Genomic DNA, 57245 nt, shown 5'->3' with positions numbered 1-57245 from the left:
GCCCGTCCGCCACCGCGACGGCATGGCCCTCTGGGAACAGCGAGGAGAGGATCTCAGCGAGCGTCATGGGTCGTCTCCGCGAGGCTGGCGAGCAGGGCGTCGAACTCGGCCGTCGTCATCCCCGGCACAGCAGCCGGGTCGTTCACCCCGAGCCGGGCCCAGATCTCGGTGCCGTCGCGGCACGCACCGAAGCGCGCGAGGCGCTCCTCCAGCCGCGCCTGCTCGGCGTCGAGCGTCGCGAGATCGAAGGCTGGCGCGCGCGCGATCAGCGCGAGGGCCGCCTCCCGGAAGGCCGCGACCGTGTCGTCCACGAAGGCGTCCGCGCCGCCCGTGAGGCGCCGGTGCTTGCCCCCCATGGTGCGCCAGACGAGCCCCCGGTCGCGGGAATCGAATTCCTCCGCCCCCTTGTTGGTCTCGATCACCTCCGGCCCCGAGACGCTGATGCGACCGCCCTCGGAGACCGCGAGCCGCGAGCAGGTGGCCGCGATGAGACCGCCGCCCCCGTAGGCCCCGGCGCGGCCGCCGATCAGCCCGACCACCGGCACGCCGGCCGAGCGCACCTCGGTGATGGCCCGCATCACCTCGGCGATGGCGGTCTCACCGGCATTGGCCTCCTGTAGGCGCACGCCGCCGGTGTCGAACAGGATCAGCACCGCGGCAGGCTTCAGCGTCAGGGCGGCGCGCAGGAGCCCGACGAGCTTGGCGCCGTGCACCTCGCCGAAGGCGCCGCCCATGAAGCGGCCCTCCTGCGCGGCGACGAGGACGGGTTTTCCGTCGAGGCGGCCCGCCCCGACGACCATGCCGTCGTCGAAGGCGCGCGGCAGGTCGAAGAGCGGCAGGTGCGGGCTCGTCCGGCGCTGCTCGGGGCCGATGAACTCGCGGAAGCTGCCATCGTCGAGGAGGCCGTCGAGGCGGGCGCGGGCGCTCGCCTCGTACCAACTCGCAGTCGTGGAATTGGTGATCCGCTCGCTCACGTCAGGCCTCCATCAGCCGGGCACCCTGGAGCAGGCGCAGGGACACGGTGTCGGGGCGGGCACCCCCGTCGTTGATGGTGATGCGCAGGCCCCCGGGCTCGGTGCGGGCGACGAAGTCGGCGACCACCGCCGCCCAGACCTCGCCGTAGCCGTGGATCGCCGTCTCGATCTCGACCGTGCAGTCGGTCGGCGGCAGCACCCGCTCCAGCAGCACTTCGAGGTTGCCGGAGGCGACCACGCCGGTGATGGCCTGCGCCTTGGCGCCGGCAAGCGCGCGGCGCGTGGTGTGTCGGAAGTTCAGCTTTTCCATCGCGGCCTCACCAGTTGCGGAACTTCGCGGGCGGCTCGTAGAGGCCACCCGACCAGTGCACGAGATCCTTGATCGACTTCGCCGCCAGCAGGGAGCGGTCGGCGTCGAGGGGCTCGATGCCGAGATCCTCCGGGCGGCGCACGATGCCGCGCTCCCGCAGGCGCTCGACCATGGCGCGGTCGCGCTTGCGGCCGATCTCGGTATAGCCCGCCACCCCGCGGATCGCCTGCTCGCGTTCGTCGGGGGTGCGGCAGAGGAGGAGGTTGGCGATGCCCTCCTCGGTGACGATGTGGGTGACGTCGTCGGCGTAGACCATCACGGGGGCGAGTTCGAGCCCGAGCTTCCTGGCGAGTTCGAGCGCGTCGAGCTGCTCCACGAAGGCTGGCACGAGCTTGTCGCCGAAGGTCTCGACGATCTGCACCACGAGCTTGCGCCCGCGCATCAGGGCCGGATCGCCCGTCCCCTGCGCCTCCCGCCCCGCCTTCATCCAGGTGTCGGAGGGGTGGCGTCGCCCGTGCGGGTCCGAGCCCATGTTGGGCGCGCCGCCGAAGCCCGCCACCCGCGACTGCGTCACCGTCGAGGAATGGCCTGAGAGGTCGATCTGCAAAGTCGAGCCGATGAAGAGGTCGCAGGCGTAGAGCCCGGCCGTCTGGCAGAAGGCCCGGTTCGAGCGCAAGGAGCCGTCGGCACCGGTGAAGAACACGTCCGGCCGCTCGCGGATGTAGCGGTCCATACCGACCTCGGAACCGAAGCAGTGGATCTGCTTCACCCAGCCCGATTCGATCGCCGGGATCAGGGTCGGGTGGGGGTTGAGCGCCCAATGGGTGGCGATCCTGCCCTTCAGCCCGAGCCGCTCGGCGTAGGTCGGCAGCAGCAATTCGATCGCCGCGGTGCCGAAGCCGATGCCGTGGTTGAGGCGGCGGATGCCGTACTCGGCATAGATCCCCTTGATCGCCATCATGGCCATCAGGATCTGCGTCTCGGTCATCGCCGCGGGATCGCGGGTGAACAGCGGCTCGACGTAGAACGGCTTGTCGGCCGCGACCACGAAGTCGACCCGGTCACCCGGGATGTCGACGCGCGGCACGCGGTCGACGATCTCGTTGACCTGCGCCACCACGATCCCATTCTTGAAGGCAGTGGCTTCGACGACGGTGGGCGTGTCCTCGGTATTCGGCCCCGTATAGAGGTTGCCGTCCCGGTCGGCCGAAACGCCCGCGATCAGCGCCACGTTCGGCGTGAGGTCGACGAAGTAGCGGGCGAACAGCTCCAGGTAGGTGTGCACCGCCCCGAGTTCGATCTGCCCGCCGTAGAGCATGCGGGCGATGCGCCCGCCCTGCGGCCCCGAATAGGAATAGTCGAGGCGCTTGGCGATCCCCTGCTCGAACAGGTCGAGGTGCTCCGGCAGCACGATGCCGGACTGGACCATGTGCAGGTCGTGCACGCGGGCGGGATCGCACTGGCTCAACCCCCGCGCGAGGCAATCCGCCTGCTTCTGGTTGTCGCCCTCCAGACAGACCCGGTCGCCCGGTCGGAGCACCGCCTCCAGCAGGTCGACGACCCTGTCGGCCTCCACCACCTTGCCGGAGGCGTGGGCGCGGCCTGCCTCGATCCGCGCATCGCGGGCCGCCCGTTCCTGACGCCAGGCGCTCATCCACTCCACTCCCTGCTGTGACGCCTGCGTATGCGCAAGGCCGTTCATCGGCCCCGACTGCATCCGCAGCAGCGCCAATGCGGCTCTCTTGTATTCTATCTTGCGCCCGTGTCAAGAACCTGTATACGAGTAGGTCGTCAACGCGAAACATCGCATACGGGAAGGAGACGCCCCATGATGGGTGCATGCACAAGGCCCGAGCCGGGCCGCCGATCCGTGCTGGCCGGCACGCGCCGGGAGGGCGACCGATGACGATCCTCGGCGTCGCGCTCCTCGCGCTCTGCACCCTGATCGGGGTGTTCCTGGGCGACCTGCTCGGGGTTCTGCTTCAGGTGAAGGCGAATGTCGGCGGCGTCGGCATCGCCATGATGCTGCTGATCGCCGCTCGGGTCTGGCTGGTGCGTCACGGCCGGCTCAGCCACGCGACCCAACTCGGGGTCGAGTTCTGGGCGACCATGTACATCCCCATCGTGGTCGCCATGGCCGCGCAGCAGAACGTCGTGGCGGCCGTGAGCGGCGGCCCGATCGTGGTCATCGCGGCGGTCGGCAGCGTGATGCTGTGCTTCGCCGCGACGGCGTTGCTCGGTCGGCTCGGCGGCCGGTCGGCGAAGATCAGCGCCGAGGTCGAGCACGGCGGTGCGGTGATCGCGGGCGACACCGACGAGGCGCCCTATTCCACGACGGCCCGGAGGTGACCCCCATGCTGCACATGCTGGAACACGTCTTCGTCGAGCAGAGCCTGGTCGCCGCCTTCGCGGTAGTCGGTGGGCTGATGTTGATCTCGAACTTCGTCGGCAAGCGCCTGACGCGCGGGCGCATCCACGGCTCGGCCATCGCCATCGTGCTCGGCCTCGTGCTCGCCTATGTCGGCGGGCTCGTCACGGGGGGTAAGCGGGGTCTCGCCGACATCCCGGCCCTGGCCGGGATCGGCCTGATGGGCGGCGCGATGTTGCGCGACTTCGCCATCGTCGCGACCGCCTTCGAGGTGGACGTCATCGAGGCCCGCCGCGCCGGCCTCCTCGGCGTGATTGCGCTCGCCCTCGGCACGGTGCTGCCCTTCATCGTTGGGACGCTGACGGCGGCGGCCTTCGGTTATCACGACGCGGTCTCGATCACGACGATCGGGGCGGGCGCCATTACCTACATCGTCGGACCGGTGACGGGCGCGGCACTCGGCGCGGATTCCACCGTGATGGCGCTCTCCATCGCCACGGGCGTCACCAAGGCCGTAATGGTGATGGTGGGCACGCCACTGGTCGCCCGGCTGATCGGCCTCGACAACCCGCGCTCGGCGATGGCCTATGGCGGCCTGATGGGCACGGTGAGCGGCGTCGCGGGTGGCCTTGCCGCCACCGATCCCAAGCTCGTCCCCTACGGGGCGTTGACGGCGACGTTCCACACCGGCATCGGCTGCCTTGTGGGTCCATCGCTGTTCTTCCTGATTGTGCGAGCGATCGTGGGATGACCCGGCCGGAGCCCGGACCCGAGGATGTGTCCGGCGGGAAGCAAGAGGATGACGGCATGGACGTCAGTGTCGAAGGGCGGGGTCTCCTCTCCGATCAGATCCGCAACGCCTTGACGGACGAGATCGCCTCCGGCGCGCTGCCGGCGGGCATCGCCCTCGACGAGCAGGATCTAGCCGACCGCTTCGGCGCCTCGCGCACGCCCGTGCGCGAGGCTCTGCGGCAGCTCGCCTCCAGCGGCCTCGTCGAGGTGCGGCCGCGGCGCGGAGTGGTCGTCACGCGCATGACCCCTGAGCGGATCATGGAGATGTTCGAGACCACGGCGGAGTTCGAGGCGCTGTGCGTGCGGCTGGCCACCTACCGGATGACGCCGCTTGAACTAAGCGCTCTGATGGACCTGCACGAGCAATCGGCCGCGGCGGTGGCCGCGCAAGACTACGACGCCTACGACGCCCAGAACCGCACCTTCCATGAGGCGCTTTACCGGGCGACCCACAATGGCTTCATGGCCGAGCAGGCGCTGGCGATCCGGGGGCGCCTCTCGGCCTTCCGTCGCACGCAGTTGCGCCACGGCGAGCGCATCCGGCGCTCGCGCGCGGAGCACGGCGAGATCCTGCAGGCGATCGCGGAGGGCGACGGGGAGGCTGCGGCGCGGCGGATGCGTGCGCACATGCTCAATGCCGCGAGCGCGCTCGGCCGCTACGTGGCGGAGCACGCGAGCGAGTGAGTGGGCATCTCGGCCTGCGAGCCTTCAAGTGATCACCGTACGAGCGCCTCGTGGGTGTGAGCATTGACCCTGCCGGCCGGTCGGGTCGCCAGTGCGATCGCACGATGAAGGTCAGCTACCAAGTGACGAGCGGCCGCTCCGGCGGCCCGGTTCGAAGGTCAGGAAATGGCGCATTCCTGCCCTTCCGGGGCGTCTCCGCGAAGGGCATAGAACCACCCGCAGCGAGCCTCGCGTACGGGTCATAAGCGTCAGACCTGTTCCATCAGCCGTGCGCCTCGCTGCCTCGCCGCGCCTCCGCTATCACGGTCCCACGAATGACACCGCGGGAGGACGCCATGCACACGATCATCGCCGTCGAGCCCGGCTTCTACCGCATCCCGCTGCCGCAGGTGCTGACCGACTCGACGCACGGCGCCATGCGCGCTTTCGAACTCGTCACCGTGCGGGTGCGCGACCGCGACGGTGCGGAGGGTGTCGGCTACACCTACACGGTCGGGCGCAACGGTGCGGCTGTCCACGCGGTGCTCGCCCGCGAGATCCCGGAGATTGTGGCAGGCGAGGACGCGGACCGCATCGAGGCGCTCTGGCACAAACTGTGGTGGGCCTTGCACTACGGTGGGCGCGGCGGGCCGACCGTGCTCGCGCTCTCCGCCTTCGACATGGCACTTTGGGACCTCAAGGCGCGCCGCGCGGGCGCACCGCTCTGGTCGCTGCTCGGTGGCTTTGACCCGGATGTCCCGGTCTACGCGGGCGGTATCGACCTCGACCTGCCCCTCGACGCGCTGCTGCGCCAGACCGACGACAACCTCGCCAAGGGCTTTCGCGCCATCAAGATGAAGGTCGGGCGCCCACGTCTGCACGAGGACATCGAGCGCGTGGCCGCAATGCGCGCGCACCTCGGAGCGGGCTTCCCGCTGATGGCGGACGCCAACATGAAGTGGGGCGTGGACGAGGCAATCCGGGCGGCGCGCGCCTTCGCGCCTCACGATCTGACCTGGCTGGAGGAGCCGACCATCCCCGACGATCCGGCGGGTCACGCCCGCATCGTGCGCGAGGGCGGGCTGCCGGTGGCGGCGGGCGAGAACCTCCGTTCGCTCTGGGAGTTCAAGGCGTACATCGCGGCGGGCGCTGTGACCTACCCGGAGCCCGACGTGACGAACTGCGGAGGCGTCACGGCCTTCATGAAGATCGCGCGGCTGGCGGAAGCCTTCAACCTGCCGGTGACGAGCCACGGGGCGCACGACGTGACGGTGCACCTGCTCGCCGCCTGTCCGAACCGCTCGTACCTGGAGGCGCACGGCTTCGGCCTGGAGCGCTACATCGCCGAGCCGCTCGCCATCGCGGAGGGCAAGGCGCGTGCGCCTGACCGGCCCGGCCACGGCATTGTCTTCGACTGGGACGGGCTAGAGCAACTGAAGGCTTAAACAGGCAGAAGATGGTCGCCGCCCTGCGAGGGCCGAAATCGCCTGCATTGAGCACTGGAGAGCTTCACACCAATTCGAAGGCGATCGCATCAGGAACTATTACTTTTCCGCGCGTACGCGTGCGCTGAAAAGAAATTCTTTGTGCAGCTGATCTGCCATAAATATTTTCGATATTCTTATGGAAGCCGCCGCATTCACAATCTGTCCCAGAGTGGACGGAACTAGGCGCTCTCGCGCCTAGTTCCAGCACCGGCCGAGATCACTCCCAACTCGCGACGCCATGATGCCCCGAGCACGTTCCAGCGCGGTGCCGGCTGAAGCTCCACGTGCCGTCTCGGCAGTGGGCTGTCGCTCCCTCGGGCTTGCTGCCGTCCCGTGTGTGCGCCGGCTGGTGCACCGACCGGCCATCTCGGTTGATATACCGGCCGTGCCGGTCGAGCGTGTTCTCGTTCGGCTCTCGGAACTCGCGGGCAGCGGCGCCGGAGGCTAGAAGTGTGATGAGGGTGCCCGACGCGATAAGCGATCTAACTAGGACCCGCTGCATCGGCTTCCCCATCCTTGGGGAGAAGTTTGCTCAGATTTGAGCAATTGCAAAGTACGCTGCGGCGATCATCAACACCTTTGCCGGGACGTCCATTGCCTCTCATCAGCCTGCCAGTTTGGGTGAACCCCGCCCGTCACGCCAGTCAGGGCGCCTTGAAGTAGAAGTCTTCGTTCGGCAGCGAGCCGTACACGAACGGCTCCTGCCTGCGGTCCGTCTCAGCAAGGACATCGTCGCGGACTGCCCGGAACACTCGATTGATCTCAAGCCCAGGCTTCACAAGGTTGCGGGTAAGTGCGGCCACGAAGGGACTGTTGTTCTGCCCGAGAGCTCCGTCCAGAGCGACTTGGCCAGCTTTCGTGGCATATACGACCAGTGTACCGCCCGTTTCTGGTTCCACACGCGCCAGTCCGCGGCCGATAGAGCGTGATGTCATGGTGCGGGCCATCTCTGGGATGAACGGATTGTTTCGGCATGCGTCGAGGATGATGATCCGCAGCTTGCGCGCGCCCTCCACGCTACTGAGCACCTGATCCAGAGTGACGGCCTCGAACTGAACGTCCCGGTCCGTCTTGAGCTGCGCATCCACGGGCAGGAGGTAGTTGGTCCCACCCACCTCGATGCCATGCCCGGCGTAGTAGACCATAGCCCAGTCGGCTTGCCCTGTAGATGGGCGTCCGAAGTGGCCCCACCCTCGTCTGCTGTTTAAAAATTTGATCAGAAAGGCATTTCCGTCACTGGGGTGGGCACCTTTTGGACGCCGATCGGCGCCGAAGCGGTGCCTACTTCTACGAGCCAAAGACAAAGCTTTTCAAATGCTTAGGCGCAAGTGATCCGCGGGTCCGCTTTGGACGCCGATTCACAGACAGGCGCGGAGGACGTCAGTGGAGTGTGCCACCACCTGGCACGTAGATCAGTGACATCGGAGCCGGCCCGCGACTTCCGAAAAAACATCTACCTTTTCCGTCATGGTGAAGCGCCGCCACGCCTGACATGGTCTGTCCACCCGCAGCCAATTGGGTGCAGACATGTCCAGGAAATCCATTGAGGATTGGTGACGCGTTTACGGCCTGCGCCTGTCGAAATTCTACAACCGCAAAAAGATCAGTGCGACTCGGACAGGCTAGCCCCGCGACAGAGTTCGGCGTTGCCCGATTCTAGGGCGGGATGATCCATCGACCGGGCCACTACATGGACCTACTCGATTGGGCGCACCAGGGGATCTCCCCGGTGATTGCCCGGAACTCTCGCCGGGGACAAAGGCCGCTGCGCTGTCGTGCCAATTGATTGATCCCGCCCCGAGGCTACACGGAGAGGAGGAGTGAATGCCCGCGCGCATACCGAGCCGGGATGAAATCGCAGACGATACCCCGCTGTTGCTCGACGTTGCGGCCGCGGTTGCCTTCCCGGATGGGGCGGTATCTGGTTTGGTGCTTCGCCGGGCAGCTGGCCGCGACGAACTGCAAATCGAGCGTCTCGGCGGCCGGATCTATACGACGCTGGCCTGGATCAGGGAGTGGCGCGCGAGATGTCGGCAGAAGCCAAGGGCCCTCGACTGTGGCTCAAGCCTGGCAACCGCGGATCGGACGGCAAGCGCCGACCCGGCACCTGGACCATCAAGGACGACAACGGAGTCCGTGTCAGCACGGGCATCCGCGGAAGCCGCGCTGGCCGACCTCCGCCAGAGGCTCAAGAGGCCCTCGCCCAATATCTCCTCCGGCGCCGGCATGTCTCGCGCGAGCGCAACCGTTACGCCGATGAGGTCGCCCTCGCGGACGTGATTCGCCTGTATGCCGAGGAGCGAGCGCCGAAGCAGGCGAGGCCGGTCGAGGTCATTAGGCGGTGCGAGACCCTGATGGCGTGGTGGGGCGACCGGAAGCTGTCCGAGGTCACGGGCCGAACCTGCCGGGCTTACGTCGACCACCGCAACGCCCCTGTCGCTAGGCGCGAGCTCGAGGATCTCCGCGCAGCCATCCGCTACCATCATGCCGAGGGCTACTGCCGCGAGGTGGTGAGCGTCGTGCTCCCTGAACGCGGCCCCGCACGCGATCGGTGGCTCACCCGGTCCGAGGCCGCACGCCTGATCTGGGCCGCGTGGCGCTATCGCGAGGTGCAGAAGGGCTCGCCCACCGGGCGGCGCTCGCGTCAGCATGTCGCACGCTTCGTACTGGTGGCGCTCTACACCGGCACGCGGGCGAGCGCGGTGTGCGGCGCCTCACTCGGGCCCATCCAGGGCGGCGGGTGGATAGACCTCGATCTCGGCGTCTTCTACCGGCGCGCCTCGGGCGAGCGCGAGACGAAGAAGCGCCGCCCGCCTGTGCGCCTCCCCAATCGGCTTCTCGCGCACATGCGCCGCTGGCGCGGGAACGGTCAGACCTACGCAGTCGAGTGGCTGGGCAAGCCGGTCGGGACGGGGGTGGAGAAGGCGTTCCGCGGAGCCTGCAAGGATGCCGAGCTCGTCGACGTCACGCCGCACACGCTCCGGCACACGGCGGCCACGTGGCTGATGCAACGCGGGACCGACCTGTGGGAGGCGGCAGGCTATCTTGGCATGACGGTCGAGACGCTGGAGCGGACCTACGGCCACCACCACGCCGACCATCAGAAGCAGGCCGCGGCGAACATCGTGAGGAAGGCCCGATGAGCGGTGTGGACCGAATGGTGGACCGAATGAAAGTAGAAACCGGTCCGAATGCGGTCCTCAGAGTGAGGGAAAAGCCTTATGAATCAGTGATACATGCATGGCGCACCACGTTCGGGACGTGGGGGTCGCAGGTTCAAATCCTGCCACTCCGACCAAAATTCCCGAGACAGCTCAGCGGCTCACAGAAGTACCCGATCAATACCATCGAGATGGTGGACCGGATCAGCCCTTCCGGCCGAAGTTCGCGGCCGCCTGCTGCTGGTGGCTCGGATGGTGTCGCCGGAGACGCGCTCCAGGGTTTCGACCATCATGCGCCCGCACTGGGCCGCGCTCACCCGTTGCCACTTGGCGCCAAGTCGCGCGGCCATGTCGGCGCGGAGGTGCTGCGCAACGGTGCGTGCGGTCGTCCTCGGACCGAGAGCCCGCCGAGCAGGGGCGTTGCGACCGCGCGGCCCTGCCCGTCATGGCCGAGACGGAGCAGGGCGGGGGCACCATGCGCGCCGCGGCGTCAGAGGTGCGATGCGATCCCCGCGCGGGCCACGTCCCGCTCCGCGATCGGCGGTTCGCCCATCCATGCGGACCACTCGCGCGCCAGGAGCCATCGCTCCCTCACGGCAGCGACGGCTTGTCCCTTCGTCGGCGCGGTTCCTGACTTGTCGAAGCCGAGAACGGACGCGGGCTGTCGCAGGAGGATGCTCCAGGCCCACTGAGGGGTCCAGGATGGCATGCGGATGACCTTGCAGACCCGAGCGAACGTGTGACCATCGACCTCCGCGAAGAAGTCGGCCGCCTCCCCGGGCCGCGCAGGCCGCCAGATGAGCGGGTGATCGTCCATCATGTGACAGAGCCTCCCGGCTGATGCCTCACCTGTGACACTCGTGGGGACAACGCCCGTCCAGCCGATTTGATGCCGGAGCGAATGCCGAAGCCTGTCGCGGCGATCACGAACGCTGTCCGGGTGCGGGACTGCCACGTCCCGTCCTCGACACCGTCCTGATGCGTCAGCACTCGCGATGTCGGATTGCGCAGCGAGCGTGGGCGTGAATTGATGCGCAGCGCGCGAACCTTGACGGGTGCTCCTCGTTTCAGAACGTGTCCGCGTTCTGCGATCGTATTTCGTTCCGGGTTCTGCTAAATTGACGGCGGCTGATCACAGGGAGGTCAGCATGGCTCAGAGCCTCGCCCCCGAAGCGCCCGCACCGGCGTCAGGTGCCCCCCTGGCGAGCACGTCGCCGCCGGACGTGAGCAAGCTCTCCTCGGTCAAAGGTCTGCTGCTCATCTTGGCGGGGATCGTGGTGGGCGGCGCGGGCTACTCCTACTCTTACACCCACACCTCCCCGTTGGGGACGCTGGTCGGCATGCTCGGCATCGCGCTCTGCATCCTCGGCACCGCCAAGGCGGAAGGGCCGGTGCACCGATAGGGGCTTGGCGGTGGGCCGCGATGGGCCCGCGGCAGGTCTGATCCGGGATCCGGTTGATCGAAGCGGATCCCGGATCCCAAGCCCGCGCGGCGCGTGAGCGAAGCCCCAATCCGCCATCCCGAAGGAATCAAGCGGATCATGAGCCCGCGCGGCGCGTGAGCGAAGCCCCAATCCGCCATCCCGAAGGGATCAAGCGGATTGGGTATGATGCCGCGTTGCCGCCGGACCGGGGCCGGGAAGGGCGGGTCGGGGATCGGTTCAGGGTGGTCAGCGGGGCCTCAGGGGCCCCGCATCCTTCAGAGCAGATGGCGGGACGGACCCTCGTGCCTCATGCCTCGTTCCGGCGGTCTGGCCCGCGATGGGCACCCGGCACCCGACGAGAACGGACGGCGCCGCCATTCAACCGGCAGCGTCCTCGCCGCGTCGTCCTCGCGCGTTCCAAACAGCGCTTCAGCGGGACTCTGGCCAAGGGCGGGCGGGTGCCAAGGGCGGGCGGGTGACTGGGATGATGGGAGGACGTGCATCGGTAGGGGCGGCCTGCCGGCATCTCCTGGCGGGGACCCCGCGACGCCCGCTTCGTCATCCCACGCCGCCCGCCCGCCATTGGCCAGAGCGGCGCTGCGTGAATGAGCGTCTCCGAGGTGGGCCGGCCGCATGAACCGCTTCACTCCCGGCCCAACCGCCATCATCCACCGCGTCTCACACTTCCGAGTCAGCCGCAAGCATATTTTGAAAAGAGTGATAGCATAGTGCGCAGCTCATAGTCAAATCAAATATGCCGTCTGCAATAGCTAAATGCCCGCCAGATGAAAAATGCTGCTGATCATCGTGTAGAATAGTTTTATGATTAGGAATTGTATATCGAAAGATATTTTTGTTCAGGCGCTCTGAATTGTTTTGATTGAAGAAATCGATGTAATCACCCATCCGTGGAAATCTTTCAGAAAGCCCCGGTCCCGGAAGCGGCAGATCGACCACAACGACGATCATCAATGGGAATCTTTGTTGTAGCGCGTTGATGGTTTTCGTATATTTCTCCGATATGTCATCGATTTTGTCGAACGATGAGGTTTCTTCCTTATGGAGCCAGATCTGTGTGTATCCCCATAGACTGACGAAAATATCAGCGCCGAGCGTTGATAAGACGTCCTCTAGTCCACGGCCGATCCCCGACTCATAAGCAGGCCACTGCATTCCCCTAAGGCTTGTATTGGTCATGTATACTTTTTTGTTAAGATGCGATTCGTATCTTTGTGCTAATATGCAAGGAAATGTATTCTCAAACCGAGTTGCAAGATACGGATTGTGAATGCCGTATTCATCATATCGGACCGGCCGCGGAAGCGAGAGCGAGTCGCCCCTGACTACCAAATGAGCGTGGCTCTTTTGCTTCAGCACATTGATTGCGTCCGACGGATCGGCTCCGCTGAGAACGGCCTCGTTCGGATAGCCGTCCCGAAGGAGTTGATTGGCGTGACTCGTGTCCACGGATTTCGCTTCCGGTTCGGGTGCTGACGGACGTCATGGGGCCGAGGCGGTCGGCGTCAGATCCACGACGCGTAACACGGCTGCCGCCACTCAGTCCGGGGGGCGGGACAGGGCACTCGGTCAGGTGAGAGGCTGGCGAGGCGGATCCCCGAGCCCGGCGGGCGACGTCCGATACCCGGGCGGCCGCTCGCGATGCGGATCCCGGCGTCGCTCGGGCGGGCGCAGCCAGGCTCCGCCGCCCGGGCCGGCCGGTGCGGGATCCGCTCAGCTCAACCGGATCCCGTGTCAGATGTAGCGCGTGAAGAACCGCTCCCAGAGCAATCCGACAAAAGTGAGAAGTGCCGACACCAGCGCGACATACGTGAGTGAGGCGTCGGGCGTGTACTGAGGGTAATAGGCGGATCGAAACACCATGATGAGGTTCGTCATCGGGTTCCACAACATGACGTGATAAATTTCGGACGGCATGCCGTCCGGAAGAAAAAACACGCCACTCAGGGCGTAGAATAGAATAATGAAAAGGGCGAACCCTAGCTGGAAGGGCGGGAAGATATGGACGACGTTGCAAGAGACTATACCAAGACCAAATGCGAAAAAGATCGAGGTCAGGATCGACATAATGGCGAGAAACGCATTGTCGGGAATCGGATTGACGCCGGAGACGGCCAGAATGAACATGATGAGCGACACGCTCATGCACGCATTCAGAATCTCGACCAATCCGCGCGACAGGCAGACATCCAGGAATTTCACGTCGGGAAATGAGAGGAGCGGCTTGTTCATCAGAACTCCCTCCATCATCTTTCTGGAGAGATAGATGAAGATGATCATCGGCGTCATGCCGGTATGGATGAACAGGGCCGTGCTCTCGCCGATCGGCGCCGGGACCTTTCGGACCAGGAAGGTGACGACCAGCACGAAGAGGTGGGCGACCGGCCAGCCGACGATGATCACGTAGCCCCACATGGTGCGGCCGAATCGCGTGCGGATGTCGCGCAGGATCAGCGCGTGCAGCACCTGCAGCTGGATCTGGAGGGCCGATTGCTGGTGAAGCGGCGTTGCCCTGTCGGTCGCATGCGCCAAAGTCGTCGCTCCCGCGGTGAGGTTCCGGCGCCGCCCTCTGGACTCCCTTTGCGGCGTCCGCAAGGCTGGCGATGGCCCGGCCGCGCGGGCCGCGACCGGGCCCGGCCCCGAGGAGCCGGCCGCGAGGGGCCGGCGCGCCTCCTCCCTCGGCGGACGACGGCCCCTCGGCCAAGGTCTCTCGGCCAAGGTCTCTCGGCCATCCGGCCGGTTTTGCGGCGCTGCGGCCGCGTGCTAGAGCCGCATTTCCCCGATACCGCCAAGCCTTGCGGCTTTGGGCGCTCGACGAAAACAGGCGGCAGGCAATGAAGGACATCCTCGATCGGCTGGACCAGCGGCGCGCGCAGGCCCGGCTCGGCGGCGGCGAGAGCCGTGTGGCGGCCCAGCACAAGCGCGGCAAGCTCACGGCGCGGGAGCGCATCGAACTCCTCCTCGACACCGGCTCGTTCGAGGAATTCGACATGTTCGTCCAGCACCGCTCCATCGACTTCGGCATGGAGAGGCAGAAGATCCCGGGCGACGGCGTCGTCACCGGCTGGGGCACCATCAACGGCCGCACCGTCTTCGTCTTCTCCAAGGACTTCACGGTGTTCGGCGGCTCGCTCTCGGAGGCGCACGCCCAGAAGATCATCAAGGTCCAGGACATGGCCCTCAAGATGCGCGCCCCGATCATCGGCCTGTTCGATGCCGGCGGCGCCCGCATCCAGGAGGGCGTCGCCGCGCTCGGCGGCTACGGCGAGGTCTTCAAGCGCAACGTCCTCGCCTCGGGCGTGATCCCGCAGATTTCGGTGATCATGGGGCCGTGCGCCGGCGGCGACGTCTACTCGCCGGCCATGACCGACTTCATCTTCATGGTCCGCGACACCAGCTACATGTTCGTGACCGGCCCGGACGTGGTCAAGACCGTGACCAACGAGGTCGTCACCGCCGAGGAGCTCGGCGGCGCCAAGGTCCACACCGCCAAGTCCTCGATCGCGGACGGCGCCTACGAGAACGACGTCGAGGCGATCCTGCAGATCCGGCGCCTGATGGACTTCCTGCCGGCCAACAACCTCGAGGGCGCGCCGGAGATCGAGAGCTTCGACGACCCCTCCCGGCTCGACAAGAGCCTCGACACCCTGATCCCGGACAACCCCAACAAGCCCTACGACATGGGCGAGCTGATCCGCCGGGTGGTCGACGAGGGCGACTTCTTCGAGATCCAGGCGGCCTTCGCGCGCAACATCATCACGGGCTTCGGGCGGATCGAGGGGCGCACGGTCGGGCTGGTCGCCAACCAGCCGATGGTGCTGGCCGGCGTGCTCGACGCGGACGCCTCGCGCAAGGCGGCCCGCTTCGTGCGCTTCTGCGACGCGTTCGGCATCCCGATCGTCACCTTCGTGGACGTGCCGGGCTTCCTGCCCGGGACGGCGCAGGAATATGGCGGGCTCATCAAGCACGGCGCCAAGCTGCTCTTCGCCTACAGCCAGGCGACGGTGCCGCTCGTCACCGTCATCACCCGCAAGGCCTTCGGCGGCGCCTACGACGTCATGGCCTCCAAGCACATCGGCGGGGACGTGAACTACGCCTGGCCGAGCGCGCAGATCGCCGTGATGGGCGCCAAGGGCGCGGTCGAGATCATCTTCCGGCAGGACATGGGCGATCCCGACAAGATCGCGGCGCGCACGGCCGAGTACGAGGAGCGCTTCATGTCGCCGTTCGTGGCGGCGGAGCGGGGCTACATCGACGAGGTGATCATGCCTCACTCGACCCGCCGCCGGGTGGCGCGGGTCCTGGCCATGCTGCGTCCCAAGAGGGTGGAGCAGCCCTGGAAGAAGCACGACAACATCCCGCTCTGAGGGAGCGGGCGCCCCGGAGGGGCGCGGGCGGAGAACGGCACCGGCGGTCATGAGACAGGACCGCCGGTCTCATCCGACGTCCGGGTGATGGCTTCGCCATCTCCCATGTCGGCCATGCGGATGACGGCTTCGCTCAGGTGCCGCGCTCAGGCGCCGCGCAGGCGTGTGATCCGGGATCCGCTTCGATCGAGCGGATCCCGGATCAGACCTGGGCGCCGGCCGCGGCGCCGGTCAGCCGGACGAGCACGATCTCGGGCGGCACGCCGAGCCGCACCGGGATCCGGCTGAGGCCGAGCCCGCCCGAGACGACGAGGTGGCGGCCATTCTCGACCACGTGGCCGTAGACGTAGCGCTGGCCGAAGCGCGAGGCCGTGACCGGCGAGTGGCCGAGGAGGCGCACCTGCCCGCCGTGGGTGTGGCCGGCGAGGGTGAGGGCGACCCGACCGGGAACCTGCGGGAAGATGTCGGGCTCGTGCGCCATCAGGATCACCGGCGCGTCGTCCGTCACGGCGGCGAGGGTGCCGGGAATGTCGGCGAGGCCGTGCCAGAGCCCCTGCGGCACGAAGGGCTCCTGGTAGGCGAGTCCCGCGAGCCAGAAGGGCTGCCCGTCCTTCACGAGCCGCAGGGCCGCGTTCTCCAGGACCGTGATCCCCTGCGCCTCCAGCACCCGGCGCGCCTCGACCGGGCCGCGCCGCCGCGCCTGGGCGGCGGCATCGTCCCACCAATCGTGGTTGCCCAGGACCGCGTGCACGCCGAGCGGTGCCCGCAGGGACGCCAGCCGCTTGGCGAAATCCGCGAGCGCCACCCGCCGCAGGGCGACCGGCCGCGCGCCGGGGTAATCCCCGAGCAGGAGGACGAGGTCGGGAGCGAGGGCGTTCGTCGCCGCGACGATCTCCTCGACGCGCCCCAGCGACATCCAGGGCTCGCCGACGTGGAAATCGGCGAGCGCGGCGATGCGCAGCGACAGGGCCCGCGGCCAGTTCGCCGGGCGCGGCGCGTAGGGAGTGACCACGAGGCGCCAGGCGGGCTCGACCGCGCCGCCGTAGAGGCCCGCCCCGGCTCCGAGCGCCGCGAGACCGGCGGCGCCCGTCAGGACCTGTCGCCGGCTCGGCATGATCAGCATCGACGCGAGTTCCCCCGGCGCGTGGCCGCCGGCCCACGGCTCAGGGGAACAGGTCAACCGTGAACAACCGGTTCAACCGCGGACGCGCATCCCCATCAATCGGCGATCTCGTGCTCGTGCCGGATCGGCCGGCGCGCCGCGGTGGCGCAGTCGGGCTTGCCCCGGGTCGCGCGGGCCGCCGCCGCGAGGGCCGGCAGCGCCAGGGGACGGAATCCGGCCGTCACGCCAGCCTCGCGCGGGCGGTTCGTGGCCGCTTCGGTCGGGCTCTGCGCTTGCGACACCATCAGTTCGTTCCTCTCGTCACCTCGGCTCTCGCTCGGCCGGTCGCCGCCGATAAAACGGCCGAACCGGTCGGCTCTCGGGCGCCATTGCGGCCCGGCGGGGGCAAGGTGGGGGCGGCCCCGCCCCAGAGATGGACGCGAGATGAACGACACGGGAGCCGACCCGGACCAGAATGGGACCGGGCTCGGCCCAAATCTCTGACCTTTGACGCATTCTTCGCGACGAAACGGCCTTGCCCGGCCGAGGACCCGGGAGAGCCCCGCTGACCGGTTCAGGCTCTCCAGCGGGAGGGCCGAACCGGTCGTCGCAGCGCCTGAGCGGAGTGGCGTGCGGCGATGCTGCATGGGGTCTCGGTCCCGCATCGTCGTCGCCGCCGCGCCGGCGAGGGCGGGTCTCAGACCGCCGTCAGGTTCTCCTGACGGATCCACTCCGCGGTGCGGTCGAGGGCGCGGGCGAGCCGGTCGAACAGCGCGTCGATCTCGTCGGGCGTGATCACCAGGGGAGGGCAGACCGCGACCCGGTCGCCCGCGAGGAAGCGCACGATCAGCCCCTCGGCCTGCGCGAAGGCCACGCAGCGGGCGGCGACCCCGGCCTTCGGGTCGTACTGGCGCTTCGTCGCCTTGTCGGCCACGATCTCGAGGCCCCCGATCAGGCCGATGCCGCGCGCCTCGCCGACCAGGGGATGCTCCGCCAGGGCCGAGAGCCGGCGCTGAAAGTGCGGCGCCTTCTCGGAGGCCGCCTCGACGAGGCGGTCGCGCCGGTAGATCTCCAGCGCCTTGATGGCGACCGCGCAGGCGACCGGATGCCCCGAATAGGTGGTGCCGTGTCCGAAGGTGCCGATCTTGCGGCTCTCGTCGAGCATCGCCTGGTAGAGCGGCTCCTCCACCGTGAGGCCGCCGAGGGGCATGTAGGCCGAGGTGATCGCCTTGGCGAAGGACAGGCTGGCGGGCCGCATCCCCATCGTCTCGGCGCCGAACCACGTCCCGAGCCGGCCGAACCCGCAGATCACCTCGTCGGCCACGAAGCGGATGTCGTAGGCGGCGAGCACGCGCCCGATCGCCTCGAAATACCCTGTCGGCGGCACGATGGCGCCGCCCGCGCCGAGCACCGGCTCGGCGATGAAGGCCGCGACCGTGTCGGGATCCTCGCGCTGGATCAGCGCGTCGAGTTCGGCCGCGAGCCGGGCCGAGAAGGCCTCCTCGCTCTCGCCCGGCTCGGCGCCGCGGTAATGGTGCGGGCAGCGCGCGTGCAGGAAGCCCGGCAGCGGCAGGTCCCAATCCGCGTGGTTGGCGGGCAGGCCGGTGAGCGAGGCCGAGGCCACCGTGACCCCGTGATAGCCCTTGACGTGCGAGATGATCTTCTTCTTGCGCGGCCGCCCGAGCGCGTTGTTGAGGTACCAGGTGAGCTTGACCTGGGTGTCGTTCGCCTCGGAGCCCGAGGAGGTGAAGAACACCTTCGAGACCGGGATCGGCGCCAGCTCCTTCAGGATCTCGGCGAGTTCGATCGCCGGGTCGTGGCTGCGGCCGGAGAACAGGTGCGTGAAGGGCAGCCGCGCCATCTGCTCGCGGGCGGCCTCGACCAGCTCCTCGTTCGAGTAGCCGAGCGCCGTGCACCACAGCCCCGCCATGCCCTCGAGGTAGGGCCGGCCGTCGGTGTCGTAGACCCAGACGCCGTGGCCGCGGTCGAGGACGAGCGGCCCGGTCTCGCGAAACAGCGCGAGGTTGGTATAGGGATGGATCAGGGTCTCGACGTCGCGGGTGGCGAGGTTCGACAGCATCGGCAGGGTCCCGGGATCTCGGCCGCTCCGCGGGATGGCCGCGGGCCTCTCGGGGCGCTTCGGAGAAAACCGCCCGCCGCCACACTAGCGGCGCGATGCCCCCGCACCAAGGCGGCCCGCGCATGAGACCTCTTCCAAGCATGATCGACCCCGCCTCCCTCGTCTCCCAGCCCGCGCCCGGGCGCGCCTGCGGCGCCTGCACCCTGTGCTGCAAGGTCTTCGACGTGCCGGCGGTGGAGAGCGTCGCCGGGACGTGGTGCCGGCACGCCGTCGCCGGCCGGGGCTGCGGCATCCACGCGACGCGGCCGGATCATTGCCGGGCCTTCCACTGCCTGTGGATGACCGAGGGCTGGCTCGGCCCGGAATGGAAGCCGGACCGGGCCAAGATGGTGCTGACCCAGGATCCGGTCACCCGCTTCCTGAACGTCCAGGTCGATCCGGGCCAGGCGGGCGCGTGGAAGCGCGATCCCTACTACGCCCAGCTCAAGCGCTGGTCGGTGGCCTCGCTGCCCCGGAAGCGGCACGTGATCGTGTTCGTGAACAAGCACGCGACCGTGGTGCTCCCCGACCGGGACGTTCCCCTCGGGGTGTTCGCGCCGGGCGACCGGCTGGTCGCCCGCGAGCGGATGACGCCGGCCGGCCTCGTGATCGACGTCGAGAAGGTGCGGGACGCGGCCTGAGAGCCGCGCAAGGCGCCCCGTCAGGCCGGACCGGCCGCGCCGCTCCGCCGCGCGATCACCGCCACCGGCCCGCCCCCGTCCGGCCCCTGGAACTCGGCCCCGCCGGAGACGAACAGGTCGGTGGCGCCGACGAGGCCCGCGAGCGCCCCCGCCACGAAGCCGCGGGCGTGGCGGGTCGGCGCGATGTCGGAATCGGTCAGCATCGTGTGCCGCCGGCCCCGGATCGCGCCGTCCGCCGAGGCCTCGGCCTTGGCGAGGAGGGCGGCGAGCCTGGCCCGGCCGGCCTCGTCCACGAACCCGTCCGGCCCGAGCAGGCCGAGCCGCCCCAGGCAGGCCGCGACCGGCCGGAGGTCGATCGCGTCCGCCATCACGGCGTGATCGATGACCAGGGGGCCGGTCCAGTCGGGCGACATCCCCATCACCACGACCTCGTGGTCGAGGAGCTCGACCCCCGCGGAGGCGCCGCAGCGGCGGGCGTGACGTCCCGGATCGGTCTCCGCCACGGTCTCGCCGATCGCGGCGGCCGGGACCTCGCCAAGGGCGAGGGCGGCGCCGAGCGCCGCGGCCGCGCGCGAGAGGCCCATCGACTTGAGCGTGTCCCGGGTCGCGGGTGCCGCGCCGCGGGCGAGGGCCGCCCCGATCCGCTCCGAGGTGAGGAGCGGGCACTTCACCTGGACGTAATGGACCTGACCGGCGTCGAGTCCGGCCTCGCGCATCGCCGCCCGCACGCCGGCGGCCACCATCTCGACCTGGGCGCGGCGCCCGAGATCCTCGGCGGCGAGGGGCGGCGTGCGGGCCTGCCCGACCGCGAGGGCCGGGCCCGGCCCGGCCGCCTCCCGGGCGGCGATCACGAGCCAGTGCGGCGAGAGCCCGCCCTCGGTGCCGCCCGACATCACCATGGCGATCCGGCCGAGCGCCGCCTCGCCGATCAGCGGCCCGAACAGCCCGCGCAGGGCCTGCACCGCCAGCGGGCGGGTGAAGTCGTTGACGCAGCCATTTCCCTCGGTCTTGGCGAAGACCGCGACCACGTCGCCGGGATCGAGGCGCCCGTCGCGCAGGGACGCGGCGATGGCCGAGACGTCGTCGGGGGCGGCCATCGGCAGGCGCAGGATCTCGGCGCGGCGGGGCATGGTGTCGTCTCCTCCCCGCCTGCGGCGGGGCGCGGGGCATTCCCTCGATCCGCCGCCGGCAGCAACCGCCGTGCCAGGGCGCCCGGTCGCGGCGCGGCGGTGTGGTGATCCGACGCGCGACCGCGCGCCATTGCTCGGGGCGGGAAACGGGCGTTATGAGGAAGCGAAGGCGCCCGCCCGCCCCGTGGCGGATCGGCACCCGCGCGCGGCCTCGGCCGAGCGCCTCGCAACCCTGCTCTCGCACGGGCAGCCCTGCTCTCGAACGGGAAGGACCGGATGCGGAGCGACGCCGGAGACGGGCGGTCGCGCGGGGCGGCGCCCGCGGGTGATGCGGGGGCGGCCGCGTGAACCGCCGGCCGATCTCGCTCGCGGTCGGCGTCGCCTGCCTCGCCGCCTGCGGCCTCGCGGCCGCCGCCGGCACGGCCGTGATGCCCTCCTACCTCGCCGCCTGGCTGGTCCTGGTCTCGCTGCCGGCCGGCGCGCTGCCGCTCCTGATGGGGCTCGAACTCGCGGGCTTCGCCCACGAGCCGATGGCCGCCTCCCTGCGCCGTCTCCTCGCGCTCCTGCCGATCGCCGCGCTGCTGCTGGTGCCGATCCTGCTCAACCTCGGCGCGCTCTACGGCTGGGGCCGGGGCCTGCCGCCCCGCACGGCGCTCGCGGCGATCTGGTTCACGCCCGCCTTCTTCACCCTGCGCAGCCTGTTCTACCTCGCGGTCTGGCTCTGGCTCGCCGAGACCTTCCGGCGGGCGCCGCTCGATCTCGCCCTCGAGGCCGCGGCGGCGCGCCGCCGCCGGGCCGTGATCGGCATGGTGCTGCACGCGGTGCTGGGCACGCTCGCGGCCGAGGATTGGGTGCACTCGGTCGATCCCGCCCGCGCCTCGGCCGCCTTCGGGCTCCTGGTGATGACGATCCAGGCCGGGCTCGCCCTCTCGGCGGCGGCGCTGATCGCCGCGCGGGCGAGTTCCGGCCGGCCGCTGCGCGACAACCGCATGGCGGCGGCCTTCACCGACCCGATGCTGGTGCTGCTCGCCTGCTGGGGCTTCGTGCACTTCGTGCAGTACCTCGTGGTCTGGTCGGCGAACCTGCCCGACGAGGTGCGCTGGTACCTCGACCGGGGCGGCACGCTCGCCCGCGTCGGCGCGGTCGTGGCGCTCGCCACCGGCGTGCTGGCGCTCCTCGTCCTGCTGCCGCGGCGCGTGGTCGGGCGGCCCGCCGCCCTCGTCGCCATCGCGGCCCTCGTCCTGGTGCTGCACGGCGCCGAGATGTTCTGGCTCGTGACGCCGGGCTTCCGCGGGGCTTTCCGCTTCACCTGGCCCGACATGCTGGCTCTGGTCGGCGTGGTCGGGGTGGCGGCGGGCCTGTCGGGGCGCGTCGAGCGCAGCCTGTGGCGGGCGCATCCGTGAGCGGGCGAGGATGGCGGCAGATCCGCGTCCCGGCCCGCTTCGCGTTCGGCCGCTCCCCCGCCGCCTCCTGCCGGGACCTCCCTCGACAGCGGTTCCGAACCCGCTCGGAGCTTCCGCGGCGGCCGCGGGACGGGACCGCCCGCCTCAGGCGGCGGGCTGCAGCGCCCCGGCCGCGACCTCCTCGATCAGCCGCAGGTGGCGCGGCAGGCAGACCCGGGCGAGGTCGTAGCCCTCGGCGCTCCGCCGCGCCGCCGCCCGCATCGCCCGGAAGGCCTCGGGCTCGGCCAGCGCCCGCACCACCGCCTCGGCGATGGCCGCCGGGGAGAAGAAGTCGACCAGCACGCCGTTCTCGCCGTCGCGGATCACCTCCTCGACCGGGGGCGTGGCCGAGCCGATCACCAGGCAGCCGGCCGCCATCGCCTCCAGCATCGACCAGGACAGGACGAACGGATAGGTCAGGTAGACGTGGGCGGCCGAGACCTGGAGCAGGTTGAGGTAGGTCCCGTACGGGATCCGCCCGACGAAATGCACGCGCGACAGGTCGAGATCCGCCCTGACCTCGTCCAGGAAGATGTCCTTCCAGGTCCGGCCGGCGGGGGGCTTGGCGCCGTAGCTCACGTCGCTGCCGCCCACCAGCACCGCCCGGGCCTGCGGCCGGCGCCGCAGGATCTCGGGCAGGGCCCGCATGAAGCTGTGGTAGCCCCGGTAGGGTTCGAGGTTGCGGTTGACGAAGGTGACGACCTCGTCGCCCGGGGCGCAGCTGGTGCCGGTGCGGTCGAGGGTGATCCGCGCCCGCGGATCCGGCCGCACGAGGTCGGTGTCGATGCCGTCGTGGATCACGCTGAGCCGCGGCCGGAACGGGGCGGGGACCCGGCTCGCCTGCCAAGCCGTCGGCGAGACGAGCCAGTCCGACGCCTCGAAGGCCAGGTAGGCGGCGGCGTTGCGCACGCGCACGGCGAACAGCCCCTCACCCGCCCGCACGGGGAATTCCGGGTCGAAGCCGACATCGGCGCCGCGCGCGCCGTAGCTGAACTCGACGAAGCTCAGGAACCTCGCCTCCGGCCAGACGTCCTTCAGGAACAGGGTCTCGCCCCAGCCCGGATGGCCGCAGATGACGTCGGGCGCGAAGCCCTCCTCCCTCAGGCGCAGGGCGGCGCGGGCCGCCGCCTCGCCGCGCAGCACCTTGGTCTCGAAATCCTGGGCGAGGCGGTGGATGCCCGGGGTCGAGCGCCCCTCCACCGCGTAGCGCAGGTGGCGCACCCCCGGCAGCGGCGGCGCCGGGTTGATGCCGAGCGCCACCACCGCGTGCCCGGGCCGGGCCGCCAGCGCCGGGGCGACGTGGCGGTACTGGCCCGGGAAGTTCTGGTGGACGAAGAGGACGCGCATCGCCGCGCCGGGCTCAGCGCTCGTGGCCCGCCGTCGCGGTCGTCTCCTTCACGGGCGAGAGCACGTAGTCGATCACCCGCCGCGAGCCCGTGCGGATCTCCGCCGTCACGGTCATGCCGGGGGTGAGCGGCACGGTCTTGCCGTCCGCCTCGATCGTCGCGCGCGACAGCTCGATCGTGACCGGGAAGACCAGGTTCTGGGTCTTGGGCGTGCCGCTCACCGGGCTGAGGCCCTGGCCGCGGCTCATCGAGACCGCGTCCGAGGCGCCGCTCGCGTCGCGGTCGTCGACGGCGTCGCGGGAGACCCGCGCCACCTTGCCCTCGATGCTGCCGTAGCGGGTGAACGGGAAGGCGTCGATCTTCACGACCGCCTCCTGGCCCGGGATCACGAAGCCGATATCCTTGTTCTGGACCATGGCCTCGACCTCGATCGGCCCCTCGCTCGGAACCACCACCAGGAGCGGCTGGCCCGCCGTCACCACTTGGCCGAGCGTCGTCACCGCGAGCTGCTGCACGGTGCCGCTGATCGGCGCGGTGAGCCGGGTGCGCTCGCGCTTGAGCGCCGCCTTGACCACGTCCTGCCGCAGGGCGTCCCGCTTCTGGGCCGCCTCGGTCACGGATTGGTGCTGCTTGGCGACGGTCTCGGTCGCGAGCTGCTCGACCCGCCGCTGCAGCGAGACCGCGGCGGCCTGCGCCTCGATCAGCTGGCCGCGGTCGTAGGCGAGGTCCGCCGCCACCTGCTCGACCTGCTGCACCGCATCGATCACCGCCGCGCGGGTGCCGGCCTGGCGGGCGACCAGGGTCTCGCGCATGTCGGCCCGCTCCTTGAGCACCGCCTGCAGCCGCTCGCGCGCCGCGATGCTGGTGGCGAAGCGCTTCTGCGTCGCGTCCTTCTCGGCGATCTGGGCGAGCAGCGCGTCGCGGGAGGCGACGTACTGCCCGATCTCGGCCAGCATGGCGGCCCGCTCCCGCGCCTGCACGGCGGGCGGGATGCTGGCGGGGAACGCGACCGGGCTCGTCGCCGGCTGGTTGGTCTCGACCGCCGCGACCGTGGCCTGGCGCCGGATGATCTGCGCCTCCAGCGAGGCGAGGTCGCCGCGCCGCGCCGCGAGGTCGGCCTCCGCCTCGGTCGGATCGAGCTCGATCAGGAGGTCGCCCTCCTTGACCCGGGCGCCGTTCTCGACGTGAACCGCCAGCACCTTGCCGGTCTCGAAGGGCTGCACGACCTTGGAGCGCCCGCTCGGCTGGATGCGCCCGCTCGCCACCGCGTGGATGTCGAGATGGGCGAGGAAGCTCCACAGGAGCGCCGCCGCGAACATCAGGCAGATCGTCCAGGTGAACAACGTCGCCTGCGGGGAGGGCGGCGTGTCCAGGATCTCCAGGTGGGCGGGGAGAAATTCCTGGTTCTCGCGGTTGACCGCCATCGCCCGCACCCGCTCGGTGAGGCGGCGCGGGGAGAGGGAGCGGGCGGTGGGCAGGGCCGGCAGCCGGTTGCGCGCGGCCGGGGCCGGGGAGGGGGCGGCCTGCCCCTCGGGGCGGGGTTCGGGGTTCGCGGTCACGCGGCGGCTCCCTGCTCGGCGGATCCGTGGTCGGACTGCATGCGCCACAGCCGGCCGTAGAGCGAGGTGGGACGCTCCACGAGGTCGCGGTGGGTGCCGTCCTCGACGATCCGCCCGTCCTGCAGCGCGATGATGCGGTCGCAGCCGCGCACCGCCGCGAGGCGGTGGGCGATGATCACGACGGTGCGTCCGCGCACGATGTGCCGCATGTTCTCCTGGATGATGCGCTCGCTCTCGTAGTCGAGGGCCGAGGTCGCCTCGTCGAGGATCAGGATGCGGGGATTGGTGGCGAGCGCCCGCGCGATGGCCAGCCGCTGGCGCTGGCCGCCCGAGAGGTTGGCGCCGCGCTCCTCGATCGGGGTGTCGTAGCCGAGCGGCAGGCGGTTGATGAACTCGTCGGCGCCCGCGAGGCGCGCCACCTGGATCACCTGCGCGCGCGACAGGCCCGGATTGGCCAGCGCGATGTTCTCGAACACCGTCTTGTTGAACAGCAGGTTCTCCTGCAGCACGACGCCGATCTGGCGGCGCAGCCAGGCGGGGTCGACCTGCGCGATGTCGATGCCGTCGATCAGCACTTGGCCCTTCTCCGGCACGTAGAGGCGCTGGAGGAGCTTGGTGAAGGTCGACTTGCCCGAGCCCGACGGCCCGACGATGCCGAGCACCTGCCCGGCCGGGATCTCGATCGAGACGTCGCGCAGCACCTCGGGCGTGCCCGGCTGGTAGCGGAACACCACGTTGCGCACCGTGATCTGGCCCTTGGCGGGGGGCAGGTGCGCCTGGCCCATCGAGCGGGTCTCGGGCGGGCAGTTGAGCACGTCGCCGAGCCGGTCGATCGACACCTTCACTTGCTGGAAATCCTGCCAGAGCTGCGACAGGCGCAGGATCGGGGCCGTGACCTGCCCCATGATCATGTTGAAGGCGATCAGCGAGCCGACCGTGAGGTCGCCGTTCATCACCGCGTAGGCGCCGAAGAAGAGCACGAGCGCGGTCGTCACCTTGTTGATGTACTGGATCGCGTTCTGGCCGATGCTGGCGACGACGCCCGCCACGAAGGAGGTCTTGACGTAGGCGGCGAGGCGCTCCTCCCACTGCGTGCGCAGGGTCGGCTCGACGGCCAGCGCCTTGACCGTGTGGATGCCGACCACCGACTCGATCAGGAACTGGCTCGACAGGGCCGAGCGGTTGAAGCGCTCGAGGGTCTGCTCGCGCAGGATCGGCCGCAGCACGACCGCCACCACCACGTAGCAGGGGATCGACAGGGTCACGATCAGCGCCAGCAGCGGCGAGTAGAAGTACAGGATAACGATGAACAGCAGCGTGAACGGGATGTCGATCGCCGAGGTGAGGGCCTGCCCGGTGAGGAAGCTGCGGATCGTCTCCAGTTCGCGCACGCGCGCGACGGTCTGGCCGGCCGGCCGGGTCTCGAAATAGCCGAGCGGCAGGCGCATCAGGTGCTCGAACAGGCGGGCGCCGAGTTCGACGTCGATCCGGCTCGTCGTGTGCGTCAGGATGTAGCTGCGCAGGTATTGCAGGACCACGTGGAACAGGCCGAGCACCACGAGGCCGACCGCGACCAGGGTCAGCGTCGAGTAGCCGCGATGCGTGAGGACCTTGTCGATCGTGATCTGGAAGAAGATCGGCGTGATGAGGGCGCAGACCTGGATGAAGAAGGAGGCGACCAGCACGGTCAGCAGCGGCTGGCGGTAGCGCCAGATCGACGGCACGAACCAGCTGAGGCCGAAATCGTGGATGACCTTCTGCAGGCTGGCCCGGCGCGCGATCAGGATGATCGACCCGGTCCAGCGGGCGACGACGGCGTCGGCCGGCACGTGCTCGGCGGTGCGGGCCGCCGCGTCGATGATCCGGTACTTGCCGTCGTCGAGGCGCCGCCCGAGCAGGACGAAGCGCCCGCCCTCCATCTCCAGGATGGCGGGCAGCGGGATCGATTCGAGGCGCTCGGGCTTCTGCTTCTCGAGCAGGCGGGCCTTGAGCTTGAGCTGGCGGGCGCCGCGCACGAGGTCGACGGCGCGGGCGGGCTGCACGCCGAGGCCGAGCTCGTGGCGCACCTGCGCGGGCTCGCAGGCGACCTGGTGGAACGAGGCCACGAGCGCCAGGGCGGCGAGGCCGGAATCGATGACGGGAGCCGGCGGCGGCGCGTGCGCGGCCTTCGGTGGTTCATCCGGGGAGGGGCGCCCCGCCGGTGACACGACCTGTCCTTCCATGCCCGTTCCCTTCGTCTCCGCTCACGTTGCCGGCGCGCCGAAGCGGATACCAACGATATTCGACCGCGTGATGAATGTCGCGCCGCAGAGCAACGACGATGCTGCCGGTGGGCGCGTGATGGCCATTGGCGATGAAGTTGGCTGAATTGCGGGCGGGGTGTCCGTGCGCCAGCGCTCCTTGCCCGCGACCGAAGGCGCGACTAGGGTCCCGCGGCGATTTGAACCGCCGGCCTCGGGCCGCCCTGCGCGCATCGCAGGTTCTCTTGAAGGTGGAGTGACAGCCATGGGCTTTCTGGCCGATGCCCTCTCGCGCGTGAAGCCGTCCGCGACGATCGTGATGACCCAGAAGGCGCGCGACCTGAAGGCGAAGGGCCGGGACGTCATCAGCCTGTCCGTCGGCGAGCCGGATTTCGACACGCCCGAGCACATCAAGCAGGCGGCCATCGAGGCGATCCGCCGTGGCGAGACCAAGTACCCGCCGGTCTCCGGCATCGTGCCGCTGCGGGAGGCGATCGCCCGCAAGTTCAAGCGCGAGAACGGCCTCGACTACAAGCCGTCCCAGACGATCGTGGGCACCGGGGGCAAGCACGTCATCTACAACGCCCTTCTCGCGACGCTCAACCCGGGCGACGAGGTGGTGATCCCGCGGCCCTACTGGGTCTCCTATCCGGAGATGGTGGGGCTTTGCGGCGGCACGGCGGTGTTCGCCGACACCACGATGGCGAAGGCCTTCAAGCTTCAGCCCGAGGATCTGGAGCGCGCGATCACGCCCCGGACCAAGTGGCTGATCCTGAACTCGCCCTCGAACCCGTCCGGCGCGGCCTACACGCGGGCCGAGATGAAGCGGCTGACCGACGTGCTGCTGCGCCATCCGCACGTCTGGGTGCTCACCGACGACATGTACGAGCACCTCGTCTACGGCGATTTCAGCTTCGTGACGCCCGCGCAGGTCGAGCCCGCCCTGTACGAGCGCACCCTGACGATGAACGGCGTCTCGAAATCCTACGCGATGACGGGCTGGCGGATCGGCTACGCGGCGGGTCCCGAATCCCTGATCAAGGCGATGGATTTCGTGCAGGGGCAGCAGACCTCCGGCGCCTGCTCGATCGCCCAATGGGCGGCGGTGGCGGCCCTGGACGGCCCGCAGGACCACCTCGCCGAGTTCCGGGCGGCCTTCCAGACCCGGCGCGACCTCGTGGTCTCGATGCTCAACCAGACGCGGGGGCTGCGCTGCCCGACGCCGGAGGGGGCGTTCTACGTCTACCCGTCCTGCGCCGAGCTGATCGGCCGCCGCACGCCGGAGGGCCGGGTGATCGAGACGGACGAGGATTTCGTGTCGGCGCTCCTGGAGAGCGAGGGCGTGGCGGCGGTGCACGGCTCGGCCTTCGGGCTCGGCCCGAACCTGCGCATCTCCTACGCCACGTCGAATGCCGTGCTGGAGGAGGCCTGCACGCGCATCCAGCGCTTCTGCGGCGCCCTCAGCTGAGGGCGGGCCGGGATGGGCCGAGACCCGGCCCTCCCGCCCAGCCCCGTGTCCGGCGGCGCCCCGCCGGCCTTTGCCGCTTGCATCGGCGCTCCGAGCCGTGCTATCGCCCGCGGCGTCGGCAGGAACCGCGCTCGGCGCGATGCCAAGTCCCTCCGGGACGGGCCCGACCGGCAGGCGGCGCTGAGCGATCGGCCGCTTGCTGGGGGATAGTTTAACGGTAGAACAGCGGACTCTGACTCCGTTAGTCGTGGTTCGAATCCACGTCCCCCAGCCATCGAAATCACCCGTCAGGTCAAGGGCTTGGCGGGTTTTTTGTTGCGCGAGCCCGGCGACAATGTGTTTCGACTAGCTGCAACACGACCCCTGGATTTACAATGGGTTACAGCCGTACGTCGGCTGCTCCGTGCAACACGGATGGAACACGAAACCGCGCACCCACAAGAGACAGGGATGGTGGCTCATGCCCTCGTGAGCCGGGCGATGCTAGACGTAACCCACGGCAGGGCAGGGGGTGCATCTGAGACGTGTTTCATCCCCTTGGGAATGCTCCTGCAGGCAGCGAGCCCCGCGCGGCCTCGGGCTTTGGCATCAGCGTCCGGGATCCATTCGGGCAAGGACAGAGGACTTGCTGTGCCCCGCTTCCTCGATCGCAGCCCCCTCAGGTGTGAAGCTACTGCTCTGTCTTGGCATTGCCACGTGCTGAATGAGGCGCCAGGATTCGTGACCAACACGGCCGGGGGCACAGCGCATCGGTATCCTCGATGAGCGAAGGGAACCGCTCATGACTGGCTCGTGACTGGCTCGAAAAGCACGTCGACCTCAGAACACAAGCTTGCGCAGACCAACAAACTTTTAATCTGTAGGTCCTGGGTTCGAGTCCCAGCGCGCTCACCAAATATTCCAATGCCTTACGCGGGATTTTGGCCTTGTACGAGGGTCGGTTTGCTGAACCGGGTAGCTGCACGGGTAACCGTGAACCGCCCGTGTGTCGCGGGGTGGCAAGCGCCTGCCGACCTTGCACTCGCATCCAGCTTGCGGGGAAGTAGATTCACACGTAGCGGTGCGGCTCAGCGAATCACGCGAGCATGTGGGCACTTTCCAACTGAGCAGAGTGACTCCGAGGAGCGTGGCGCCTGCTGTGACCACTTCGGAGTGACATAGCCGTTGCCCGCTGAAGGGCCGAGATGCGCCACTTCCAGACCTTCGAGCGGTGACGCCGGGAGGGCCGCTCGACATCCAACAGCGGCCCTTCGAAATCGGCAGTTGCACCTCTGGCACTGCCGCCGATTCGCGTAAGGCGGGCATATGGAACCGACGTTCCGCCATCATTTCGGGTCGCACAAGGGCTGTGGCAAAGCGGATCTTCATACGATCTTTGTAGCGCCCTCAGGCTTCTCGCGTGACCATCCGCAGAAGTCCCGTCAGCAAGGCCGAGACCACGAGCATCGCTGCGAGGCCGAGCAGCCCGGCATTGAACGAGCCGGTGGCATCCTTCAGCACACCCATAATCCAGGGCGCCACGTAGCCGCTCAGGCTGCCGACAGCGTTGATGAAGGCGATCCCACCCGCCGCCGCAGCCCCGGTCAGATAGCGGGACGGTAGGCTGTAGAAGGCCGGACGCGCCGAGCTCAGCCCGATCACCGCGAAGGTGATGCCGATCATCGCTGGTACCAGGGAGCTGAACACCACCGAGATCACGAACCCGGCCGCCGCCACTAGGCAGGTCGCTGCGAGGTTGGCGAGGTGCCGGCCGGTCCGGTCCATGTGGCGCGCCCACACGATCATCGCGGCTGAGGCGACGAGGTAGGGCACGGCCGAGAGCCAGCCGATCTCCATCGTCGAGAGCCCGTGGCCCTTCAGGATCAGGGGCAGCCAGATCGCGATGCCGTTGATGCCGAGCCAGTAGCTGAACAGGATGCCCGTCAGGATCCAGACCTTTCCGTCCCGCAAGGCCGCCAGGAAATCCTTGCGCGGCCGGCTCGTGCTCTCACGGTCCAGAGCTTCGAGCAGGGCTGCGCGTTCGTCCGGCGTCAGCCAGGTCGCCTCCTTCGGTGAGTCGCGCAGCAGGATCAGGGTGAGCACGCCCATGATACAGGCCGGCAGGCCCTCGACCAGGAACAGCCACTGCCAGCCCTTCCAACCGAGCAGGCCGTCGAGCTGCAGCAGGGCGACGGAGAGCGGACCACCGATCACCGAGGAGAGCGGGATCGCCACCAGGAACCAGGACAGGACGCGAACCCGGCTCTGGGCCGGAAACCAGGTCGACAGGTAGAACAGCACGCCGGGAAAGAAGCCGGCCTCCGCCGCCCCGGTGAGGATCCGCAGCGCATAGAAGCTCGTGGGCCCCGTCACCAGGGCGGTCGCGGCCGACAGCAGGCCCCAGGAGATCATGATCCGGGCGAGCCAGCGCCGCGCGCCGACCCGGTAGAGGATCAGGTTGCTCGGGACTTCGAGCAGGCAGTAACCGACGAAGAATAGGCCCGCCGCCGCCCCGAACTGGGCATTGGTTAGCCCGAGGTCGCGGTTCATGGTCAGTGCCGCGAAACCGACGTTGGTCCGGTCGATGTAGTTGAAGAAGTAGGCGATCGCGACGATCGGGATCAGCCGGACGAGGTTCTTGCGCGTCGCACTGGCCAGGAGCGCCTCGGACGAGGCCTCGGCCGGGATCGACGCAAGAGTGGCGGTTGCGGAACTCATCGGGTCCTCCTGCTCGGTACCGCCTCAGACGAAGCCGAAGAACCGGGTCGGGTTGTCGACGAGCAGGAGCTTGCGAGCCGCTTCACTCGGGGCGATCTCGGCGATGAGGTCGACGAGGTCGCCGTCATCCGGCATCGGCCCGTGCAGGTTCACGTGCGGCCAGTCGCTGCCCCAGAGCACGCGCTCGGGGGCGTGGCGGGCGAGGCCAGCCGCGAGCGGCACGACGTCGTGGTAGGGCGCACCCACCTTCGAGAGGCGCTCGGGCCCGCTCAGCTTCACGTACACCGTGCCGGTGTCGAGGAGCCGCTTCATCGCGCCCGCGACCGGCCCGTCCGGCCCTTCTGCGATGTCGAGGCGGGCCATGTGGTCGATGACGACCGGCACCTCGATCGAGCGGATGAACGCCTCCGCCTCCAGGAGCTGCCGGCCGCCGACGTGGATCTCGGCGTGCCAGCCGTGCGGTCGGATGAGGCGGATCGCATCGGAGATCGCGTCATTGGACAGGCGGGCGGAGAGGTGGGTCATGAAGTTGAAGCGTGAGCCGCAGACCCCGGCGACCGCGTAGCGTGCCACCTCCTCGGGTGGAGTGTCCGGCCTGACCAAGGCGACGCCGCGATAGCGGCCCTGGCCCGTGGCGAGCGCGTCGAGGAGCGGACGGTGGTCGAAGCCGTGTCCTTGACTGTGCACGATCACGGCGCGCGAGAAGCCGAGCCGCTCGTGCAGGTGGCGCAAGGCCGTCTCAGGAGCCTCCTTCGGCGTGAAGCTGCGGTCGACCGGCAGCGGGAAGCGATCGAACGGCCCGTAGATGTGGCAGTGCGCGTCGCAGGCGCCAGCAGGCAGCGCGAGGCGCGGCTTACGGGGGTTGGGGTTCGGTGGTGGCCCCTCCGGCTGCGGGTTGAGGTCACTGGCTTGGGATGCCGTCGCTGCCGAGCTCGTCATCTTGGTTCGATCTCCCTGTTTGGTCGCCCGCGCGAGCGCAGGCCATGTCATTGCCAAGGCCGCGCCCAGCATGAGGGCACGCCGTGTCGGATCACCGTGGTGTGCGGTCACGCGTTCTCCTGCTGATGCTGTCGTCTGCTGTTCTGATCAGCTGATGAGCTGCGGCCGGATGCAGGCCTTGTGGGAGCGGGCCTGACTCGATCTCGTCGCCTCAAGAAGTCGGGCTCAGGTGCAGGATCTGGCGAGCCTCGGCGGGCGTCGCGACGCGCCGGCCGTGCTTCTGGACCATCTCGGCGGCGAGGGAGACCAGTTCGGCGTTGCTCGCCGCCAGCCGGTCCTTCGCCACCCGGATGTTGTCCTCCAGCCCCGTGCGCACCGCGTCCGCCCCGCGAGAGAGCGCCCAGCCCATCACCCGCGCCTGCTCGCGCCCGATGCCGGCCGCCGTCCAGGTGGCCTTCGGCAGGATGCGTCGCGTCTCGGAAAGCAGGATGTCGAGCAGATGCTCGTCCGCCGGCATGGCGTTCTTCACCCCCATCACGAACTGCACGTGGGGCGCCTCGTCCATCAGCCCCGCCTCGATCAGCCGCCTCGCCCCGTGCAGGTGCGAGAGGTCGAAGATCTCGATCTCGGGCCGGATGCCGTAGCGGCGCATCTGCCCGGCGAGCTCGGTGACGAGCGCGGCGGGGTTCTCGTACACGATGGTCGGGAAGTTGACCGAGCCGGTCGAGAGCGAGGCCATGTCGGGCCGGTGCACGAGGGAGAGGCCGCGCGCGCTCGGGTCGCGCCCGCGCCCGCCGGTGGAGAATTGCACGATCATGCCGGGGCAGTGCTTGCGCACGCCCTCCTGCACGGCGGCGAACTTGTCGGGATCCGAGGAGGAGGACTCGTCGTCGTTGCGCACGTGGATGTGCACGAGGGTGGCGCCGGCTTGATAAGCCTCGTGGGTGGATTCGATCTGCTCCGAGACGCGGGTCGGGACGGCGGGGTTGTCCTTCTTGCGCGGCACCGAACCGGTGATCGCGACCGCGATGACGACAGAGTTCATGGCGATGCTTCCTTGAAGAGACCGGCAGTGGGGCTGATCGGCACACCACGGCCGAAGGGCCTCACCGCGAGGGCTGGCTCTCGCTGGTCGTCAGCGGATCAAGACCGCTGCGCTTGAGGTCCTGACGAGCGTCCGGAGTCGATAGGAAGGCGACGAACTCCTTGGCAGCTTCGATCTGCTTGGACTTTTCCGAGACGGCAGCGGTCATCGGGCTCGCCTTCTGAACCTCATCCGGCAGGGGGCCGACGAAATCGACGCCACCCACACTCAGGAGCTCACTGACCTGCTGGATGCCGAGCTCGACCTCGCCCCGGGCCACCGCCTCGCCGACCAATTCGCCGGTGATCTTGCGCATCTTGCCCGCGACGCGGTCCGCGATGCCGAGCCGCTTGAGGAGATCGGTCGAGACGAACACGCCACTCGCGCCCTCCGAGTAGCCGATCGACCCCGCTGCAAGGAGCGCCTGCCGGAGCGCGTCGATGGAGCTCACATCCGGCTTCGTCGCGCCGGTCTTCACGCCGACGCCGATCCGCGACTGGGCGATGGCGGTGCGCGACGCGGGCACGAAGCGGCCCTCGGCCACGAGCTTATCGAGCGAGCTGCCCACGATCAGCAGCACGTCGGCGTCCTCGCCCGCCGCGATGCGGACGGGCAGCGCGTCCTTCGTGGTCCCGAACGACGGCCCCCAGGAGAGGATGAGCGTGTGCCCGCTCGCCTGCTCGAAGCGCGGGACGATCGTGCGGAACGCCCCCGTGAAGGCGCCCGAGACCAGGACGTGGATCTCGGCGGCGTGGCTCGGGCCGGTCATCACCATCATGGCGGCCAGCCCCAGGGCCGCGACGCCGCCGCGGTTCGATCGGGTCATTCCGTTCCTCCCATTTTTCATGCGTGGCGATCCTGTCCACCAGCGTATTGCACAGATGGAACAGTCGGGTACAGCGCTTGCTGTCCAGCTGTAAGAAGTTTATGCGCCGCGAATTGGCATCTGAATACCGCCACTCTCATGCATGATCAAGAGGCTCTCGGAACAAAATTGCAGAAGAGCGCGGTTTTTGGCAGGTATGCCGAACTGTAATAGCAAGTTATACTCAGAAAGTATTGGATATTGTGGGGGCGGTCGGTATCTGGTGAGCTCGGAAAGGGGCCTGCGAGACCCCTAGGAGGAAGCGAACCGAGCCATGGCACGCCTCAAACCGCTCTACGTCCAGGTCATCATCGGCATCGTCGCGGGCATCCTGCTCGGGATCCTTGCCCCGGAGGCCGCCGTCGCGGTCAAGCCGCTCGGCGACGCCTTCATCGCGCTCCTGCGGATGATGCTGGCGCCGATCATCTTCTGCTCGGTCGTGCTCGGGCTCACGCACGTCGCCGATATGCGCCAGCTCGGACGCCTCGCCCTCAAGGCCCTGATCTACTTCGAGGTGCTCACCACTATCGCGATGGCGCTCGGCTTCGTCGCGGTGAACGTGATCGAGCCGGGTGTGGGCCTGCACGCCACCAATCTCGCGATGAACGAGAATGTCGCGAAAATCGCGAGCAACGCCAGCCACTTCACGGCGGTGAGCTTCTTCCTGAGCATCATCCCGCATACGCTCGTCGACGCCTTCGCCAAGGGCGAGATCCTGCAGGTGCTGCTCATCTCGATCCTGACCGGCGCGGCGCTGAGCATCGGCGGCGGCGGCAAGGACTCTCTGATCCTGCGCGGCATCACGGAGGCGCAGGACGTGCTCTTCCGTATCCTCGGCTTCGTCATGAAGCTCGCGCCCCTCGGCGCCTTCGGGGCGATGGCCGCCGCAGTCGGGGCGTTCGGGGCCTCGACGCTGCTCTACCTCGCCAAGCTCGTCATCCTCTACTGGGCCACCTCGCTGGTCTTCGTCCTTGTGGTGCTCGGTGGGGTCGCGGCCTCGATGGGGCTGTCCATCTTCCGGATCCTGCGCCTGATCCGCGACGAACTCCTCGTGGTGCTGGGCACCGCGTCGAGCGAGGTCGTGCTGCCCCGCCTGATGGAGAAGCTGGAGAAGGCCGGTTGCGACGGAGCGATCGTCGGCTTCGTGGTGCCGAGCGGCTACAGCTTCAATCTCGACGGCACCTCGATCTACATGGCGATCGCCGTCGCCTTCATCGCCCAGGCGACCGACACGCCCTTCGACCTCTGGCAGCAGGCCGGTGTGCTGGCGATCCTGCTCCTCACCTCGAAGGGCGGCACGACGGTCGCGGGCGGCGCCTTCATCAAGCTCGCCGCGACGCTGCAGTCGGTGCGCTCGCTGCCCCTCAATGGGCTGGGGCTCCTGTTCGGCGTCGACCGCTTGATGGCGACCTGCACGGCGCTGACCAACGTCGTTGGCAACGTCGTCGCGACCTTCTTCATCGCCAAGTGGGAAGGGGCATTCGATGCGGCGAAGTGGGAAGCCCTGCGGGCCGAGATGGCCGGAGGCCGCGTCGAGGTGGTCGCTCCGGCCGCAGCCGCCGAGCTGCCCCAGCAGACCTCGCACTAGGCTCGGACCGCCATGTCAGGCCTCCGGCTCCTCCTCGACCATGCGGGCGCCCACCCAGGCGCCCCGGGCCACCAGCCCCGCTACGCAGGTGCGCACCAGGCGCGACAGTTCCAGAGTCAGCCACGCGGTGCGCGCCTCGACCGGCATTCCGATGCAGATCGTCGAGGTCAGGGCTGGCCGCTCGATCGGGCGGGCCACGAACTCGCCCCGCGCGACCTCGAGCGCGACACCCGCGAAGGTCTGGATCGTCGCCCCGAAGCCGCGCTTCACCATCGACTTGATGAGCGGGATGCTGTCGACCTCCAGGGCGACGTTGAGACGGACGTTGTGCTGGATCGCGGCCCGCTCCAGCAGCCGGCGGTTGCTGTGGGGCAGGGACGGCAGGATGAGGGGCACCTCGGCGAGGTCGCCGAAGCCGATGGCGCCCTCCGCCGCGGCCGGGTGGTTGGGGGCCACGGCGAGCACCATGCGCTCGTGCAGGATCGCCCGCATCACGATGCCTTCGAGGGGCATCGGGTTGTGCAGGACCGCGATGTCGACGCGGCGCCCGAGGAGCCACTCCTCCAGGGAGGTGCTGATGCCCTCTCGGATCGTGAGTGTCGCCTCGGGCCAGCACTGGCGGAAGCGCTCGTAGATCTCCGGCACGATCAGCAGCCCGGAGGTGGGGGCCACCCCGAGGGCGACCTGACCGGCGAAGCTCGGCCGGCCGCCCCGGACCTTGTCGATGGTCTGCCGGAGATGATCGATCAGGGCCTCGGCCTCGCCGAGCAGGACCGCGCCGGCCTCGGTGACCTCCACGCCGCGGCCGTGGCGCACCAGGAGCTGCACCCCGAGTTCCTCCTCCAGCTTCTTGAGCTGCCGGCTCAGGGCGGGCTGCGCCACGTTGAGGTGGCTCGCGGCGGCGCTGAAGCTGCCGGCCCGTGCGACCTGCACGAAGTAGCGCAGCTCCCGGATGTCCATCGTCCCTCCCGCGCCTCTGCCCTTGTGTTGGACCGAGCAGAGCATCGGGGCGGGCCAGCGTCAAAGCCGATCGTGACGAACTTCCATAACGATACCCAGGGGAGGATCTGATGAGACTTCGCGATCTTGCACGCGAGGAGATGAGCGAGGCGCAGGCCCGCGTCGCCGACGAAGCTGCCGCCGGCAAGAGGGGCCGCGTTCCGGCGCCCCTGCGCGCCTGGATCTACAGCCCGGAGCTCGGCGCACGGGCGCAGCGACTGGGCGAGTTCTGCCGCTACGAGACCTCGCTCGGCCCGCGCCTGTCGGAACTCGCGATCCTCGTCGTGGCCCGGAGCTTCACCTCGCACTACGAGTGGTTCGCCCACAAGCGCGAGGCGCTGAAGGCGGGGCTCGACCCGGAGATCGTGGCGGACATCGCCGCCCGGCGCACCCCGCACTTCACGGACGACGCGGCGCGGGCCGTCCACGACTACGTGACCGTCCTTCTCAGCACGCACCGCGTGCCCGATGCGGTCCATGCAGCCGCCGTGCAGGTGCTGGGTGAGCAGGGCGTCGTCGAACTGGTGGGCGTGCTCGGCTACTACATCCTCGTCGCCCTCACCCTGAACGCCTTCGAGATCGGCCTTCCCGAGGGCGAGGTCTCCGACCTCGCGCCCTGAGGCGCTGCATCCTTCACCGCAACCACGAACCAATCACATCGGGAGACGGGCCATGGCCGGACGGCTGCAGGGCAAGGTGGCGATCATCACGGGGGCGGGCTGCGTCGGCCCGGGCTGGGGCAATGGCCGGGCGGCGGCCGTGATCTTTGCCCGGGAGGGCGCGCGCGTCTTCGCGGTCGACCTGAGGGCCGACGCCATGGAGGAGACGGTGGCGCGCGCCCGCGAGGCGGGCGGCGAGATCCGCACCCACCTGTGCGATGCCACCAAGGCCGACCAGGTCGAGGCGATGGCGCGGGCCTGCGTCGAGGCCTACGGCCAGGTCGACATCCTGGTGAACAACATCGGCGGATCGGCGCCCGGCGGCGCGGTCGCCCTGTCGGAAGAGGCTTGGGACCGCCAGCTCGACTTCAACCTCAAGTCCGTGTTCCTGACCTGCAAATACGTGATCCCCGAGATGGAGAAGGTCGGCGGCGGATCGATCGTCAACACCGCCTCGACGTCCGGCATCCGCTACACCGGCTCGCCCCAGGTCGCCTATGCCAGCACGAAGGCCGCAATCATCCAGTTCTCGCGGGTGACGGCGGTCGAGTACGCCAAGAAGAAGATCCGGGTGAACACGGTCGTACCCGGCCAGATGCACACGCCCATGGTCGAGACGCGCCTCGCCGGGCAGCGTGCGGGCGGCGACGTCGACGCCCTGCTGCAATCCCGGCTGAAGCGCATCCCGCTCGGCTTCATGGGCGATGGCACTGATACGGCGCACGCCGCCCTGTTCCTGGCCTCGGACGAGGCGCGCTTCGTCACCGGCACCGAGATCGTGGTCGACGGCGGCATGACCGCGCGCTGCGACTGACCGACGGCCGCGACGGCGGTTGCCCTGTTCTCAAGCTTGAACCCCGGCGGCGGCCCGGACGCCGGGGGAGCGATCCCGCACGCCGCTTGCGGCAGGCGGGATCACCCGTCCGGTGACCTGAGACGACACGGAGGAATGACCATGAGACGCCTGCTGCACGCCCTCGCCCTCGGCTCGATGATGCTCGCCGCGAGCCCGGTGCTCGCCCGCGAGGCCGGCTCCGTCACGCAGACCATGGTCGAGCGCGACGGCGTTAAGATCGAGGCCTTGTCCCAGGGTACCGGCCCGACGATCGTGATCCTGCCCTCGCTCGGCCGGTCGGGCGAGGATTACGACGTTGTCTCGCGGATGCTGGCCGAGGACGGCTTCCGGGTGCTGCGGCCGCAGCCGCGCGGGATCGGACGCAGCGAGGGCCCCATGGAGGGCCTCAACATGCACGACCTCGCGGCGGACGTCGCCAGCGTGATCGAGCACGAGAAGGCGGCCCCGGCGGTTGTCGTCGGCCACGCCTTCGGCAACTTCGTCGCCCGCCAGATCGCGGCGGACCAGCCCGACCTCGTGAAGGGCGTCGTCGTTGCGGCGGCCTCGGCGGGCAAGGTGCCGCCCGGCAGCACCGAGAAGCCGATCGGGCCCGAGATGCGCAAGGCCATCGACGGACCCTCCGACCCGTCGCTGCCGGAGAAGAAGCGCCTCGAGTACCTGCGCATCGCCTTCTTCGCCCCGGGCAATGACCCGCGGGTCTGGCTCGGCGGCTGGAACACCGCCGTGCACCACATGGAGTCGCATGCCCGCAACCACACGCCGGTGGACGACTACTTCGCGGCCGGCCGCGCCCCGATCCTCGACCTGCAGGCCGAGCACGATCCGGTGGCTCCCCGGCGCTTCGCCGGCGTGCTGAAGTCGCTGCTCGGCGATCGGGTGACGATCGTGGTGATCCCGAACGCCGGCCATGCGCTGGTGCCGGAGCAGCCCGTGGCCGTCGCTCGTGAGATCGCGAAGTTCGCACGCGGCCTCGACGGCAAGTAGGCCTCGGCGCTCGATTGGGAGGTCGCCTCCTCTGATCAGCCAAGCAGCACCGGTGTGCTGCCTGGCGGACTAGCGAACACCTCGGCCATCAGGGGGAGAAGCATTATGAACCTGGCTCGGCTCAAGGCCATCGTCATTGTAATCGGCGGCGTGCTGTGCATGGCGAGTTATGCCGATGCGGCAGATCTGAAGGTTCTGACTACCGGCATCCTCAAGGGATCATTTAACGACATCGCGGTGCGGTTCGAGCGAGAGACGGGTCACACGCTGACGATGTCATGGGGCCCGTCATCGGGAAAGTCGCCCGAGGCGAGCCAAGTGCGGATCCGGAATGGAGAGCGCGTCGATGTCCTGATCATGGTCGACAACGGCATGGATGAGGTGATCAAGGGTGGTTATTTCAAACCTTTGGAGCGCAAGGACATCGCGGTCTCGAAGATCGGCGTCGCCGTCAAGAAAGGGCAGCCCTGGCCGGAGATCGGCACAGTCACGGCCCTGCGCAAGGCGCTGCTGGACGCGAGATCGATCGGGTATTCGGAAGGGGCGAGCGGCACTTACATCGCGAGCGTGTTGCTGAAGAAGCTCGGCATCGCCGACGAGGTCGCTCCCAAGAGCAAGGTCATTCTTGGGAGGAGGTTCGTGGGTGAGGCGCTCACGGATGGTGAGATCGAGCTTGGGCTGCAGCAGATCAGCGAACTTCGCCTGGAGCCCGGCGTCGACGTGATCGGCCCTCTACCCGAGGAACTCCAGAAGAGGAGTGTGGTGTCGGCGGCCGTCTCATCGAATTCTGCGAACGTGACGGCCGCGAAGCAGTTCATCGACTTCCTGTCCTCGCCAGGCTCGAAAGAAGCGATGATCAGAAGCGGCTTGGATCTGCCGGCGCCTCGGCCGTAGAGGCCGCATCCGCATCGGTGCGGAGTGCCATAGAAGGTTGTTCTACGCCGGCGCTGCATGCTCGCGTTTCACACAGCCTGCACCCTGAGCGGCCGTTCGGGCTCGTAGTCTTTCATGGGTATACCCATCCGAGGCGTAATCGTGAGACACTATTCGCGTCTCAACAGGGTCGTCTTCCGCGTTTCGAGACGTCACGTTGCGACGGTCTAGAACCAAACTGCCACCCTAACCTATCGATGCGCGCCAGCAGGTCCTCCTGGCAGCTCTCGGCGATAGCTGGTTGGGGTCGCGCGTCTAACCGGGGCATTGGAGCGGTTTCGACCACGGACGGCGATCACGCACTGGTCGCTGGCTGCATTAGCACCTGCGCATGTATGAAATGGCAAGCTACACCACGGTGCAGGGCGAACTGCCGAGCACTGCGCCCACGCCCGCGATGACCAGGTGCTCGGCCGCGAACGCGATCCGAACTCCTCGGCTCGCGCCCTGGACCTCAGCGATCTTCACCGCCACAGCATACCGCTTCGGTTCAGCATTGAGTTTGGACTATGGCCCTGCGCGTCCTCGATACGGTCCACGCCCTCTGGCTCCGACCGCGCCTGCTCGGTTCCATTGCGGTTGCGATCGCCCTCGCGCTGGTGCTGCCGTCAATCGCTACGTGGTCGCGGGTGCTGATCGGCTGGTGCGCGGGTGTGGTCGTCTTCGTCGGGCTTATCGTGTGGAACATGACGACGCAGTCGGCGGACGAGCTGCGGCGCGAGGCCTCGCGGCTCGACGACAGCGCCGCGATGATCTCGCTCTTCGCGCTCCTGGCCGCGACGGCCAGCGTCGGCGGAGTTGGGATGCTCGTCTTCGGCCAGCAGGAGCAGGACGCCTACAAAGGCCCGCACATCGTCCTCGCGGCGGCAACCATCCTCTGCGCCTGGATCTTCGTCCAGGTCGTCTTCACTGTACATTATCTTCACATCTATTACGGCGAGGACGAAGGTGGCCGGAGCCGCGGCGGCCTCGACTTCAATGGCGATGACGCGCCAGATTTCTGGGACTTCCTGTACTTCGCAGTCACGATCGGCACAACGTCACAAACCTCGGACACCGACATCCGCTCGAAGCACATACGTCGCATCGTCACCGCGCACGCCGTATACTCGTTCTTCTTCAACACCTCCCTACTAGCACTTGCCATCAACATGGGGGCTGGTTTTGCTTAGGGGATACCGGCCTTCTGGCTGGAGCCAGCAGAGCACCCGCCCCAGTCCACAGTGCGCCTCGGTGTTTCCGTCGAATGCAGCCTTGTCGGCAGACATCTGTCATGTATAGAAAACGACGGTTTTTCAGCCACTTAAACCTGTAAGGCTTGCGTGTCAGAAAATCAAAGTCGGACGTCAGCGGTTTCCCGCACGCCTGTCACGCCGGTGAAGGATGCTTTCGGCAGTGCGGTCGGCGACGCCAAGCTCCAGGCCGAAGGCAAGATGGAGAAAGCCGAGGGCCGTGCCCAAAGATGCCTACGGCGGGGTGAAGGACACCCTGCGCGGCCGCTGAGCCTCAACGTACCGGTGGATGCCTCTCGGCACCCACTGCGCGCAGCCCGCCGAGACGTCCGAGCGGGGAGCGAAGCCCGAACTGCCGGGTTATCACCTCGCAGAAATCGGCATCGTGGTCGCGCCTCATCGCCCAGCCGTTCTGCGGGGAGAGGCATATGGCTATCGACGTTCGTTCTGACCTTCGCCGGCCGACCACGCTGGCCTTGGCCGCGCTGAGTGTGCTGCTCCTGGTCATTCTGCTCGTCTCGAGCATCTCGCACTCTCGGCAGCGGCAAGCCCAGGAGCAGCAGATTGGAAATCTGAATAGCCAGCTTGCAGCGGTACAATCAGAGCTGCAACAGCAGACGCGGGCTGCGGGAACGCTCAAAGAGTTGCAAGCAAAAATTGCAGCGACAGAACAGCAAAACACGCAGACCACGCAAGCTGCACAGCAAGCACAAGCGCAGCTCCGCGAATTGGAGCAGAGCAGGCAGGTCGCCGAGCAGAAGGCCAGGGATGCCCTGCAAGCCGCTCAAGCACCAACGCAGCGCCTTGCAGAGCTGCAGTCCGATGTCCAGAAGGCCGGCCAGCAGGTGGCGACTCTACGCGAGGCGGCCATCTCGGCAGAGCAAACAGCGGCGGCCCGCACCCAGGAACTCTCGGACGTCGGACGGCGGGTAGAAGAGGCGCGCAAGCAGGAAGCGAAGCTGCGAACCGACTTGGCCGCTCTGGCGCAGGAAGCGACCGCGAAAACTGCCGAGTTGGCTGACGCCGAACAACGACAGCAGCAGGCCCGTGAGGGCTTGGCGGCGGCGCAGAAGGAACTGCTGCAAGTCCGAGCCGATCGGGAGCGCGTCGCCCAGCAGCGAGGTGAGTTGGATCAGACCATCACCAGCCTCACTCAAGCTCGCGATAAGACATCGGCCGACAAGAGTCAGATCGAGCAACAGCTCCAGCAGACCCGAGACTCGCTGATGTCCGCACAGAAGGACGTGGCCGCTGCGCAGGCTGAGCGTGACCGGCTGACGGGCGAGCGTGGACAGGTTGAGCAGGCCATCAAGGCTCTGACCGGCAATCGAGAGAAGCTCACCAGCGACCTCGAGTCCGTTCAGAAGCGGTATGCGGAGGCCCAGGCACAGCTTGCGACGCTGACGGAGAACCTCGCGGCGAAGAACAAGGAGGTTGCCGACCTGGAGGGTCGTCTTCGCACGACCCGGCAGGAACTCGCCGAGGCACAGGGCAAGCTGGCCGACGCCCGCCAGCAGTTATCCGGTCAGCCCGCTGCGGACGGCTCCGCGCCCGCCGGGACAGGAAGCACATCACCTGAAGGTGAGACGAAGCCGCAGTAGAGAGGCTGGCCCGAAACAGCCTTTCCCTTGCCCCGGAGGTGTAACCGAGATCCAAGAGTTCCCGACGGTGTGCGAGGCGATCCGCACGGCCGCAGTGGTGCTCAGAGACACGGCCTCTACCCCGTGGATCGTGAGGGAGGACGGCACGATCCTCAGGCACGGGTGGATCCGAGAGCAGGCTCGGGTACTCGGGTTCCTGGAATAGGGCAGCGGTCCTCATCCATGACGTCATGAGGGTGCAGACCCGGGTGACGACGGAAGGGCTCTTCCACGAGTCGAAGGTCACCCGCCGGGGCGGCGGGGTGCAGTCGTGGGGCGGGCGGGAAGCCTGAGGCAAGCCCTGCGGGGTTTAAGCACTGCCGCGGCCAGTCCTGGCCGCGTGGCAAACACACCACCGTCACGACACCAGCCCGCCCGGCGGCCCACCGGGCGGGCTTTTTCGCCTTACGCGATGCGCGCCAGGTGGACCGTGATCCGCACGCCCACGCGCTTATGAGCCAAGGGGCATCCTTCCCCTGAACCTGCAGCGCCTATCAGCATTGTTCTAGCCGGGAGGCTGCAAGATGCTGATCAATGCAGACGTGGATTGCACACCTGAAGAGGCGCGGGTCTTTCTCGGCCTGCCTGACCTTCAGCCGCTCCAGGCCGCCGTCATGGCGAAGATGCAGGAGCGCATGCTGCAGGAGATGCACCGTTACTCTCCCGATAGGCTCATGAAGGCGTGGATGTCCGCAATGACTGAGCCGGCGAGGAGGAAGCGCAGTGGGCCGCCGCCGCACAAGCCGCATCCTTCATCGCAGTAGCGCGGCGCGACGAAGGCCACCCGCCGGGGCTGCGGGGCGCAGTCCGGAGCAAGCCTCAATGGTTAGATGAAACCGTTTGCGTGTAGACGAGGTTAGACTCCCAATCCGCTTCATTCCAAAGGGATTGGCATGGCCTTCGTGTTCTTCCTGGTTTTTGTTGGCCCGTGGATCGTACTCGCCGGGTTGGATGTTCTCGCACAAGCTAGACGAAAGCCATACTGATTCCAGATTTTAGCACGACAGATGATGATATTGCAAACCAAGCCATAACATCCAGCAACCAGGAGTAGCCTTCCTGGGCTATCATCTGGAATGAGAGATCCTCGCAAAGAACTCCTAGACCGTACACAAGTACATATTGCATGAACCGAGCGGTGTCTAGAGCGCGATCCGAGCGGGCTGAAACGGCTGGCGGTGTGGTGGGTTGGTCGGCGAAGGAGAGCGCCGATGTCCTCAGCCCTGTCCGTCGATATGCGTCAGCGCGTGGTTCATGCCGTCGAGGCCGGTGCATCCCGGCATCAGGCAGCGGCGCGCTTCGGGGTCAGTCTGGCGAGCGCCAGCCGCTGGTGCGGGCAGTTCGCCCGTGAGGGTCACGTCGCCCCCAAGCCGATGGGCGGAGATCAGCGCTCGCACCGGATCGAGGCGCAAGCCGACCTGATCCTGTCGCTCTACGAGGCGCAGCCCGGCAGCTATCTGCATGAACTCCGTGCGGCTCTGGCCGAGCACGGCGTTTGCGTGGCGCAGAGCAGCCTCTCGCGCTTCTTCAAGCGCCACGGCATCTCGGGAAAAAAGCACGGGCCACGCAGCCGAGCAGGAGCGGCCGGATGTGAGGGCCGCGCGCGAGGCGTGGTTCGAGGGCCAACTCGACCTCGATCCGGATCGCCTCGTGTTCATCGACGAAACCGCAGCCAACACCGCGATGGCACGCCGCTACGGGCGCGCTCCGCGCGGCGAGCGCTGCCGGATGAGCGTGCCTCAGGGCCATTGGAAAACCACCACCATCGCGGCGGGCTTGCGCACCAGCGGCATCACCGCGCCCTGGCTGCTCGACGGGGCGATGAACGGGCAAGCCTTCCGCACCTACGTGGCCGACGTGCTCGCCCCCACCCTCCAGCCCGGTGACACGGTCGTCATGGACAACCTGCCGGCCCACAAGGTCAGCGGCGTCCGCGAGCGCATCGAGGCCGTGGGAGCTCGGCTGCTCTACCTCCCGGCTTACAGCCCCGACTTCAACCCCATTGAGCTGGCCTTCGCGAAGCTAAAAGCTCTGCTGCGTAGCGCGGCGGCGCGAACCATCCCAGACCTCTGGGACGCCATTCGGCGCAGCCTGCAGCGCTTCGCCCGGGCTGAGTGTCGAGCCTACCTCGCCGCTGCTGGCTACGACGCAACTTGATCGGATGCCGCTCTAGCGTTTGTTGACGCTGTTGCTGTACGACTCGGTCGAATGAATGCAGATCTGGGGCACTTGCCGGAAACGCGAACTTCCTTAGTTCAAGACCTGGAAAATCTGAACCGTCTTCGTTTGAAACTATCACATGGAGGGTAATATTGCGGACTAATACTTACCAAAAATGTCGGAGTAGGAAGCCACCCTCCTGCTGGTCATCGAACCCCGAGCGGTTGCATCCCACCACCGCCAAGCTCCTGCCAACGCCTCCGGCCGCGTAGATTACAACAGATGATCCGACGGCCCGGCGCGGGCCGTGGAAGGCCTTTAGACTATTCCTCGACTGGCGCCCCGGCCGGACCGGCTCCGAGGTCTTCCGGAGACTGTCCGCGGGTTCCATATCGCGCACCATACTGGCCATTATGCGAACGGGCAGCCCTCACGCGCGTGAAGGCGGGCGTATGGAACCAGGGTGTCTGGCCGTGCGAAGTTGATGAGATGCGCTTGGTGTGGCCGAAGCTGAGCGCGTGCTACGGTCGCGCCGAAAGCGACCGGGGCGTCGCCGCTAGGGAGGAAGTGCCAGCATGACTGCGATGAGAACGGCTGCGGCCTTCGCGCTCATCGGGGTTGGCCTGCTCGCCGGACCAGCTGAAGCCGAGGTGACGCAGTTCGAGACCGTTGCGGTGGAGCGGCCGGCGCTCCAGGGCCGCAGCTTCGGCGAGCGCGGCACGGCTGAGAAGATCGCTGGGCGGGCGACCATCGCCTTGGATCCGGCCGATCCCCACAACGCCGTCATCGCCGACCTCGCCCTCGCGCCCCGTAATGCCGACGGCCGGGTCGAGGCGGTGGCGGATGTGGTGCTGCTGCGCCCCGAGCGCCCCAACGGCCTGCTCCTGGTCGAAATCCCCAATCGCGGCCGCAAACTGATCGGGCCGCTCGTCGAGGGTTCCTCAACCGAGGCGTCGGGCCGGCTTCAGCAGGCGGGGGATGCGGGCCGTGGATTCCTGCTGTCGCGGGGCTACACCTTGGCGTGGATCGGCTGGCAGGGCGACATCGCTCCGGGCGCTGGCATGGGCATTCGCCTGCCCGTACTCTCAGGGGTCACCGGGCCATCGCGCGAGGAGTGGGTGTTTGACCACACCAAGAGCCCGGTCGAGGCGACGCTGACCTGGCCCGCTGCGGACCTCGACCCGGCGAAGGCGCACCTCACCGTGCGGGCGAAGCCGGAGGATCCGCGCACTACGCCCGCAGGCCTGTCGTTCCGCTACCTCGACGCTCACCGGATCGAGATCACCCGCCCAGAAGGCTTCGACGGAAGCGCCCTCTACGAACTGAGCTACACCGCCCGCGACCCAGCCGTGATGGGCCTCGGCCTCGCAGCGATCCGGGACGTTGCGACTTTCCTGCGCCACGACGCCAGCCCGCAGAACCCGCTTGCGAGCGGCGGCAGGAGTGGCATCGACCGAGCGATCGGCTTCGGCATCTCGCAATCAGGTCGCGTCCTGCGCGACTTGCTGTATCTCGGCCTCAACGAGGACGAGCGTGGGCGGATGGTGTTCGACGGGATGATGCCGCACATCGCCGGCAGCCGGCGCAGCTTCACCAACGCCCGCTTCGCCCAGCCCGGCCGCAACCCGGCGCCGCACCTCGACCGTTACTACCCGGCCGACCAGTTCCCCTTCGCCTACGCGGTGACGACTGACGCCCTGACAGGGCGGCGCGATGGCCTGTTCCTGCGCTGCCGGCTCAGCAACACCTGCCCGCGCCTAATGCACGTCGACAGCGAGTACGAGATGTGGGGCTCCCGCGGGGCGCTGGTGACGACCGACACAAGCGGTGCCCAGCTCGACCAGCCGCCGGAGGTTCGGGTCTACATGGTCACCGGCGCGCCGCACTTCGCCAATCCCAACGCCAAGACGATGAGCGAACCCGGCTGTGCCCTGCCGGTCAGCCCGGTCCATGCTGGGGCTGCATCTCGCGCCCTCCTCGCCGCTCTGGAAACCTGGGTGGCCGATGGGATCGAGCCTCCGGCGAGCCGCTACCCGTCGCGGGCCGACGGCACTCTCGGGGTCGCGGCGCATCTCTATCCGCCGATCCCGGGCCTGCCCTATGCGGGCCTCTACAATCCGGCCCAATGGGTCGAGCAGGGGGATCCTCCGGCGGTGCGTGGCACCTACCCTCTGCTGCTACCGAAGATCGATCAGGACGGCAACACGCTGGCGGGCATCCGCCTGCCGCTGATTGAGGTCCCACGGGCGACCTACACCGCCTGGAACCCGACCCGCGGCGTCGCCGCTGAGACCCTGTGCAACCAGAAGGGTGGCGTCCTCGCCTTTCTGGAAACCCGTGCGGCGGCACGGGCAGCCAGCGACCCGCGGCCCTCCCTTGAAGAGCGCTACCCAGATCCGGGGACCTACGCGGCGGCCGTGCGGGCCGCGGCAGCGCGGATGGTGGCCGAGCGCACGCTCCTGCCTGCCGACGCAGAGGAGATGAGCACCGCGGCGGAGAAGGGGCAGCTCGCCCAGTGAGTGCAGGCGAACTTCGCGCTGCCAGGGCCGCCGCGGGTACTGGCATTATGCTGGTTGCCGGGATGAGGGGGTAACTGTTCGGAGCCGGGATCTTCTCGAGCTGGCTGTTCTGAAGCAGGCCTTTAGACGGCGCGCATGCATGTCACCAAAACGACGGTTTTCCAGGCACTTAAACCTGTCAGGATCGCGTGTCAGGAAATCAAAACCTGTCACGAAGCCGAAGCCGGGCGCCAACGGTATCCTGGTTCGCCCGGCTTACCTGTCTGCACGACACCCCGCCGAAGCTCGGGTCTGATGATCCGCTTGCAAACTCACAGAGGTTCTCACCCCTTGCGCAGCCGCTTCGTATTCGCACGGACCTTCCGGCGGTAGCCGCTCACGACATGGCCCGGCGACTTGCCGGTCGCGATCTGCAGCGCGGCCTCGCCAGCCGCTAGTACTTTCTCGCTCACCATCAGGTGCGCTTCCGACATCGCGGCGGGTCCGCCGAGCGCGATCTTGGCGAGGCGCAAGCCGATCACCGTCTGAGCCTCGACGCCGAGCATCGTCACATCGACGCCCAGCTTCCACATGGGTCCGAATATCGGGACTGGCATACCGGTGTTCCTTGTACGGGGGGACCATAGAGGTGGCTCGGAGGATCTGCACAGCGGGGCTGAGTGGAGTTTCTGCCTGACGGCGGCCAGGATGGCCGCGGATCAGGAGCGACGATGAGCAAGCGACAGCGCCGGAACCACGCCCCGGCCTTCAAGGCCAAGGTGGCTCTGGCCGCCCTGCGGGGTGAGAAGACGCTGGCCGAACTGGCCCAGCAGTTCGATGTCCACCCCAACCAGATCACGGCTTGGAAGGCCCAGCTTCTCGAAGGGGCTGCCGGGGTGTTCGGAGCCGCGTCCCGGTCGGAGAGCACACCGGCCATCGACGTGAAGACGCTGCACGCCAAGATCGGCGAGTTGACGCTGACCAACGATTTTTTGTCCGGCGCGCTCGGCAAAGCCGGTCTGCTGAGCGCAAAGCGATGATCGATCGCGGGCATGATCTCCCGATCGCCAAACAGGCCAAGGCGCTCGGGATCAGCCGGGGCAGCGTCTACTACCTGTCGCGCCCAGTCCCGGCTGCCGATCTCGGCGTGATGCGGCGGATGGACGAGTTGCATCTCGAACTTCCCTTCGCGGGAAGCCGGATGCTGCGCGACCTTCTGAACAAAGAGGGCATCGCGATCGGCCGCTGTCATGTCGCGACGCTGATGAAGCGCCTGAGCATCGACGCACTCTACCGCAAGCCGAGCACCTCGAAGCCTGCGCCGGGGCACAAGGTCTACCCGTATCTCTTGCGCGGGTTGACGATCGACCGACCCAATCAAATCTGGGCCATGGACATCACCTACGTTCCGATGGCGCGTGGGTTCGTCTACTTGGCGGCCGTGATTGATTGGTACAGCCGCCGGGTCCTGTCCTGGCGGCTGTCGATCACCATGGAGGCCGACGTCTGCGTCGAAGCTTTGGAGGAAGCGCTCGCCCGGCACGGCAGGCCAGAGATCTTCAATACGGACCAGGGCTCGCAGTTCACCAGCCACGCCTTCACCCGCGTGTTGCGGGAGGCGGGGATCGCCATCAGCATGGACGGCAGAGGCGCGTGGCGCGACAACGTCTTCGTCGAACGGCTGTGGCGGTCGGTCAAGTACGAGGAGATCTACTTGCGGGCTTACGACACCGTCAGCACGGCGCGCGCTTCGATCGGTCGGTACCTCGTCTTCTACAACGGACGAAGGCCCCATTCGAGCCTTGACCGGCGCACCCCCGACCAAGCCTACTTCGACAGGCGGCCGCATCCCGCGGCCGCCTGAACCCGGCAGGATATCCACTTATCCAAGCCCACGTCGCTGTTCAGACAAACCGAGCCACCTCTCATGACTAATCGCGCAACGATGGCCAAGCTGCTGGGCTTAGCTTCTCATGCCGGGCGCCTACGCCTGAGGTTGGTAGCGGGTCGGGCGTTCCATGAGGGATTGTGCAGAGCTCGAGGCTCTACGGCCTCGCGGGTGGAGCTGGCTCGACGTCAGCAGGATTGGGCACATAGGTGCACCAAGCGCAGGAACCTCGATGCTCTGCCTTCGGCGCATTGCGCTGGGAGCAGATAGGGCAGACGTGTAGGACGACTCGGCCACCGACGAGAGTGGCTTGGCCCCGTCCTTTGAACGTAACGGCCTGACAGGTTGGATTGTTTGGTGGCGCTGCCATCACAACCTAGGCCGTAGTCGTGCTTTCACCTGTTAGAAAAGGAGCCGCCCCCGCAGGAGCGGCCCAAGTCTAGGGAGGAAACGCCCATGGAGGGCTGCGAGACCGCAACGCCATCGCGATCTCACGACGACTTTCTATGCTGCGCTGCAACAACTTGAAAGCGCAAAATCTGGACACCATGCCCACGATTTACGCATAGCTGGAGGGAGCAAGAAACTTCGCCATGCGCCGCATGCATGTCCCGCTCTCTCAGCGGATGTCGCGAAGGAGTTGTGAGGCGCAATAGGACCGAAGCTGCGCCAGTTCTCCCCCGGAGTAGAATATCCAGAAAACGACGGTTTCTCAGCCACTTAATCCTGAAAGGTTAGGGTGTCAGGAAATCAAACGGGTGCTCCTGCGCGAGCGTCATGCGTCCCTTCAACCAGCGTCGCAACATGGCAGCTGGCGGTGCAGACCATGATAGGCACGGGCCGCGGGGCAGGTTGCGACCCATAGCGGTCCTTCACACGGTCAAGCTGATTGAGTTCAGACCGTAGTGGTGCGCTCGCCCGATCGGCTCCGCCGGACAAGCGACCCGTGGTCGACAGGCCGACTATGCACCAACATTCCAACTGGGCCACTCAATGGGGTCTGACCAGTTGATCATGGGAACCGGCCAGCATCTCTCCACTTGGGCGAGGTGCGGCAAGGTGCTCGCCTTGTCGCGTGGCCCGGGCGAGGAGATTGCACGATGGACAGGCGAGCCGAGACCGCGGGGGCCCTTCTCCGGAGCAAGAAGTCCGGCATCACGGGGGTGATCGGGGCGGCACCGGACGACAGCGTCGAATCGGCCCTTAGGCTCATGGCCGAGAAGGATATCGGCGCCCTCGTCGTCCTGGAGGGGTCCAAGCTCGTCGGGCTCGTGTCGGAACGGGATTACGCGCGGAAGGTGGAGCTTCAGGGTGCGACGGCCCGCACGAAGCTCGTCCGGGACATCATGACCCGGGACCTCATCCCGGCAAAGCCGGCGGACAGCGTCGAGACCTGCCGACGGCTGATGAACGACCACCAAATCAGACACCTGCCCGTGTGCGAAGGGGACAAAGTCGTGGGCGTGCTGTCGATCCGCGATGTCTTGGATCAAATCATCCTGCACGACGAACGTCACATCAAGGTTATCGAAGAAGAGCGAATGCAAATGACGACGAACACCGGCTCGTACTGACCAAATCGCTTTCCCATTTTCGATCGCAATACTTCGTGGAGGAAGGGCATGAGTTTCGTCGTCACCTTGGCCGCCCTGTTTTTCTTGATGTTCGTGGCCTATCGCGGATTCAGCGTCATCCTGTTCGCGCCCGTGGCCGCTCTCCTGGCCGTCCTCGTGACCGATCCGAACGCCGTGCCGGCGGTGTTCACCGGCCTGTTCATGGAGAAGATGGTCGGCTTCGTGAAGCTCTACTTTCCTGTGTTCCTCTTGGGCGCCGTGTTCGGCAAGGTGATCGAGCTCTCGGGCTTTTCGAAGTCGATCGTCTCCTCCGTTATCCGCTTGGTCGGGCACCAGCGGGCCATGCTCTCGATCGTGCTCGTCGGCGCGCTCCTGACCTATGGAGGCGTGTCGCTCTTCGTCGTCGTCTTCGCGGTCTATCCGTTCGCCGCCGAGATGTTTCGGCAAAGTAACATCCCGAAGCGCCTCATTCCCGGAACCATCGGGCTCGGCGCCTTCACGTTCACTATGGATTCCCTACCCGGCACGCCGCAGATCCAGAACATCATCCCGACGACCTTCTTCAAGACCGACACCTGGGCTGCGCCGATCCTCGGCACCGCCGGCGCGATCTTCATCCTGGTCGTGGGCCTCGCCTACCTCGAATGGCGGCGCCGGCAGGCGGCCGCGGCGGGCGAAGGCTACGGCGAAGGTCACACGAACGAGCCCGAGCCGGTGCTCAGCGAGCGGCTGCCTTCTCCGGCCCTGGCCATCCTGCCCTTGATCGTCGTGGGCGTGCTCAACAAGGTGTTCACGTCCCTGATCACGTCCCACTACGGGGCGACCTACGAGGTCGCGCTCGCGGACAAGAGTCACCCTATCGTCACGCAAGTCTCCTCGGTGGCCGCGATCTGGGCCGTCCAGGGCGCGCTGCTCGCGGGCATCCTGACCGTCATGGCGTTCGCCTTTAGGCAAGTCAGGAAACGCTTTGCGGAAGGCACCAAGGCCGCGGTCGCGGGCGCTCTCTTGGCGGCCATGAACACCGCATCGGAGTATGGCTTCGGGGCGGTCATCGCGGCCCTGCCCGGGTTCCTCGTCATCCGCGACGCGCTGAGGGCGATCCCGAACCCGCTCGTGAACGAGGCCATCACCGTGTCGGTGCTGGCCGGCGTGACCGGTTCGGCGTCGGGAGGCATGAGCATCGCGCTCGCCGCCATGTCGGACCAGTTCATCGCGGCCGCCAATGCCGCCGGCATCCCGTTGCAGGTCCTGCACCGGATCGCGTCCATGGCGAGCGGCGGCATGGACACCCTGCCCCACAACGGGGCGGTGATCACCCTGCTGGCCGTGACCGGCCTGACGCACCGCCAGTCCTACGGCGACATCTTTGCGATCACCTGCATCAAGACACTGGCGGTCTTCGTGGCGATCGGAATCTACTACGCGACCGGCCTCTACTGACACGAGCGCGAGGCGACCCCATGTCCTTCTCGAACCACCCCTTCCTCGCCTCCCTGCGCTCCGGACAGAAGGGCAAGGTGGTGACCGCAGCCGAGGCGGTCAGGCTCATCCGGGACGGCGACACCGTCGCAACCGGCGGCTTCGTCGGCATCGGTTTCCCCGAGGGCATCGCGGTCGCCCTCGAGGAGCTTTTCCTGTCGAGCGAGGAGGCGGATTTCCTGACCACGGGCAAGCCGCGCAACCTGACCCTCGTCTATGCGGGCGGCCAGGGCGACGGAAAGGACCGGGGGCTCAACCATTTCGGCCACCCGGGCCTTCTGAAGCGCGTCGTCGGCGGCCACTGGGGGCTGGTGCCGAAAATCCAGCAGCTCGCGATCTCGAGCCAGATTGAGGGCTACAACCTTCCGCAAGGGGTGATCTCGCACCTGTTCCGGGACATCGCCGCGCACCGCCCCGGCCACCTGACGCGGGTCGGGCTCGGCACCTTCGTCGATCCGCGCTTCGGCGGCGGCAAGATCAACGAGCGCACGACCGAGGACCTCGTGGAACTCGTCAGCATCGGGGGGGAGGAGGCGCTCTTCTACAAAGCCTTTCCGATCACCATCGGCATCGTGCGCGGGACCACGGCGGACCCCGACGGCAACATCACCATGGAGAAGGAGGCGCTGACACTCGAGGCGCTGGCCATCGCCATGGCGGTGCGCAACTCCAACGGCATCGTCATCGCCCAGGTCGAGCGTGTCGCCGAAAGCGGAAGCCTGAACCCGCGCCAGGTGAAAATCCCCGGCGTTCTCGTCGACTGCGTTGTCGTAGCCGAACAGCCAGAGCACCACTGGCAGACATTCGCGACGCCCTACAACCCGGCCTTCAGCGGCGAGATCCGGGCGCCGATGAACTCGGTCACCGCCATGGAGATGAGCGAGCGCAAGGTCATCGCGCGCCGGGCCGCCATCGAGCTCAAGGCCAACAGCGTCGTCAATCTCGGCATCGGCATGCCGGAGGGCATCGCCAACGTCGCGGCGGAGGAGAAGATCATCGACCTGATCACGTTGACCGCGGAGCCCGGCGTCATCGGCGGCATCCCCGCGGGCGGCCTCAACTTCGGTGCCGCCGTCAACACGCAGGCGATCCTCGATCAACCCTACCAGTTCGACTTCTACGACGGCGGCGGACTCGACGTGGCATTTCTCGGTCTCGCCCAGGCAGACCGCGAGGGAAACCTGAACGTCAGCCGCTTCGGCAGCCGGCTCGCCGGGGCGGGCGGCTTCATCAACATCAGCCAGAACGCCAAGAAGGTCGTGTTCGTCGGTACCTTCAACGCCGGCCGCCTTCAGATCGCGATCGAGGGCGGCACGTTGCGCATCCTGCAAGAGGGCCGCTCGCCGAAGTTCGTGGCGGAAGTCGAGCAACGGACGTTCTCGGGTTCCTATGCCCGCCAGCGCGGTCAGCCGGCGCTCTACATCACCGAGCGTTGCGTCTTCTGCCTGTCCGCTTCGGGTCTCGTGCTGACCGAGATCGCGCCGGGGGTCGATCTCGAGCGCGACATCCTCTCGCAGATGGAGTTCAGGCCGGCGATCGCCGAGCCCCTGGCGACGATGGACCCGCGCATCTTTCGTCCCGAGGCCATGGGCCTGCGCGACGATCTCCTCACCGTGCCGCTCGAGGAGCGCTTCGTCTACGATCCGCAGCAGGACCTCTTTTTCGTCAATCTCTCCCAGTTCACGGTCAAGACGCTCGATCAGGTCGAGCAGATCCGCAGCCTAGTTGTGAAGCGGCTGAAACCGCTCGGCCGCAAGGTCTACGCAATCGTCAACTACGATGGGTTCGGCATCATGCCGGAGTTGCTCGACGCCTACTCCGACATGGTAAAGTGGCTGATGGAACACTACTACTCCGGCGCCACCCGCTACACGACGAGCGGCTTCCTGCGTGTCAAGCTCGGCGAGTCCCTCGACCAACGGGGAGTCTCCGCGCACATCTACGAGAGCGCCGACGAAGCCCGGAGCCACCTGCAGGACCTCGAAAGCGGCTCTTGAGGCAGCCCCCGTCGTAGCTCGTCCATCACGTCGCCTCGCCCAGATTCCCGTCGTACCGCTTAGCCAGAGCTCTCAGGTTGTCTTGAATATGCTGTATCGCTCGACGGACCGCCTCCCTCGTGGTGGCGCTCCCGTCCGAGCCGCCACCGAATTCCTTAACATGCGATGACACTCCGATTAGTATTTTTCAAGGCGGCAGCTTAGCCATTACTCATTCTGAAGGGTAGATGGAGGGACGTCAGCTTCGGGATGAATTGCCAAAGCCGGGATCCAGCCCGTAGCAGACCTCGCGATTGAGAACCAAAGTTAGGTTCTGAACGCTAAGGCCGCTGTTAATACGTAGCCTCCCCGAGCATGCGGTAGTCTTGCATCCCTGAGCAACCAAATGCCTCTTGCCATGAACGACGGAACACAGCCGATTGTACTAGCAGCGTCCCGGCTGCTTCAAGTCGAGGTTATCGACAGCGGCAGAACGCTCGCCCTACGGCTTCAAGGAGCAGACGGCCGTGAGTTGGCTGTGCTCGTGCCACGCTCTGGAGCGGATGAGCTTCGCGTGCACCTCGCCGACAGCCTGGAAGCCGCGGCGCAGGTCCCTCTTTCCTGAACTACATCCCCGGAATGTCCGCTTTCCACCGAGCCTGTGTGAAAACGCAGGGGCTGTAGAAGGATTTTCCCTCGCCCACCCTGGGGAGCGCCAGTATAGGCATCCTGACGGCATCTCTGCTGCCGCTCATGGCACCTGAACGGTGGCTGCGCAGAAGATTGCTCTAAAATTCGGAGGTGCGTCCGAGTTTTCACACAGCCTGCACCCGAAGCGGAAATTGCCCGACCAAACCGGAGCTGCGGCGTGCAGGCGAAGGTCAACACACCCGACCCGGGCCTTCCGACCGCAAGCCCGGGCGGAGTGCGGACGCTGCGATCCGGCAGCGCTCCCGTGACATTGTCCCACTATCAACTATGAGGCTGTCTCGCGCTGTGCTTCAATCAGCCGGCGCGGAACCTTCCTCGTCGGCTTCCTACAATTCCCGGGTTCGGACGGCGAGAACAGGATGATCGTCGTTCTCCAAACGAGGGAACGCGGCCATGCGGCGACGTGACGTCAATGGATTGATCCTGGGCCAGGTCGCAAGCGCGCTGTGGCCGCAACGCGCGGCGTTGGCCAACAGAGTTCCTCGAGTCGCGTTCGTCGTGCCGATCGGCCAGTTCGTGGAAGCCAAAGAGGGCGATGGCTGGAGTGGTCTCGTCAAAGCTTTCCTGCAGGGTCTTCGGGATATTGGGTACGTTGATGGCACCAATTTTAGCTTCGAGTTCTATTCGGCGGAGGGTAGGCCCGGGCGAGTGGACGAAATCGCGGCCCACATTCTTCGAAATCCGCCTGACGTTGTTCTGGCAGGAGGAGGCGGGGCCAACGAGGTCGCCCATGCCTTCAAGCGACTGACGCGGACGGTCCCAATCGTCATGGCCAACAGCTCAGACCCTGTCATGCAAGGACTTGTGGCCAGTCTTGCCAAGCCGGGCGGCAATATCACGGGCTTTTCCGGAAACACGGGACCGGAAGTTGAGGTCAAAAGGTTAGATTTACTGAGAGAAGTGGCACCGGATGCGACCCGTATCGCCTATCTGGGACTGAAGATTGACTGGGAAAGTCCAGCCGGAGTTGGGGTGCGTGGCGCAGCGGCGCGGCTCGGCGCGAAGGTGCTGCATGCGGAGCACACACCCACGGATTATGAGGGTGCGTTCGAGTTCATCACGAAAGAGCACGTGCAAGGCCTGTTCGTGGGGCGAAACCCTTGGAATTTTTCGAACAGGCGGGCGATCACGGCATTCGCGGCGGATCGGCGAATGGCGGCGGTGTATCCCACGCGGGAGTTCCCCCAGGTCGCCGGTCTGATCTCCTATGGACCGAGCCTCCTGGACCTCTATCGGCGCGCCGCCGGTTATGTCGACAAGGTCCTGAAGGGGAGCAACCCCAGCGACCTACCCGTTGATCAACCAACGAAATTCGAACTTGTGATCAACTCGAAGGCCGCGCAGGTCATCGGCTTCACCCTGCCCGTGTCACTCCTCGCCCGCGCCGATGAGGTGATCGAGTAGGCGGCCGGGGTTGGGCCCCGCGCGGTTCGTCACGCCCGCTTTCCACCGAGGCTGTGTGAAAACGTGAGGGTTTTTGATAGTCTCTGCCTGACGGTGGAGGCTGGTATGGCGCGGTTTGTTTGGGGTGCGGATCGCCATCAAGTCACGCTGCTGCCGAACCGGTTGGACGACTACGTGTCCGAGGACAATCCGGTGCGCGTCGTCGACGTGTTCGTGGACGAACTTGATCTTGCGGCTCTGGGTTTTGACGGTTTGATGCCGGCCGCGACGGGCCGGCCCGGCTATCATCCCACCACGCTGCTGAAGCTCTAGCTCTACGGCTACCTCAACCAAGTCGCTTCCAGCCGCAGACTGGAGCGTGAGGCCGGTCGCAACGTCGAGCTGATGTGGCTGACCGGCCGCCTCGCCCCCGACTTCAAGACCATCGCCGACTTCCGGCGCGACAACGGTCCAGCGATCCAGGCCGTC

Annotated in this window: 48 protein-coding genes, 1 tRNA gene and 1 pseudogene (1 of these 50 cut by a window edge); 28 read left to right on the top strand and 22 right to left on the bottom strand. The window is 67.5% G+C overall.

From position 1 onward, the window contains the following. The 4 genes in view from mdcE to mdcA are tightly spaced (at most 7 nt apart) and all read right to left on the bottom strand, a layout consistent with a single transcriptional unit that may run on beyond the window. Positions 1–67: the 5' portion of a biotin-independent malonate decarboxylase subunit gamma gene (gene mdcE, locus MET2598_RS0104325; RefSeq protein WP_018259989.1), read on the bottom strand. 650 nt of this gene lie to the left of the window's left edge; only the first 67 of its 717 coding nucleotides appear in the window; the start codon lies at positions 65–67; its stop codon lies beyond the left edge, outside the window. Continuing rightward, positions 54–974 carry a biotin-independent malonate decarboxylase subunit beta gene (locus MET2598_RS0104320; RefSeq protein WP_018259988.1) on the bottom strand — a complete coding sequence of 307 codons (921 nt, stop codon included), beginning with the start codon at positions 972–974 and terminating at the stop codon, positions 54–56. Before MET2598_RS0104320 ends, mdcE begins: the two co-directional genes overlap by 14 nt. Before the next feature lies 1 nt (position 975). Further along, complete coding sequence (mdcC, locus tag MET2598_RS0104315) at positions 976–1284, bottom strand: malonate decarboxylase acyl carrier protein (protein WP_018259987.1); 309 nt, start codon at positions 1282–1284, stop codon at positions 976–978. A gap of 7 nt (positions 1285–1291) precedes the next feature. After that, a complete protein-coding gene (gene mdcA / locus MET2598_RS0104310; protein ID WP_018259986.1) occupies positions 1292–2938 on the bottom strand; it encodes a malonate decarboxylase subunit alpha in 1647 nt (548 codons plus the stop codon). 248 nt (positions 2939–3186) lie between these two features. On the opposite strand from mdcA, the gene madL reads away from it, so the two are divergent. The 4 genes from madL to MET2598_RS0104290 all read left to right on the top strand — a co-directional run bounded on the left by madL (position 3187) and on the right by MET2598_RS0104290 (position 6552). Further along, positions 3187–3633 (top strand): malonate transporter subunit MadL, encoded by a 447-nt coding sequence (gene madL / locus MET2598_RS0104305; protein WP_018259985.1) that lies wholly within the window; start codon positions 3187–3189, stop codon positions 3631–3633. 5 nt (positions 3634–3638) lie between these two features. After that, on the top strand, positions 3639–4403 hold the full coding sequence (gene madM / locus MET2598_RS0104300) for a malonate transporter subunit MadM (RefSeq protein WP_018259984.1): 765 nt from the start codon (positions 3639–3641) through the stop codon (positions 4401–4403). Between the two features lie 56 nt (positions 4404–4459). Further along, positions 4460–5128, top strand: a complete 669-nt coding sequence (locus tag MET2598_RS0104295) for a GntR family transcriptional regulator (RefSeq protein WP_018259983.1) — start codon at positions 4460–4462, stop codon at positions 5126–5128. 335 nt (positions 5129–5463) lie between these two features. Further along, a complete protein-coding gene (locus MET2598_RS0104290; RefSeq protein ID WP_018259982.1) occupies positions 5464–6552 on the top strand; it encodes a mandelate racemase/muconate lactonizing enzyme family protein in 1089 nt (362 codons plus the stop codon). Between the two features lie 259 nt (positions 6553–6811). Here MET2598_RS0104290 and MET2598_RS38585 read toward each other — a convergent pair whose 3' ends face one another. Then, positions 6812–7096, bottom strand: a complete 285-nt coding sequence (locus MET2598_RS38585) for a DUF3761 domain-containing protein (protein ID WP_236728664.1) — start codon at positions 7094–7096, stop codon at positions 6812–6814. 142 nt (positions 7097–7238) lie between these two features. Further along, on the bottom strand, positions 7239–7892 hold the full coding sequence (locus MET2598_RS0104285; RefSeq protein WP_330218337.1) for a caspase family protein: 654 nt from the start codon (positions 7890–7892) through the stop codon (positions 7239–7241). A gap of 717 nt (positions 7893–8609) precedes the next feature. On the opposite strand from MET2598_RS0104285, the gene MET2598_RS35925 reads away from it, so the two are divergent. Next, positions 8610–9737, top strand: coding sequence for a tyrosine-type recombinase/integrase (locus MET2598_RS35925; RefSeq protein WP_236728663.1), 1128 nt, complete (start codon positions 8610–8612; stop codon positions 9735–9737). 508 nt (positions 9738–10245) lie between these two features. Here the strand turns inward: MET2598_RS35925 and MET2598_RS0104270 are convergent. Further along, positions 10246–10575 (bottom strand): hypothetical protein, encoded by a 330-nt coding sequence (locus MET2598_RS0104270; RefSeq protein WP_012333582.1) that lies wholly within the window; start codon positions 10573–10575, stop codon positions 10246–10248. Between the two features lie 328 nt (positions 10576–10903). Here MET2598_RS0104270 and MET2598_RS0104265 point away from each other — a divergent pair, with 328 nt between their 5' ends. After that, positions 10904–11158, top strand: a complete 255-nt coding sequence (locus MET2598_RS0104265) for a hypothetical protein (protein ID WP_018259979.1) — start codon at positions 10904–10906, stop codon at positions 11156–11158. Positions 11159–11857: 699 nt separating this feature from the next. Here the strand turns inward: MET2598_RS0104265 and MET2598_RS40715 are convergent. After that, complete coding sequence (locus tag MET2598_RS40715) at positions 11858–12646, bottom strand: hypothetical protein (RefSeq protein ID WP_157182084.1); 789 nt, start codon at positions 12644–12646, stop codon at positions 11858–11860. A 285-nt stretch (positions 12647–12931) separates the two neighbouring features. Then, positions 12932–13915, bottom strand: coding sequence for an ABC transporter permease (locus tag MET2598_RS0104260; RefSeq protein ID WP_236728662.1), 984 nt, complete (start codon positions 13913–13915; stop codon positions 12932–12934). A gap of 116 nt (positions 13916–14031) precedes the next feature. Here MET2598_RS0104260 and MET2598_RS0104255 point away from each other — a divergent pair, with 116 nt between their 5' ends. Further along, complete coding sequence (locus MET2598_RS0104255) at positions 14032–15564, top strand: acyl-CoA carboxylase subunit beta (RefSeq protein ID WP_018259978.1); 1533 nt, start codon at positions 14032–14034, stop codon at positions 15562–15564. A 202-nt stretch (positions 15565–15766) separates the two neighbouring features. Here MET2598_RS0104255 and MET2598_RS0104250 read toward each other — a convergent pair whose 3' ends face one another. The 3 genes from MET2598_RS0104250 to MET2598_RS0104240 all read right to left on the bottom strand — a co-directional run bounded on the left by MET2598_RS0104250 (position 15767) and on the right by MET2598_RS0104240 (position 18746). Continuing rightward, positions 15767–16687: a metallophosphoesterase gene (locus MET2598_RS0104250; RefSeq protein WP_018259977.1), complete on the bottom strand. Its 921-nt coding sequence runs from the start codon at positions 16685–16687 to the stop codon at positions 15767–15769. A 95-nt stretch (positions 16688–16782) separates the two neighbouring features. Further along, positions 16783–16971 carry a hypothetical protein gene (locus MET2598_RS0104245; RefSeq protein WP_018259976.1) on the bottom strand — a complete coding sequence of 63 codons (189 nt, stop codon included), beginning with the start codon at positions 16969–16971 and terminating at the stop codon, positions 16783–16785. A gap of 392 nt (positions 16972–17363) precedes the next feature. Further along, positions 17364–18746 carry an aminotransferase gene (locus MET2598_RS0104240; protein ID WP_018259975.1) on the bottom strand — a complete coding sequence of 461 codons (1383 nt, stop codon included), beginning with the start codon at positions 18744–18746 and terminating at the stop codon, positions 17364–17366. A gap of 140 nt (positions 18747–18886) precedes the next feature. On the opposite strand from MET2598_RS0104240, the gene MET2598_RS0104235 reads away from it, so the two are divergent. Next, the gene (locus MET2598_RS0104235) at positions 18887–19426 is read left to right on the top strand and encodes a hypothetical protein (RefSeq protein ID WP_012333590.1); all 540 of its coding nucleotides are present in this window, start codon (positions 18887–18889) and stop codon (positions 19424–19426) included. A 20-nt stretch (positions 19427–19446) separates the two neighbouring features. Here MET2598_RS0104235 and MET2598_RS0104230 read toward each other — a convergent pair whose 3' ends face one another. After that, positions 19447–20556, bottom strand: a complete 1110-nt coding sequence (locus MET2598_RS0104230) for a ring-opening amidohydrolase (protein ID WP_012333591.1) — start codon at positions 20554–20556, stop codon at positions 19447–19449. A gap of 344 nt (positions 20557–20900) precedes the next feature. Here MET2598_RS0104230 and MET2598_RS0104225 point away from each other — a divergent pair, with 344 nt between their 5' ends. Beyond that, complete coding sequence (locus tag MET2598_RS0104225; RefSeq protein WP_012333592.1) at positions 20901–21959, top strand: hypothetical protein; 1059 nt, start codon at positions 20901–20903, stop codon at positions 21957–21959. 144 nt (positions 21960–22103) lie between these two features. Here MET2598_RS0104225 and MET2598_RS0104220 read toward each other — a convergent pair whose 3' ends face one another. The 3 genes from MET2598_RS0104220 to MET2598_RS0104210 are packed head-to-tail and all read right to left on the bottom strand — an operon-like array spanning position 22104 to position 27125. After that, positions 22104–23345, bottom strand: coding sequence for a glycosyltransferase (locus MET2598_RS0104220; protein ID WP_018259974.1), 1242 nt, complete (start codon positions 23343–23345; stop codon positions 22104–22106). A 13-nt stretch (positions 23346–23358) separates the two neighbouring features. Beyond that, positions 23359–24903: an HlyD family type I secretion periplasmic adaptor subunit gene (locus tag MET2598_RS0104215; RefSeq protein WP_012333594.1), complete on the bottom strand. Its 1545-nt coding sequence runs from the start codon at positions 24901–24903 to the stop codon at positions 23359–23361. Then, on the bottom strand, positions 24900–27125 hold the full coding sequence (locus tag MET2598_RS0104210) for a type I secretion system permease/ATPase (protein WP_018259973.1): 2226 nt from the start codon (positions 27123–27125) through the stop codon (positions 24900–24902). Before MET2598_RS0104210 ends, MET2598_RS0104215 begins: the two co-directional genes overlap by 4 nt. Here MET2598_RS0104210 and MET2598_RS40710 point away from each other — a divergent pair. The 3 genes from MET2598_RS40710 to MET2598_RS0104200 all read left to right on the top strand — a co-directional run bounded on the left by MET2598_RS40710 (position 27124) and on the right by MET2598_RS0104200 (position 28885). Next, on the top strand, positions 27124–27270 hold the full coding sequence (locus MET2598_RS40710; RefSeq protein WP_157182083.1) for a hypothetical protein: 147 nt from the start codon (positions 27124–27126) through the stop codon (positions 27268–27270). The two genes, MET2598_RS0104210 and MET2598_RS40710, sit on opposite strands and share 2 nt — an antisense overlap. Before the next feature lie 138 nt (positions 27271–27408). Continuing rightward, complete coding sequence (locus MET2598_RS0104205; RefSeq protein WP_018259972.1) at positions 27409–28611, top strand: pyridoxal phosphate-dependent aminotransferase; 1203 nt, start codon at positions 27409–27411, stop codon at positions 28609–28611. Positions 28612–28811: 200 nt separating this feature from the next. Continuing rightward, positions 28812–28885 (top strand) — tRNA-Gln (locus tag MET2598_RS0104200). A 1112-nt stretch (positions 28886–29997) separates the two neighbouring features. On the opposite strand, the gene MET2598_RS0104190 is transcribed toward MET2598_RS0104200, so the two are convergent. The 4 genes from MET2598_RS0104190 to MET2598_RS0104175 all read right to left on the bottom strand — a co-directional run bounded on the left by MET2598_RS0104190 (position 29998) and on the right by MET2598_RS0104175 (position 34157). Further along, the gene (locus MET2598_RS0104190) at positions 29998–31308 is read right to left on the bottom strand and encodes an MFS transporter (protein ID WP_018259971.1); all 1311 of its coding nucleotides are present in this window, start codon (positions 31306–31308) and stop codon (positions 29998–30000) included. Between the two features lie 24 nt (positions 31309–31332). Beyond that, complete coding sequence (locus MET2598_RS0104185) at positions 31333–32247, bottom strand: amidohydrolase family protein (RefSeq protein ID WP_026190499.1); 915 nt, start codon at positions 32245–32247, stop codon at positions 31333–31335. A 211-nt stretch (positions 32248–32458) separates the two neighbouring features. Further along, complete coding sequence (locus tag MET2598_RS0104180; protein WP_018259969.1) at positions 32459–33292, bottom strand: 3-keto-5-aminohexanoate cleavage protein; 834 nt, start codon at positions 33290–33292, stop codon at positions 32459–32461. Positions 33293–33353: 61 nt separating this feature from the next. After that, complete coding sequence (locus tag MET2598_RS0104175; RefSeq protein ID WP_018259968.1) at positions 33354–34157, bottom strand: substrate-binding domain-containing protein; 804 nt, start codon at positions 34155–34157, stop codon at positions 33354–33356. Positions 34158–34470: 313 nt separating this feature from the next. Here MET2598_RS0104175 and MET2598_RS0104170 point away from each other — a divergent pair, with 313 nt between their 5' ends. After that, positions 34471–35784: a C4-dicarboxylate transporter DctA gene (locus MET2598_RS0104170; RefSeq protein WP_018259967.1), complete on the top strand. Its 1314-nt coding sequence runs from the start codon at positions 34471–34473 to the stop codon at positions 35782–35784. A 15-nt stretch (positions 35785–35799) separates the two neighbouring features. Here the strand turns inward: MET2598_RS0104170 and MET2598_RS0104165 are convergent, their stop codons facing one another. Next, the gene (locus tag MET2598_RS0104165; RefSeq protein WP_018259966.1) at positions 35800–36744 is read right to left on the bottom strand and encodes a LysR family transcriptional regulator; all 945 of its coding nucleotides are present in this window, start codon (positions 36742–36744) and stop codon (positions 35800–35802) included. Between the two features lie 110 nt (positions 36745–36854). Between MET2598_RS0104165 and MET2598_RS0104160 the strand changes: the two genes are divergently transcribed. The 9 genes from MET2598_RS0104160 (at position 36855) to MET2598_RS0104100 (ending at position 47766) form a co-directional block, all read left to right on the top strand. Then, the gene (locus MET2598_RS0104160; RefSeq protein WP_026190498.1) at positions 36855–37403 is read left to right on the top strand and encodes a carboxymuconolactone decarboxylase family protein; all 549 of its coding nucleotides are present in this window, start codon (positions 36855–36857) and stop codon (positions 37401–37403) included. A 52-nt stretch (positions 37404–37455) separates the two neighbouring features. Further along, positions 37456–38256 carry an SDR family NAD(P)-dependent oxidoreductase gene (locus tag MET2598_RS0104155; protein WP_018259964.1) on the top strand — a complete coding sequence of 267 codons (801 nt, stop codon included), beginning with the start codon at positions 37456–37458 and terminating at the stop codon, positions 38254–38256. Positions 38257–38397: 141 nt separating this feature from the next. Then, the gene (locus tag MET2598_RS0104150; RefSeq protein WP_018259963.1) at positions 38398–39282 is read left to right on the top strand and encodes an alpha/beta fold hydrolase; all 885 of its coding nucleotides are present in this window, start codon (positions 38398–38400) and stop codon (positions 39280–39282) included. A gap of 105 nt (positions 39283–39387) precedes the next feature. After that, a complete protein-coding gene (locus MET2598_RS0104145) occupies positions 39388–40176 on the top strand; it encodes a molybdate ABC transporter substrate-binding protein (protein WP_018259962.1) in 789 nt (262 codons plus the stop codon). A gap of 548 nt (positions 40177–40724) precedes the next feature. After that, positions 40725–41387, top strand: a complete 663-nt coding sequence (locus MET2598_RS0104135) for a DUF1345 domain-containing protein (RefSeq protein WP_018259960.1) — start codon at positions 40725–40727, stop codon at positions 41385–41387. A gap of 488 nt (positions 41388–41875) precedes the next feature. Continuing rightward, entirely contained in the window at positions 41876–43048 is a 1173-nt protein-coding gene (locus MET2598_RS0104130; RefSeq protein ID WP_018259959.1) for a hypothetical protein, read from the top strand. 563 nt (positions 43049–43611) lie between these two features. After that, entirely contained in the window at positions 43612–43851 is a 240-nt protein-coding gene (locus tag MET2598_RS0104115; protein ID WP_012336488.1) for a DUF6489 family protein, read from the top strand. A gap of 447 nt (positions 43852–44298) precedes the next feature. Then, a protein-coding gene (locus MET2598_RS38580) for an IS630 family transposase (protein WP_236728661.1) occupies positions 44299–45244 on the top strand; the annotation gives its coding sequence in 2 pieces (ribosomal slippage) (positions 44299–44645 and positions 44644–45244; 948 coding nt in all). A 578-nt stretch (positions 45245–45822) separates the two neighbouring features. Beyond that, positions 45823–47766 carry an alpha/beta hydrolase domain-containing protein gene (locus MET2598_RS0104100; RefSeq protein ID WP_018259954.1) on the top strand — a complete coding sequence of 648 codons (1944 nt, stop codon included), beginning with the start codon at positions 45823–45825 and terminating at the stop codon, positions 47764–47766. A gap of 323 nt (positions 47767–48089) precedes the next feature. On the opposite strand, the gene MET2598_RS0104095 is transcribed toward MET2598_RS0104100, so the two are convergent. Beyond that, positions 48090–48338 carry a hypothetical protein gene (locus MET2598_RS0104095; RefSeq protein ID WP_018259953.1) on the bottom strand — a complete coding sequence of 83 codons (249 nt, stop codon included), beginning with the start codon at positions 48336–48338 and terminating at the stop codon, positions 48090–48092. A 138-nt stretch (positions 48339–48476) separates the two neighbouring features. Here MET2598_RS0104095 and MET2598_RS0104085 point away from each other — a divergent pair. The 6 genes and pseudogenes from MET2598_RS0104085 to MET2598_RS38565 all read left to right on the top strand — a co-directional run. Continuing rightward, positions 48477–49609 (top strand): IS3 family transposase gene (locus MET2598_RS0104085; protein ID WP_236728644.1). Its coding sequence is split into 2 segments (ribosomal slippage): positions 48477–48741 and positions 48741–49609, totalling 1134 coding nucleotides; the frame shifts between segments, so codons are not numbered across the junction. Between the two features lie 1124 nt (positions 49610–50733). Continuing rightward, complete coding sequence (locus MET2598_RS0104080; protein WP_018259952.1) at positions 50734–51207, top strand: CBS domain-containing protein; 474 nt, start codon at positions 50734–50736, stop codon at positions 51205–51207. A gap of 48 nt (positions 51208–51255) precedes the next feature. Beyond that, on the top strand, positions 51256–52647 hold the full coding sequence (locus MET2598_RS0104075) for a GntP family permease (RefSeq protein ID WP_018259951.1): 1392 nt from the start codon (positions 51256–51258) through the stop codon (positions 52645–52647). A 20-nt stretch (positions 52648–52667) separates the two neighbouring features. Then, a complete protein-coding gene (locus MET2598_RS0104070) occupies positions 52668–54683 on the top strand; it encodes an acyl CoA:acetate/3-ketoacid CoA transferase (protein WP_018259950.1) in 2016 nt (671 codons plus the stop codon). Between the two features lie 1083 nt (positions 54684–55766). Continuing rightward, entirely contained in the window at positions 55767–56777 is a 1011-nt protein-coding gene (locus tag MET2598_RS38570; protein ID WP_084673756.1) for an ABC transporter substrate-binding protein, read from the top strand. 105 nt (positions 56778–56882) lie between these two features. After that, positions 56883–57245: pseudogene (locus MET2598_RS38565) on the top strand (transposase); the annotation flags it as partial.

Source organism: Methylobacterium sp. WSM2598, assembly GCF_000379105.1.
GTDB lineage: Bacteria > Pseudomonadota > Alphaproteobacteria > Rhizobiales > Beijerinckiaceae > Methylobacterium.
Note: the sequence above shows the minus strand (reverse complement) of the source record. Positions and strands in the feature narration are given on the sequence as shown.

Excerpts from the sequence above, each read along its gene's own strand:
- MET2598_RS0104160 (WP_026190498.1), top strand. The coding sequence starts at position 36,855 with ATGAGACTTCGCGATCTTGCACGCGAGGAGATGAGCGAGGCGCAGGCC.
- MET2598_RS0104205 (WP_018259972.1), top strand. The coding sequence starts at position 27,409 with ATGGGCTTTCTGGCCGATGCCCTCTCGCGCGTGAAGCCGTCCGCGACG.
- MET2598_RS0104165 (WP_018259966.1), bottom strand. The coding sequence starts at position 36,744 with ATGGACATCCGGGAGCTGCGCTACTTCGTGCAGGTCGCACGGGCCGGC.
- MET2598_RS0104115 (WP_012336488.1), top strand. The coding sequence starts at position 43,612 with ATGCTGATCAATGCAGACGTGGATTGCACACCTGAAGAGGCGCGGGTC.
- MET2598_RS0104245 (WP_018259976.1), bottom strand. The coding sequence starts at position 16,971 with ATGGTGTCGCAAGCGCAGAGCCCGACCGAAGCGGCCACGAACCGCCCG.
- MET2598_RS0104190 (WP_018259971.1), bottom strand. The coding sequence starts at position 31,308 with ATGAGTTCCGCAACCGCCACTCTTGCGTCGATCCCGGCCGAGGCCTCG.
- MET2598_RS0104240 (WP_018259975.1), bottom strand. The coding sequence starts at position 18,746 with ATGCTGTCGAACCTCGCCACCCGCGACGTCGAGACCCTGATCCATCCC.
- MET2598_RS0104255 (WP_018259978.1), top strand. The coding sequence starts at position 14,032 with ATGAAGGACATCCTCGATCGGCTGGACCAGCGGCGCGCGCAGGCCCGG.
- MET2598_RS0104265 (WP_018259979.1), top strand. The coding sequence starts at position 10,904 with ATGGCTCAGAGCCTCGCCCCCGAAGCGCCCGCACCGGCGTCAGGTGCC.
- MET2598_RS0104290 (WP_018259982.1), top strand. The coding sequence starts at position 5,464 with ATGCACACGATCATCGCCGTCGAGCCCGGCTTCTACCGCATCCCGCTG.
- MET2598_RS0104170 (WP_018259967.1), top strand. The coding sequence starts at position 34,471 with ATGGCACGCCTCAAACCGCTCTACGTCCAGGTCATCATCGGCATCGTC.
- MET2598_RS0104175 (WP_018259968.1), bottom strand. The coding sequence starts at position 34,157 with ATGACCCGATCGAACCGCGGCGGCGTCGCGGCCCTGGGGCTGGCCGCC.
- MET2598_RS0104185 (WP_026190499.1), bottom strand. The coding sequence starts at position 32,247 with ATGACGAGCTCGGCAGCGACGGCATCCCAAGCCAGTGACCTCAACCCG.
- MET2598_RS0104220 (WP_018259974.1), bottom strand. The coding sequence starts at position 23,345 with ATGCGCGTCCTCTTCGTCCACCAGAACTTCCCGGGCCAGTACCGCCAC.
- MET2598_RS0104270 (WP_012333582.1), bottom strand. The coding sequence starts at position 10,575 with ATGATGGACGATCACCCGCTCATCTGGCGGCCTGCGCGGCCCGGGGAG.
- MET2598_RS38570 (WP_084673756.1), top strand. The coding sequence starts at position 55,767 with ATGCGGCGACGTGACGTCAATGGATTGATCCTGGGCCAGGTCGCAAGC.
- MET2598_RS0104210 (WP_018259973.1), bottom strand. The coding sequence starts at position 27,125 with ATGGAAGGACAGGTCGTGTCACCGGCGGGGCGCCCCTCCCCGGATGAA.
- MET2598_RS0104145 (WP_018259962.1), top strand. The coding sequence starts at position 39,388 with ATGAACCTGGCTCGGCTCAAGGCCATCGTCATTGTAATCGGCGGCGTG.
- MET2598_RS0104135 (WP_018259960.1), top strand. The coding sequence starts at position 40,725 with ATGGCCCTGCGCGTCCTCGATACGGTCCACGCCCTCTGGCTCCGACCG.
- MET2598_RS0104080 (WP_018259952.1), top strand. The coding sequence starts at position 50,734 with ATGGACAGGCGAGCCGAGACCGCGGGGGCCCTTCTCCGGAGCAAGAAG.
- MET2598_RS0104150 (WP_018259963.1), top strand. The coding sequence starts at position 38,398 with ATGAGACGCCTGCTGCACGCCCTCGCCCTCGGCTCGATGATGCTCGCC.
- MET2598_RS0104100 (WP_018259954.1), top strand. The coding sequence starts at position 45,823 with ATGACTGCGATGAGAACGGCTGCGGCCTTCGCGCTCATCGGGGTTGGC.
- MET2598_RS0104180 (WP_018259969.1), bottom strand. The coding sequence starts at position 33,292 with ATGAACTCTGTCGTCATCGCGGTCGCGATCACCGGTTCGGTGCCGCGC.
- mdcA (WP_018259986.1), bottom strand. The coding sequence starts at position 2,938 with ATGAGCGCCTGGCGTCAGGAACGGGCGGCCCGCGATGCGCGGATCGAG.
- MET2598_RS0104075 (WP_018259951.1), top strand. The coding sequence starts at position 51,256 with ATGAGTTTCGTCGTCACCTTGGCCGCCCTGTTTTTCTTGATGTTCGTG.
- MET2598_RS0104070 (WP_018259950.1), top strand. The coding sequence starts at position 52,668 with ATGTCCTTCTCGAACCACCCCTTCCTCGCCTCCCTGCGCTCCGGACAG.
- MET2598_RS0104230 (WP_012333591.1), bottom strand. The coding sequence starts at position 20,556 with ATGCCCCGCCGCGCCGAGATCCTGCGCCTGCCGATGGCCGCCCCCGAC.
- MET2598_RS0104095 (WP_018259953.1), bottom strand. The coding sequence starts at position 48,338 with ATGTGGAAGCTGGGCGTCGATGTGACGATGCTCGGCGTCGAGGCTCAG.
- MET2598_RS0104155 (WP_018259964.1), top strand. The coding sequence starts at position 37,456 with ATGGCCGGACGGCTGCAGGGCAAGGTGGCGATCATCACGGGGGCGGGC.
- MET2598_RS40710 (WP_157182083.1), top strand. The coding sequence starts at position 27,124 with ATGCCCGTTCCCTTCGTCTCCGCTCACGTTGCCGGCGCGCCGAAGCGG.
- mdcC (WP_018259987.1), bottom strand. The coding sequence starts at position 1,284 with ATGGAAAAGCTGAACTTCCGACACACCACGCGCCGCGCGCTTGCCGGC.
- MET2598_RS0104235 (WP_012333590.1), top strand. The coding sequence starts at position 18,887 with ATGATCGACCCCGCCTCCCTCGTCTCCCAGCCCGCGCCCGGGCGCGCC.
- MET2598_RS0104130 (WP_018259959.1), top strand. The coding sequence starts at position 41,876 with ATGGCTATCGACGTTCGTTCTGACCTTCGCCGGCCGACCACGCTGGCC.
- madM (WP_018259984.1), top strand. The coding sequence starts at position 3,639 with ATGCTGCACATGCTGGAACACGTCTTCGTCGAGCAGAGCCTGGTCGCC.
- MET2598_RS0104250 (WP_018259977.1), bottom strand. The coding sequence starts at position 16,687 with ATGCTGATCATGCCGAGCCGGCGACAGGTCCTGACGGGCGCCGCCGGT.
- MET2598_RS0104295 (WP_018259983.1), top strand. The coding sequence starts at position 4,460 with ATGGACGTCAGTGTCGAAGGGCGGGGTCTCCTCTCCGATCAGATCCGC.
- madL (WP_018259985.1), top strand. The coding sequence starts at position 3,187 with ATGACGATCCTCGGCGTCGCGCTCCTCGCGCTCTGCACCCTGATCGGG.
- MET2598_RS38585 (WP_236728664.1), bottom strand. The coding sequence starts at position 7,096 with ATGCAGCGGGTCCTAGTTAGATCGCTTATCGCGTCGGGCACCCTCATC.